This is a genomic window from Nannocystis pusilla (assembly GCF_020073745.1).
Lineage (GTDB): Bacteria > Myxococcota_A > Polyangia > Nannocystales > Nannocystaceae > Nannocystis > Nannocystis radixulma.
Window position 1 is genome coordinate 229,454 of sequence record NZ_JAIRAU010000059.1, and the last position, 57,671, is coordinate 287,124.

Below are 57,671 nucleotides of genomic sequence, written 5' to 3' on the forward strand. Positions count from 1 at the left end.
TGGTCGACGCGCTCGACGGCCACCCCGCGGCGCTGCGCCTGCGGGCCGCGACGCTGGTCGCCTGGGACCGCGCCGACGAGCTCGCGCAGCTGGTGGCGGCGCACCCGCGCGTGCCGGCGTGGGCGCGGGTGCACCTGCGGCTGCGACGGGCGCGGGACGGCGATCGCTCGCAGCTCCCGCTGGCGCTGGCCGACGCGCACGCGGTCGCGCCCGACGACCCCGAGTTCGTGACGCTGACGGTGATCGCCGGCCGGGGGCTCGAGCGGCTGTTCCTGCCGGTCGAGGCGCTGGCGTGGACGGACGCCGGCCTGGCCCGCGCGCCCGACTCGCTGCGGCTCCGCACGCTGCGCTGGCGGCTGCTGCAGCTACAGCCGCGGGATTTCGCGGCCTGCAAGCAGGCTGTCCTCGAGGACATCTCACTCGCGCTCGCGCGCGGCGGCGAGCGGCCGGCGCTGCTGCTGGCGGCGGCCGAGGCCTACCGCGGGCTCGGCGAGGTCGCCCGCGCCGAGGCGCTCGAGCGGCGGATCGCGGACGAGCACGCCGACTCGCCGGCGGCCGAGGCCCTGCTCGCGCGCGCGAGCGAGGCGCTGGGCCCCGGGCCGGCGCAACAGGCCGCCGACGCGGCGTTCCTCGGCCGCCCGCGCCACCACGATCCGCGGCTGCGCGAGGCGGCGGCGCTGCGGCAGTTCACGGCGGCGCTCGCCGATCCGGCCGCGACGGCGGCGCAGGTGGTGGCGGCGATCGAGGCGACGCGGCCGCTGCTCCACGGCCCGGCGCTCGAGTTCTTCACCGCGGGGGCGCAGGCGCTGGTCCAGCGCGAGTCGGAGCTGGCGCTGGCCGAGGCGCTGGTGCGCGAGGGTCTGGCCGCGGTGCCGGGCCACGTCGCGCTGGCGCAGGCGCTCGGCCACGAATTCCCGCACATGTACGAATGGCACGAGGGCGGGCTCTACGACCTGCTGGCGCGCGTGCACCTGGCCGCGGGGCGGGTCGTCGAGGCCCAGGCGGCGCTGGGCGAGGCGAGCGCGCGCGGCAGCGCGGGCGACGACCACGCGATCGCGCGGGCCGAGGTGGCGCGCCGGCGCGGCGACGCGGCGGCGGCCGACGAGCAGCTGGTCGCCTGCAGCGACGCGTACGACGGCGACGCGTTCGACGACGCCTGCCGGCGCGCGCTCGAGGCGGCCTGGAAGCGCGAGCACGGCGGCCTGCGCGGCCTCGACGCCCACGTGGCGAAGCTGCTGGTGCGCACGCGGGAGCGGCGACGACAGGAGGTGTTCCGGAGGATAGCCGCCGCGCCGCGCACCGCCCCGGAGTTCCGCTTCACCCGCTTCGACGGCGAGGTCGTCAGCAGCGAGTCGACGCGCGGCAAGTTCGTGGTGCTGCACTTCTGGTTCACCGCCTGCGAGCCGTGCGTCGCCGAGCTGCCGCGCTGGCAGCAATTCGTCGACGCCCACGCCGGCCAGCGCGACCTGGTGATCCTGAGCGTGCACGCCCTCGAGACCCGCGAGGTGGTCGAGGCGTGGATGGCCGAGCACGGCCACCGCTTCGCGGTGGCGATGGCCGACGGCTGGTGCCACACCGCGAAGGTGTGGAGCTTCCCGAGCACGTGGTTCATCGACCGGCAGGGCCGGATCGCCTACGAGACGGGCGGCATGCCCGACCTGCCGCTCGAGTTCGCCTGGCGGGTCGCGGCGATGCGGGCCGCCGATCACGGGTGACGGCGGAGCTCACGCGAGCGGCGGCAGACCGCGGTTGAAGGTGGTGCGTCATGCGAGTATCTCGGGCGGTGCTTGCGGATCGCCGCTCGCGGTCGAGGACGAAGTCTGATGCGACTCTCTCAATTTGTCTTTTGGGCCATGTCTCTCGGAGCAGCCGCATGCGGCGCGGCGCCCGGGCGGGTGCGCGAGCGTCCGCCGCCGGCGCCTGTCGACCTGGCCGAGCGCGGGGCCGATCGCCTGCGGGACGCGCTGGTCGCCCTCGACGCCGCCGGTTGTGCGCGCGAGGGCGAGGCGCTGGTGCGCGAGCACCCGGACAGCGGTCGGCTGCGGGCGTGGTGGATCGGCTGCGTGGCCGCGACGGGGCGCAACTTCGAGGCCGAGGCGCTGGCGGCGGCGATGCTGGCCGAAAGACCAGGTGACGTCTGGGCCGAGCTGGCGCGGGTGCTGGCGTGGCGCGGGCCGCCGTGGCTGCTGCGGCCGCAGGTGCTGTCCGGCTCGGCCGCGCTGCTGGCGACGCTGCCGGCGCGGGGCGACGCGCTGCAGGTGCGGTCGTGGGCGCTGCAGGTGCGGCGCCCGGGCGAGCTGCTGGCGTTCGCGGCGGCCGAGCCGGACGCGCCGGCGTCGGCGCGGGTGACCGGTCTGCTGTACGCGGCGCGCGGCGAGCCGTCGCGGCTGCCCGAGGCGCTGGCGGTCGCGCACGCGGTGCCGGTCGAGGACCCGCAGTTCGTCGCGGTCGCGCGGGCGATGGCCGAGTGGTTGCCGGGCCTCGGGCGGCCGGTGGAGGCGCTGGCGTGGGCCGAGGCCGGCCTGCGCCGCGCGCCGCAGGCGGCCCCGCTGCTGCGCCAGCGCTGGACGCTGCTGGCCGGGCAGGCCGGTGAGGAACCTGTCCTCGAGGACATCGAGGCCGCGATCGCGCGGTTCGCCGACCGGCCGGAGGTGCTGCTGGCCGCGGCCGACAGCCTGCGGGCGCTCGGGCAGGCCGGGCGGGCGGGGCCGATCGAGGCGCGGATCCTGGCCGAGTTCGCCAGCTCGCCCGCGGCCGAGACGGTGCTCCACCGGCGGCTCGCGCCGGCGGGGGCCCCCGGGGAGGCGCCGCCGATCCTCGATCCGGACGCGCTGGCGCTGCGGCGCGTGATGCTCGAGGCGTTCCTGGCGCGGCCGCGGCACCACGACCCGCGCAAGCTCGAGGAGGTCGCGCAGTGGCGCTTCGAGGCGATCGTCGCCGATCCGGCGGCCGGGCCGGAGGCGATCGTCGACGCGGTCGACGTCATGCTGGCGCACCGGCAGTGGTTCCCCGACGTGTACATCGAGGCCGTGCGCGCGCTGGCCCGACGCACCCCGGAGATCGCCAGGGCCGAGGCGGTCGCGCGCGACGGGGCCGCGGCGATCGAGGCGTTCGCGGCGGCCCTGAGCGCCTCCGGGTACGAGGCCGTCGACGTGATGCGCCGCGACCGCCTGGCGGCGCTCCAGACGGTCCTCGGGGACATGTACTTGCAGGCAGGTCGTGTGGACGACGCGGCCGCGGCGCTGAAGCGGGCCGAGGCGCTGGCGCTGGGGCCGTTCGGCGAGCTGCAGCTGGCGCTGGCCGAGCTGGCGCGGCGGCGCGGCGATCACGAGCGGGCCGACATCTACCTGGCTGAAGGGACAGGCCTCGGCGGCGCCGCGGGGGAGCAGTGCCTGCGCGCGCTCGAGGCGGCGTACCGCGGGCGCACCGGGGGCTTGCGCGGCTTCCCGCAGCACCTCGCCGGCCTCGAGGACAGGGGGCGGGTGCGGCGCAGGGCGGAGGTCCTCGGCGGGTGGATCGAGGACGCCCGGGTCGCGCCGGAATTCACGCTGGAGCGGGCGGACGGGGGCGGCAGCGTCGCGCTGGCCTCGCTGCGCGGCAAGATCGCCGTCGTGCACTTCTGGTTCAACACCTGCGGCGGCTGTCTGCTCGAGCTGCCGGAGTACGCGGCGTTCGCGGCCGCGCACGCCGGCGACCCCGACGTCGCGGTCGTCAGCGTGCACGCCGGCGGCAGCGCCCGCGAGGTCGCCGCGTGGATGCGGGCCCGCGGTCACGCCTTCGACGTGGTGATGGACGCCGGTTACAGCGAGCGGGCCGGCGTGAAGGGCTACCCGTCGACCTGGTTCTTGGACCAGGGCGGTCGGATCCGCTTCACCGCGGGCGGCGGGCTCGTCCGGCATGTGCGCGAGGAGTACGGGTGGCGGATCGACGCCCTGCGCGAGCGCGCGGGGACGCGCGTCCCCGCCGGCGCGGCCGCGGGTTAGACTCGCCGCGGATGTCCGACGACCTGCGGTTCGTCAGCGCCACACCGCCCCGGATCGATCCGGAGCGGCTGGCGCACGCGCTCGCACGGGCTGACCTGAAGGCCAGGTTGTTCGGCGCGCCCAACGAGTCGGAGCGGGTCGGGCGCTTCGCGGTGCTGCGGCGGGTCGGGGCCGGCGGCATGGGGGTCGTCTACGCCGCCTACGACGAGCAGCTCGACCGCCGGATCGCCCTCAAGCTGGTCCACGCCGGTCATCACGACCCGGGCGCGGCGGCCCGCATGCGCCGCGAGGCGCAGGCGCTGGCCAAGCTGTCGCACCCCAACGTGGTCCAGGTCTACGAGGTCGGCGAGGCGCGCGGGCAGGTCTACATCGCCATGGAGTACGTCCAGGGCGAGACGCTGCGGGCGTGGCAGGAGCGCCAGCCGCGGAGCTGGCGCGAGGCGCTGGCGATGTACGTGCAGGCCGGGCGCGGCCTCGCCGCCGCGCACGCGGTCGGGCTGGTCCACCGCGACTTCAAGCCCGAGAACGTGCTGGTCGGCGACGACGGCCGCCCGCGCGTGGTCGACTTCGGGCTGGCGCGGGCGCGGCCCGGGGATGGCGCCGAGAACAGGTCTGAAGAGGCAGGTCCGAAAGAGCATGTCCGATGGGGCATGTCCCGAAGGGCGTCCGAGGAGGCGGCCGCGCTGACGGCCGCCGGCGCGGTGGTCGGGACGCCGGCGTACATGGCCCCCGAGCAGCACGAGGGCGGCGAGGCCGACGCGCGCAGCGACGTGTTCGGCTTCTGCGTGGCGCTGCACGAGGCGCTGCACGGGGCGCGGCCGTTCGCCGGCGAGCGCCGCGAGGACGTGCACGCGGCGATCGTCGCCGGCGCGATCGCCCGCGGCCCGCGCGAGGTGCCGGCGTGGCTGCAGCGCGCGCTCGACCGCGGGCTGGCGGCCGATCCCGCGGCGCGCTGGCCGAGCATGGACGCGCTGCTGGCCGCGCTCGCGCGCGACCCGACGCGGCTGCGCCGGCAGATCGGGCTGGCGCTGCTGCTGCTGGCCGCGCTGGCCGCCGGCGGGCTCTTGCTGTGGCGCCGGGTCGAGGACCGCCACGCCCGCGACGTCGCGGTCCAGCAGGCCCGCGCCGCCGCGACGGCCGCGGACCTCGAGCGCACCCAGGCGGCCGGCGAGTCGCGCCGGCTGGCGGCGGCCGCGGGGCAGCACGCCGGCGACGACCCGGTCCTGCGCCTGCTGCTGGCCGTCGAGGCGGTGACGACCGCGCGCGAGGGCGGCGAGGCGCCGCCTCTCGAGGCCGAGCAGGCGCTGCTCGACGCCCTCGACGGCCCGCGCAGCGACCTGTTCGCCAGGCCAGGCGCGGCGGTGGTCGACGCCCTGGCCGAGAGCCGCGACGGCCGCTGGCTGGCCACCGGCGAGCGCGACGGGGCGGTCGCGCTGTGGTCGACCGCCGATCCGCGGGCGCCCGTCGACATGGCCTTGGGGACAGGCAGCGCGCGGGCCCTGGCGTTCGCGCCCGACGGCGCGGCGCTGGCGATCGCGCGCGCCGAGGGCTCGCCGTGCGTGCACCCGCTGGTCGCGGGCGACCTCGGCGAACCTGTCTCCTGGGACATCACGCTGGCCGACCCGCGCGACCTGGCGTGGAGCGCCCGCGGGGCGCTGGTCGTGCGCGACGGACCGCTCGCCCACGTGCTGCGGCCGCAGCAGCCGCCGCGGACGATCGGCGACGCGGCGGCCGGGCTGCGCCGGGCGGTGTGGAGCCCCGACGGGGCGGCCCTGTTGACGCTCGCGGGCGACGGCGCGCTGAAGTTGTGGCCCGAGACCGGCGGCGCCGCGCGGGCGCTGCGGTTGCCGCCGCCGGCCGCGAAGGGCGCGACGGGCCTGCTGGCGGCCGAGTGGCGCAGCGACGGGGAGGAGATCGTGGTCGCGCGCGCCGATCACAGCGCGGCGATCGTGGCGCTCGACGGGCGCCCGCCGGTGCGGCTGCTCGGGCACACCGACGAGGTCTACGCCGCCGGCTTCTTGCCCGGGGGGCAGCAGGTCGTCACCGTCTCGCGCGACGGCAGCGCGCGGGTGTGGGAGCGCGACGGCAGCAGCGAGCGCGTCGAGCTCCCGGGCCACGAGGAGGCGCTGCTCGGGGTCCAGCTCGGGCCCGATCGCAACCTGCTCCTCGGGACACCCGCGGGCGGCGAGGTGTGGCTGTGGCAGCTCGACGTCCGCGGCCCGCCGCTGCGCCTGCGCGGCCACGCCGGCAGCGTCGTCGCCGCCCGCTTCTCGCACGACGGCGCGCGCGTGCTCTCGGCCTCCGTCGACGGCAGCGCGCGGCGCTGGCGGATCTCCGACGACCCGTGGCTGCTGCGCGGGCACGCGGCCGGGGTCGAGCAGGCCGCGTTCCTCGGCGACGCGCGCACGGTGGTGACCGCCGGCCTCGACGGCGCCGCGCGGGTGTGGCGGCGCGACGGCAGGCCGCCGGCGCGCCTCGGCGGCCACCGCGAGGGCGGCTCGCTGGTGCTCGCGGCCAGCCCCGACGGCGCGCGCCTGCTGTCGGCCGGCAGCGACGGGCGGCTGCGCCTGTGGGCCCTGGACGGCGAGGAACCTGTCCCGACGGCCAGCCTCGCGGCGCCGCGCGGCGCCGCGTTCCTCGACGCCCGCTGGAGCCCGAGCGGCGAGGTGGCCGCGGTCGCCGGCGAGGACGGCCGCGTGCATGTGGTCCGCTTCGCCGCGGTCGGCCCGCCGAGCCTCGACGAGCTGGCGGTCCACGCCGGCGCCGTGCGTGTCCTTGAGTTCATGTCCGATGGGACAGCCCTTGCCAGCGCCGGCGACGACGGCCCGGTGCGGGTCACGCCGCTGCCCGGGTCGGCGATCCGCAAGGCCAGCCTGCAGGGCCACGCCGGCCCGGTCCGCGCCCTGGCGAGCCGCGGCGACCGCCTGGCCAGCGCCGGCGACGACGCGATCGCCCGCGTGTGGTCGCTGACCCGCCCCGAGGCCGCGCCGATCGAGCTGCGCGGGCACGCCGGCTCGATCGCCCAGATCCACCTGCGCCCCGACGGCGGCGCGGCGCTGACCGCCTCGACCGACGGCACCGCGTGCGAGTGGCCGCTCGACGGCGGCGAGCCGGTGGCGCTGCGCGGGCACACCGACGCGGTGTGGGTCGCCGCGTACAGCCCCGACGGCTCCGCCGTGCTCACCGCCTCGGCCGACGGCACCGCCCGCCTGTGGGCCCGCAGCGGCGCGTCGTTCACCGCGCTCAAGCTGCCGCACACGCCCGCGTCCGGGCCCGGCGAGCCCGACCACACGCTGTGGACCGGCGGCTTCTCGCCCGACGGCCGCCTGGTCGTCACCGCCGGGGCCGACGGCCTGGCCCGCGTGTTCCCTGCCACGCTCGCCGGCCGCCTCGCCGAGGGCTGCGCCCGCGCCGGTCGCGACCTCACGCCGGCCGAGTGGGCGCACCACTTCGGCGACCGCGTGTATCGCAAGACATGCTCGTGAAGGCATGTTCTTAAGATCATGTGCGAATAGACATGTTCTTAAGTCGATCGCAGCGACAGGCTCGTGACCGGTCGCGGCCCCGCAGGTCACGAGCAACAAGGCCGACGCCCTCGACGTGACGACGCTGGTCGGCCCCGGACGCGTGCGGGAGCGCCCGCGCCCCGCCGGCGCTTGCAGGCCTGCGCGGCGCTGTAAGCCGGACCGGGGCGGCCGGCGTTCGGGGCCCGACGATGGACACGCGCACCCTCGAGATCTCCCGGCCTTGCCCCGTCGACCTCGACGCCGACCGCAGCGGTCGCCAATTCTTCTGCGATCACTGTCAGAAGGACGTCCACGTCCTCGCCAACTGGACCCGCGCCGAGGCCGAGGCGTTCCTGGCCGCCAACCGCGGCAACTCGGTGTGCGTGTCGCTGCGGCGCGACGCCCGGGGCGAACTGCAGTACGCCGACTCGCCGGCGCCCGCCCGTCCTCCTGCGCTGGTCCCGGTCGCGCGCCTGCGCCGGCGCTGGCTGCCCGAGGTGGCCGCCGCGGCCGGTGTGGCCGCAGCGCTGAGCGCCTGCACCCCACACGGGCCGGTCAAGGGCTCGGAGAAGCTGGAGAGCGACGAGGACATCGTGATGCGCGTGGCCGACGGCGGCATCAACGTGCCCCACCAGATCGCCCCGCCCGCGCCCGAGAGGGTCCTCGAGGGCGAGCTCGCTGCGCCGGAGCCGCGGATCGAGCGCGGCGAGAAGCCCGCGATCGAGCCGCCGCCGCCGGCCCGCCCGCGCGCGCCCAAGAAGGCGCCCAAGGAAGCGCCGGCGCCGAAGGCGGGCAAGGAGCCGCAATGGCAGGAGTTCGACGGCGGCGTCGACCTCTGATGCCAGTGTCGTCGTCTGATTCGTGGCAGGGTCGGGACGCACGATACATGCCGAATCGTGGGACTCTCCCTAGACCCCGCCGCCCGCCAGCAGGCTGACGCCCGCGGCGGCCGCCTCGCAGGCGTTGCCGTACTCCTGGCCGTCGCAGCCGAGCACCGGGTCGTACTCCTGCGTGCACGCGTCGGGCCGCGGGTGGCAGGTGCCGGTGCCGGCGCAGGCGCCCTCGGGCTTGTGACAGTAGTACGGGATGTCGTCGTACGATTTGGGGCTGGGGCCGGGCGAGACCAGGTCGTCGCAGTCGCTGTTGTCGACGCAGCAGGACGTGTCCGCTGCGATCGAGATGCTGCGCGACCACCCGCCCCAGGCCTGGCTCTGGACGCCGTGGCGGAGCGATCCGACGTACTGGCCGAGCCCGGGCGCGAACGTCACGGTGACGACGCCGCCGTCCGGGCCGATCGCCCCCGCGTGCACGGCGGCCCGGCACAGCGATGAATCGTCTGTGTAGAGGTCGGTGCCCCAGACCGTGCCGCCGGCGGTCGCCTCGGCGGTGCACCAGCACGAGAACCAGTCGCCGGGCCCGCCCGTGACGCCATTCGCCTTGTCGGGGCAGACCTCGCAACCGCCGAGCAGCAACTGGTCAGTGACCAAGGCCGGGGCCCTCGCCTCGCCCTCGCGGGCGAGCGCGTCGCTCTCGGCGGACGCGAACGCGCCGTCGTGATCGACGCAGGCCGGGGCGAATGCGAGGAGGAGAGAGGGGAGGGTGGTGCGGACAATGGTGAATGACATACGAACGTCTCTTCGAAAAATGGCGGGTCGCGCCGCTGCGGCGCACCGGAGGAGTCTCGGGACCGGCGGATCAATTGAACTTTTTCTCGCGTCCCGCCGCCGCGCGCGGGAGCGCACGATCGATCGCCGGGCGGGGCTCGCTATACTCCGCGCGTGACCCCCGACGAGCAGTCGCTCCTCGCGGCCTGGCGGGCCGGCGACGTCCAGGCCGGCCAGGCCCTGTTTCGCCGCCACTACGGCGGCCTGTCCCGGTTCTTCCGCAGCAAGGCCGGCGACGCCGCTCACGAGCTGACGCAGGCGACCTTCCTCGCGTGCGTCGAGGGGCGCGCGGCGATCCGCGCCACCTCGAGCTTCCGCGCCTATCTCTACGGCGTCGCCCGCAACATCCTCTACGATCATTACCGCGGCAAGTCGCGCGCGCGCGAGCTGCTCGAGTTCGGCGAGGTCTCGTGCGAGGACCTGTCCCCCGGCCTCGCCGGCGTGCACGCCAGGGAGCAGGAGCTCGAGCTGCTGCTGCGGGCGATGCGACGGATCCCCGTCAACGCCCAGATCTTGCTCGAGCTCTATTACTGGGAGCGCATGACGGCCCGCGAGATCGGCGAGGTCCTCGGCGTGCCCGAGGGCACCGTGCGCACGCGGATCCGCGACGCCAAGCAGCACGTCGAGGCGCAGATCGCCCGGCTCGCGCGCAGCCCCGAGCTGGCGGAGAGCACGGTCATGGGCTTCGACACCTGGGCCGAGCGCCTGCGCCAGCTCGTCGCCCGCGACTGAGCGGCGCGCTGCGTCGGTTCGCGTCGAGGCCGCATTCACGGCAGGCGCGTGATGAACAGCGCGTCCGGGTGATCGACGAAGCCGTTGTCGCCGAGGCAGCCGGGCATGAGCTCCCAGTCGTTGCACCCCGGGAGCCAGCCCGCGCGGCCGGTGTTGAAGCAGAGCAGGCCCTCGGCGCCCCACACGGCCTCGAGCGGGCGATCGCTCGCCTCGGCGCGGATGCCCCAGCGGTCCGCGAGCCGCAGCTCGACCCCGGGCGTCGTGTGTGACACGCCGTCGTAGCAGTAGTCGGCGCGGATGGCCCGGATCGCCACCTCGAACGGCTTGAAGTCGCCCAGGCCGACCGCCAGATCGTAGTACCCGAGCGCCGCGGCCTTGCCGGTCGCCCCGTTGTCGCAGGCGACGTACGTGTTGTCCCGAAGCGGCGCGACGTCGCCGGTCGACTCGTCGAGCGTGAAGCCGGTCAGGAGGCGGGCGTAGATCGGCGGCTCGCCGACGCAGGTGTCGAGGCCGAGCGGGCCGCGGGTGAAGCGGTAATGCGGCCAGCCGTCGATGTCGCGCCGCTCGGCGAGCACCATCGACGACCAGATCAGCCGGTTGAAGGGGAGGAGCTGCCACGTCGAGCCGAGCACCTCGTCTTTCGTGAAGACCGCGCCGTCCTCGCCGACGATGGAGAGCTCGCCCTCGGCGACCGCGAAGCGCTCGGCGATCTCCCCCTCGTGCGTGCGCACGCCGGTGAGGGCGATGCCGAGCTGGTAGTCGCCCATCGGTTGCAGCAGCTCCGAGACCGCCGCGTCGTCGACGATGTTGGTGTTGAAGACCGTCCCCGGGCCGCTGCCGCTGCCGCTGCCGCTGCCGCTGGTCATGCGGAACTCGGCGTCCTCGTCGTCGGGCGCACAGGCGGGGCAGGGCAGGGCGGTGATGGTGAGGCAGGCGACGGCGATCCGGACGTGCATGGTGGCTCTCGCGGGTGGAGTCTCGGCGCCGCGGAATCAATTGCAGAATTTTTCCCGGGCCTCGCCGCGGGCGCTGCCGCGCCGGCCCGTGCGCCCTGCGCGGCTCTTCCGTCGCGCGCGCGGAGGCAAGTACGATCCGGCCGATGCCCGGTCCGCCGACCGCGGAGCCTCCGGGAGCCGCGTCCCAGAGCGCCCCCGACGCGCTCGCGCGCACGCTCGCGGGCGATCCCCCGCCGAGCGTCGACGGCTCGCGGGCCTCGCTGCCCTGTCCCCTGCCTGCGGACGACGACGCGATCGCGATGGCGCTGATGGCCTCGCGCCTGTTCGGCCCCGCGTCGGCGCCGGTCAAGGTCGGTCGCTTCACCGTCATCGACCGCCTCGGGGAGGGCGGCATGGGCGTCGTCTACGCCGCTTACGACGAGCTGCTCGACCGCAAGGTCGCGCTCAAGCTGCTGCACGCCGGCGGCCACGCGGGCGGCGGCGACGACCGCCTGCTGCGCGAGGCCCAGGCGATGGCCCGGCTGTCGCACCCCAACATCGTCTCGGTGTTCGAGGTCGGCAGCTTCGGCGCGCAGCTGTTCATCGCCATGGAGTTCGTGCGCGGCCAGAGCCTCGACGCCTGGCTGCGCGCCGGGGCCCGCGACTGGCGGGACGTCCTGCCCGTGCTGCTGGCGGCCGGGCGCGGGCTCGAGGCGGCCCACCGCGCCGGCATCGTCCATCGCGACTACAAGCCGCACAACACGCTCGTCGGCGCCGACGGCAGCGTCAAGGTCGCCGACTTCGGGCTCGCGCGCGCCAACGCCGAGGCGACGCCGGTCGAGCCGCTGGGCGACGTCTCGAGCGGGCGCCGCCTGCTCGCCGAGCCGCTCACGCGCGCCGGCGCGGTCGTCGGCACGCCGGCCTACATGGCCCCGGAGCAGCACGCCGGGCAGCCCTGCGACGAGCGCAGCGACCAGTTCAGCTACTGCGTCACCGTCTTCCAGGCGCTCCACGGCGTCCTGCCGTTCCCCACCACCTCGCTCGAGGCCTTGCTCGCTGCGGTGGCCGCCGGGCGCGTCGCCGCCCCGCCCGGCGCGACCGTCCCGCCGTGGCTGCGCCGCGCCGTCGTCCGCGGCCTCGCGGCCGACCCGGCCCAGCGCTGGCCGTCGATGGCGGCGCTGCTCGACGCGCTCGCGGCCGACCCCGCGGTCGCGCGCCGCCGTCGCATTCGTCTCGGCCTGTTCGGCGCCGGCCTCGGCCTCCTCGGCCTCGCGGGCGGCCTCTACGCCGACGCCTGGGCCGACGCCTGCCCCGACAGCGCCGCCGAGCTGCGCGGCGTGTGGGACGACGCGCGCCGCGAGCAGCTCGGCGCGGCCCTGCGTGCCACCGGCCTCCCGTTCGCCGCCGCCACCTGGGCCCACCTCGAGCCCAACCTCGCCCGCTACGCCGCCGCGTGGACGGCGATGCACCGCGAGACCTGCGAGGCCCATCGCGCCGGCCGTCAGTCCGACACCCAGTACGACCTGCGCATGCGCTGCCTCGAGCAGCGGCGCACCAGCCTCGCCGCGCTCGCCGACGTGCTCGTCCACGCCGACGCCGCGACCCTCGAGCGGGCCGCCCTGGCCGACAGCGCCCTCCCGCCGGTCGAGCCGTGCGGCGACCTCGAGGCGCTGCTCGCCGACCCGCTGCGCCCGCCCGACGATCCGCAGCTCGCCCCGATCGTCGCCCGCGTCCAGGCCGGCCTCGCCCGCGTGCGCGCGCTCGAGGCCACCGGCCTGCTCGCGCGCGCCGTCGCGGCCGCCGACGAGCTCGCGGCCGACGCCGTCGCCTCGACCCACCGCCCGTTCGTCGCCGAGCTCGCGCTCTACCGCGGTCGCGCCCTCCTCGGCGACCGCCCCGAGGCCGCCGACGAGGCCCTCACGGCCGCCTTCCGCGACGGCCTGGGCAGCGGCCACGACCGCGTCGCCACCGAGGCGCTGGCCCGCCGGATCTTCGTCCGCGGCTACCGCTTCGGCCGCAGCGACGACGCCGCCCGCGACGAGGAGCTCATCCTCCCGCTGCTCGACCGCGTCGGCGACGACGGCCGCCTTCGCGGCGAGTACCTCAACAACATGGGCGCCGCGGCGCTCGGCACCGGCGAGTGGGCCCGCGCCGAGGCGCTGTTCGTCGCCGCCCTGGCCGCCAAGACCGAAGCCTTCGGCCCCGACTCGGGCGAGCTGGTCTACACGCTGGCCAACCTCGGCACCCTGCGCAACGACCTCGATCGCACCGGCGCCGCGATCGACGCCCTGCAGTCGGCGCTGGCCCTGGGCACCCCGGCGTTCGGCGCCGAGCACCCGACCGTCCTGCTCGTGCGCGCCAACCTCGGCCTCGCGCAGCTCAGGCACCGCCGCTTCCACGACGCCGGCGCGACCCTGCGGGCCGTCCGCGACGACGCCGCCGCGCGCCTCGATCCCGACCGCGTCTCGCTCGCCTTCGTCGAGCAGCAGCTGGCCTGGCTCGCGCTCGAGCAGCGCCGCTTCGGCGCCTTTCACGACCACCTCGCCGCCGCCGAGGCCATGCTGCAGGCCACCGGTGGCGACCCGCAGGCGCTCGGCAACATCGAGTCGCTGCGGGCGCGCCTGGCCGCTTTTCGCGGCGACGGCGAGGCGGCGCTGGCCCACCACGCGCGGGCCGACCGGGCGCTCGCCGGCGTCGTCGCCGACGATCACCCGCGCCGGCAGGAGCTCGACATCCTCCTCGCCGACATCCAGCTCGACCTCGGCCGCCTCGACGACGCGCTCGCGCTGGCGACCGCCGTCGCCGGGCGCACCGCGACCGGCCCGCGCCTCGCCGCCGTGCACGCCCAGGCGCGCGAGCGCCAGGCCGTCGCCCTGCGCCGGCTCGGCCGCGCCGACGAGGCGGTCGCCGCCGCCGAGGCCTCGCTGCAGCGCCTCACCGCCGACGTCGCCGAGGACAACCCGCGGATCGCCGTCGTCCTCGCGGTGCTCGCCGCCGCCGAGGCCGCCGCCGGTCGCACCGCGGCGGCGCTCGAGCACCTGGCCCGCGCCGACGCGATCTACGTCCGCTGCAGCGACCCCGACCTCCCCGCGCTCGCCCGCCTCCGCTTCGAGCGCGCCCGCCTGCTCGCCGACGCCCGCCCCGACGAGGCCGCCGCGCTCGCCCGCGAGGCGCTCGCCGTCCTGCGCGCCGCCGGCGAAGGCTTCGCGCCGGAGGCCGACAGCGTGGCCGCCTGGCTCCACGGCTGAGGCGCGTGGCGCTGTTCAGGACATGTTCGGGAGAGCATGTCTATCAAAACATGCCCATGACGACATGTCTATCGCATCATGTCTTCCAGGGCATGCCCGAGCGGTCATGGCCCTGTGGCTGCGGCTGGCCGCCATCTGCCAGTCGTCAGCGCGCGAAGGCGCCGAGCAGCGCGCCGATGGCCGCGCCGAGGCCGAGCACGATCACGAAGCCGAGCATGAACCCGTAGTCAGGGGTGTCGGCCAGGGACAGCAGGGCGACGAAGCCGAGCATGAAGCCGATCGCCGAGGCGAAGCCACGGCTCGGCCGCGCCGCCGAGGCCGCGACGCCCCCGCAAGCCCCCGCGAACGCGGCCAGGGCCAGGACGACGAGCGGCTCGGTGATCTTGAACCAGTTCGTCTTGTCGGTGAGAAGGCCGATCGCCATGAACCCGGCGAGCCCCGCGAGCACCGTCCCGACCAGGCCCCGGGCGACGCGCCACGCCCAGCCGGTCGTCCCCGAGTCGAACACTCCCGCCGTGGCGAGCGCGACGACGGGCAGGCCGAGCAGCATGAGGAAGTAATCCTCCGGCAGACCTTCGCCCGCGAACAGGGCGAGGATCGAGACGATCGCGGCCAGGAACCCGAGGATGAGGGCACGGGGGATCGACATGGCGAGGAGCGTAGGCGAAGACGAGCACCGGCCACAAGCTGCGCTGACGCGAACGCATCTACCGATTGGGCAGCGCCCGAGACGTGCTCCGACGGACGACAGCACGACGCCATGCCGCGATGCTCGAGTCGGGTTGGGATCGGGGTCTTGCAACCTCCCCGCGCTCGTTGTTCGCGCTAAGGACCGCGTCGTCAGCGGCGCGAACGATCGCAGCGACTCGCGCGGCACGAGACGCCGCCGCTCACGACGCGCCGCGCGACGCCTGCTCCTGCCGCTCGACGCGCGCGAGCAGCTCGCCGTCGTCGAGGCGCAGCGCGATCGCGCGGGCGCGGGCGCGGGCCGTCGCGCCCGCGGGCCCGTCCTGCACGCGGGCCACCAGCAGCAGGCCCATCGCGCGCAGCCGCGTGTAGCCGCCGTCGCCCGCGTGCTCGCACGCTCGCCGCGCCAGGGCCAGCGCCTCCTCGCGGCGACCGGCGCGCAAGCAGCCGAACGCCCGCCCCGCGTCGCGGCGGTAGCTGGCGAACGGGTGCACGTCGTCGGCGGGCAGCGACTCGAACAGCGCCAGCGCGGCCGCGTGGTCGCCGGCGCGGTTGAGCTGAAACGCCCGCTGATCGACGAGGCGCGCGCGAAAGCAGGCCGCATCGGCGGCCGCCAGCGTCCCGCTCGCCAGCGTGCGCTCGGCGGCCGCCAGCGCCGCGAGCACCGGCTCCCCGCGCTGGCTCGCCACGTAGGCCTCGATCAGCGCCAGCTCGACGCGCGCGTCGTCGTGGCCGGCGAGGCCGGCGAGCGCCGCCGTGGCTCGCGTCAATTGAATCGCGGCATCGTCGAGCGCGCGGGCCCGCAGGGCGCAGCTGGCGTGCCCGAGGTGCAGCCACACGCGGGCGCGCGAGGTCGACACCGGCGGGCGGTCCCACAGCCGCAGCTGATCGAGGCACAGCGGCAGCGGCAGGTCGCCGAACGGGCTGTGATAGAGGCCCATCCAGCGCACCCGCGACTCGACCGTCGCCGGCACCCCGAACACACGCAGCAGCCGCTGGCCCCACACCCCGCCGTCGAGCTGACCGCGCCGTCGCAGCCGCCGCAGCGCGCGCTCGATCGAGGCCACGTCGTCGCCGGGCGCCTGCTCGACGAGGCGCCACGCCACGGCCGACAGCGTCCCGTGCTCCTCGATCAGCGCCGCCAGCAGGTCGCCCCACGTGAAGCCGGCGGCGTGTCCGGGATCTTGTCCGCTCTCGTCTGCCACGCCCGCACTATACCTGCCCGCGAAAGGAAGCCTTGCCACCAGCGAGCCCCCACGACCATGTCTGAACCCACCACCCGCTACCTCGTCGTCGACCTCGAGGCGACCTGCGACGAGCACCACGCCCTGCCGCGCGAGGACACGGAGATCATCGAGATCGGCGCCGTCCTCGTCGACGGCGCCACGCTGGAGCCGATCGACGAGTTCCAGAGCTTCGTCCGCCCGGTCGTCCATCCGCGGCTGACCCCGTTCTGCACCCAGCTCACCACCATCACCCAGGCCGATGTCGCCCGCGCGCCGACGTTCCGCTTCGTCGCGCCGAAGCTCGCCGCGTTCGGGCAGGGCGCCCTGTTCTGCTCGTGGGGCGGCTACGACCGCAACCAGCTCGAGCGCGACGCCCGGCGGGCCGGCATCCGCGCGCCGCTCGGTCCGCGCCACCTCAACCTCAAGGAGGCGTTCGCGCGCGCGGCCGGCGAGGCCCGCGAGCTCGGCACCCACGGCGCGCTGCGCCGCGTCGGCCTGGCCCCGACCGGCACGCACCACCGCGGCATCGACGACGCGCGGAACATCGCCCGCCTGCTGCCCTGGGCGCTCGGACGCGTCGCCGTCGCGGCCCGGCGCGACCCCGCGAGGAGGCCGCGATGAGCCGCGGGTCGATCCGCTCGTCTCGGCATGCGCGACGCGTCGCGCACCGCCGTCGCCGAGCGGCGCCGTACCCCGGCGTTCCTGAGCCGCGCGAGTTCGTCCGCGAACGATCGTCGCCACGCCGCCGATCGACTCGCGGGGGGTCGGTACTTCACCGGCCGCCATGCCCCACGCCACCGCTCCGCGTCGCTCCCCCGGCCTGCTCGCCGCCGCGCTCGTCGCCGCTCTGCCCGCCGGCGCCGGCGCTCGCCATTCGCTGTCCATGAGTTCAGGTCCTGCGGGACATGTCCAAAACACCACGATCGCGGGCGCCGCCCCGGCACCCGCCGCGGCCGTGACCACGCCCACCCCCGCCGCACCGGCGGCCGGAGCCGCCGCCGCTCGCTGCCAGGACGCGCGCGACGTGCCGTGGATCCGCCGCTGCCGGCCCGAGCGCAACACCGTCGAGATCGGCGCCTTCGCGGGCGTGTTCTTCACCGGCGGCGGCGCGCACGAGCTGTTCGACCCGCACCGCCAGCTCGCCTCGCTGCAAGACGGCGATCCGGGCGCGCAGTTCTTTAAACCCTACCGCGTCGCGGCCCCGCAGTTCGGCGGACGGATCGGCTTTTATCCGCTCGCCTTCCTCGGCGGCGAGGTCGAGGCCGCGGCCATGCCGACGCGCACGCTCGTCGACGGGTACCCGGCCGATCGCGCCGTCCTCTTCAACTTCCGCGGCAACCTGATCGCTCAGCTCCCGTTGTGGCGCGTCGCCCCGTTCGCGCTGGTCGGCGGCGGCGGCCTCGGCACCGGCGGCGCGCTCGGGCGGGACATCGATCCGTCGGTCCACTTCGGCGGCGGCCTCAAGGTGTTCCTCTCGCACCGCGCGCTGCTCCGCCTCGACGTGCGCGACGTCGTCGCCGCGCGTCGTCGCGTCGACGCGGGCGCGGTCAGCTATCCGGAGATCCAGCTCGGCGTGTCGGCGCTGCTCGGGCGCAAGGCCCCGGCGAAGCGGCCCGACAGGGACAGCGACGGCGACGGCTTCCTCGACCGAAGCGACGCCTGCCCGTTCGAGCCCGGGACCGCGCCGGACGGGTGCCCCGAGCGCGACCGCGACGGAGATGGCTTTTTGGACAGCCAGGACGCCTGCCCCGACGTCCCCGGGATCGCGCCGGACGGGTGCCCCGAGCGCGACCGCGACGGAGATGGCTTTTTGGACAGCCAGGACCGCTGCCCCGACGTCCCCGGCGTCGCCCCGCACGGCTGCCCGATCCCCGACAGCGACGGCGACGGCATCCTCGACGACGTCGACCGCTGCGTCGACCGGCCCGAGACCCTCAACGGCTTCGAGGACGCCGACGGCTGCCCCGACGAGCTCCCGGACGACGTCTTCCACGGCGTGATCCGCGGCATCTACTTCGACCTCGACAGGGACACGATCAAGCCGCGGTCGCGCCCGGTGCTCGATCGCGCCGTGAGCGTGCTCGCCAAGTACGGATCGATCCGCATCGAGATCTCCGGCCACACCGACAGCACAGGCGGCCTCGAGTACAACCGCGACCTCTCGCGCCGCCGCGCCGAGTCGGTCCGCCGCTACCTCGTCGAGCACGGCATCGACGGCGCCCGCATGACCACCCGCGGGGCCGGCCCCGACGAGCCGCTCGACACCAACCGCACCGCGGCGGGCCGGGCGAGGAACCGGCGCATCGAGTTCACGATCGTGGTGCAGTGAGGCGCCGATTCGATGTACTGCGCACGTGCGATTCGGGCCCCTGCGGCAGGGGCCGTCGCGCGGGTCCGGCGAGCTGTACAATGATTCGCCTCGCGGGGCGCGCCTCACCGGTGGCACCATTTGACAAAATGGCATGAGCATCACGGCGGGTCGACGCGAGCCGCGCCCTCATTCACATGTCGCGGCGCGACGAGGGTCGGTGGCGCGTCCGCTTGCGGATCGCCGCCCGAGTGCTACGAATCGGCCCGGAGGGAGAGCATCGTGACAGGCGGTTGTTCCTGGAGCGCCCGGGGCGGCGGTCTCCCGTGTTGCGACGGCGAGACATCCGGTGCACGCTCGACGTGCTGCAACCCCCGCATGCATGACGCGATGAAGTACCCGGCGCATCTCGGCGCCCGGGGCCCGGCTGTCCGCTGCCGGTACCCGCAGACCCTTCGGGCCGCGCGCCGGTCGCTCTCCGGGCGTCGGTGGCGGCCACGTGTCGGGCCCACGAGGCTCGTCGCACAGGGCCGACATGGCGACTCATCTCCTCACGGCGGCCGGCGGGCCGCATAGCCGCACCCCCCCCGCCTCCGATGTCCGCGCGGCGCGGCGGAGCTGCTCGCCGCTGCTCCGGCTGCTGGGATACGTCGGGCCGCACCGCAATTACGCCGCGTTGACGGTCTGCTTCGGCGTGCTGGGCTTCGCCCTGTCGTTCGTGTACCCGTGGATCATCGGCACGGCCGTCGACGTGATCGTCGCGCCGCCCGACCCGAACTTTCCGCTCGCGGCGCGCGTGGCGGCGCTGCTCCGGCTGACCGAGCTCGCCGCGCTGACCGCCGTCGGTCACGCCCTCGTCGTCTACGGCCGCGGCCACTTCAACATCTGCCTCGGCTACGGGATCGTCGCCGACATCCGCCGCGAGCTGTTCGACCACCTGCAGAAGCTCAGCCTCCTCTTCTTCACCCGCGAGCGCACCGGGGCGATCCTCGCCCGGGTCGTCCACGACGTCCACGAGGCGGCCTCGCTGATCTACATGGGCCTCATCGTCGCCGCCCTCGACGCCGTGCAGCTGGTGATCGCGGTCGCGCTGCTGCTCTCGATCAGCTGGAAGCTGACGCTCGCGTGCCTGGTCCTGTTCCCGTTCTACGGCCTCGTGTTCGCGGTGATGAACCCGCGGGTCCAGCGGGCCAGCGAGCGCATGCAGGGCCAGCTGACCCGGATCTCCGGCAACCTCGTCGAGCAGCTCTCGGGCCAGGCGCTCGTCAAGACCTACACCGCCGAGCAGCGGGAGGCCGAGCGCTTCGCCGAGGAGGTCGCGCGCCATCACGGGTTCGTGGTCGCGCAGAGCCACGAGGGTCACCTCGTCGCCTCGTTCGGCGAGGTCCTCGTCCACATCGGCACCACCCTCGTCGTCGGCTACGGCGGCTGGCTCGCGCTCCACGGCGAGATGACCGCGGGCACGCTGACCCGCTTCCTCGGCTACCTCCTCATCATGTTCGGCCCGGTGCGCCGCTTCGCCGAGCTCAACATCGTCTATCAGACCAGCATCTCGGCGATCCGCCGCGTGTTCCGCGTGCTCGAGATCCAGCCGAGCGTCGTCGAGCCGGCCCGGCCGCACGCGGTCGCGCCGCGGCGCGGCCACGTCCGCTTCGAAGCCGTCAGCTTCCGCTACAGCCAGGACAGCGACGAGACGCGCGTACGCCTCGACGACGACCGCGAGGCCGGCACCACGAGCGCCGCCGCCGACGACGCGCCGTGCGTGCTCGACCGCGTCACGCTCGAGGCCTGGCCCGGCGAGCTGATCGCCGTCGTCGGCCCGTCCGGCGCCGGCAAGACGACGCTGCTGTCGCTGCTGCCGCGCCTCTACGACGTCACCTCCGGCGGCCTGCTGATCGACGGGATCGACGTCCGCGACTACTCACTGACCGCGCTGCGCGCCGCGATCGGCATCGTGCAACAGGAGTCGTTCATCTTCACCGGCACCGTCCGCGAGAACATCGCCTACGGCCGCCCGGGCGCGACCGACGAGGAGGTCGAGGCGGCCGCGCGGGCAGCCCACGCCCACGAGTTCATCACCGGCTTCAGCCACGGCTACGACACGCGGCTCGGCGAGCGCGGCGTCAACCTCTCGGGCGGCCAGCGCCAGCGGCTCTCGATCGCCCGGGCGATCCTCAAGGACCCGCGGATCCTCATCCTCGACGAGGCGACCAGCTCGCTCGACGCCGAGAGCGAGGCGATCGTCCAGCGAGCCCTCGAGGTCCTCATGCGCTCGCGGACCTGCTTCGTCATCGCCCATCGCCTCAGCACGATCCGCAAGGCCGACCGGATCTTCGTCCTCGACGCCGGCCGCGTCGTCGAGAGCGGCACGCACCACGAGCTGCTCGCCCGCAACGGCGCCTACACCCGACTCGTCCGCCACCAGGCCGCCGTCGAGTGATGCGAAATGCCCGCGCTCGGCTTCATGCAACGGCTGCGGCGAAGGCCGTGAACAAGTCGCCGGGTAGCGGGTAGTGCAGGCGCCACGTGACGGCCATCGGCGTCTCGGACTCGTGGCTCGCCCAATAGACACCTGTCTGCCAGGGACTGACTTTGGCCGCGGCGCCGATCCCGAAGGCCGCGAGGAGCTCGATGCGTGTGTATCGGGCATGGACCTGGAGCGGGACGTCCGGGTGCGTATCGTGGCGGTGGTGCAGGTGCTCGACGCGATCGGCGAGCACCGCGAGCAGCTCGCGCAGTTCGGCCAGGACCTGCGGGTGTTGCCATAGAAGGCGACATGCCTCCGCGAGTGTCGTGGATCTGTCGATGACCTGATCGGTCATGGCCGCGTCGAGCATTCGCAATTGTCGGCGCTCTCGCTCGGTCGTCCCTCCGAGCTGCGGCGGATCAGGACAATCTCGGCGGCGATCGGATCGAGCTCCATGTGGCAGCCGGCGGGGAGGAACGGGAAGCCGCGCTCGATCTGCTGCACGAGGTCGCGGCGGGTACCGCCCAGGAGGGCCTGGAAGCGGCGATCGAAGCGGAACTCGGCGCGGTGGCGGCCGACGAAGTCCAGGACGGTACAGGCCTCCTTGCCGTAGCTGCGCCGCAGACCGCGGCCGAGTTGTTGCAGGAAGGGCGTCGGGCTGTCCGTCGGACGGAGGAAGAGGTGTTCGCCACGCTCGTCCGCGCCGGCAAGGCGCCGGTCGAGTTCGTGCGCTACCCCGGAGGTGACCACCATCTCGCGGAGCAGGGCTCGCCGTCCCACCGCACCGACTACGTCCGACGTATCGTCGAATGGGTCGAGCGGTGGACGGCCCGCGATTCATAGCGCGCCGGCGGCACGCGGTGATCAGAGCCGTGTCAGCGCGCCAATGCGTGCTCGAGCTCGCCGCGCGCCGCGACCTCAGCGTGGCCTTGAGCAGCGGCTGACCGAGGCTGCGTGCAAGTTCTCGTGCGCGAGCGCCCGGCGGCGTTCGGCCGCGAGTTCGGAGTGGCCGAGGGCCTCGGCGAGCGAGGCGAGCAGGTCCCTGCCGGCGACCTCACGCGCCCGCGTGAACGCGGCGCTCGGCCTGGCCCAGACGATTTCCCGCCGTGCGTCGGCGCCATCACGCTCGGGATGGTCGGGCGACCGTGAGCCCGGATCATCGGGCCCGCGCCCTGGGGATTGCCCTCGCGTGGCCACTCTTGAGGAAATTTTGCCGTTATCTCCCCTTGTTGGCGGTGGGATCTGACTCATCATCAATTCACCGATAAGGCGAGCACTGCGCGCGCCAGGTGCTCGACGAATTGGCGGCGGTGCCCGCAACCCGCGTCTCGAGGTCTCGACAGGACCAGACTGGAGCATCCCATGAGATTCGTCCCCCCTCGTGTGCACGGCGTCCTCGACTATCTGTTCGCCGGGCTCTTCATCGTCGCGCCGTTCTGGTTCGGCTTCGTCAGCCGCGTGGCGCAGCTCAGCTCGTTCGCGTTCGGCGGCGCGATCCTGTTGCTCTCCCTCCTGACCCGTTATCCCCTCGGGGTGTTGCGCGTGATCCCGTTCCCCGTCCACGGCGGAATCGAGCTCGTGTCCTCTGTGGCGTTGATCGCGCTGCCCTGGCTCGGCCGCTTCGGGGACACCCCCGTGGCCCGCAACTTCTTCGTGGCCACCGGCGTCATCCTCTTCGGCCTGTGGCTGACGACCGACTACAAGGCAGCGGAGCAGGACCAGGCCGGTGCATGGCGACGAGGCCTCCACGGCCGGGCCTGACGACGACTCGCGGCGCGACGTCTCGATCGATATCGATCGAGGTCCGAGGATCGTCGCGAGGATCGCCGGACGACCCGCTGCAGGCGGGTTTACTGCTGTTCGGGTTCCGAGAGCTACCACTGGTCGTCTTGATCGGGGTTGCGCCGCTCTCGCATTCGCTCGTCCTCTTGCTCGTCGCGCTCGTCATACTCGTCTTGATAGCGTCTGTTCCTCCTGTGCTCGCGCTCGCGTTCCTCGGCGCTCCGGCTCGGACGCTGGTGCTCACCTCGATCTTTAGGGCCGTCGGGCTCCGGCATTGCTCCTCCTCCTCGAGCCCCCATCATGAGAGCGAGCGGCATGTGCCGACAAGCACAGCAACGTATCAAATTAGCGTCATGGGTGATTCCGGGGCGGAGCACAGACCACCGCAGGCAGGCACCTGGGAAAGGCCCTGTACCACGACCTGGCGTAGGAGGTCGGCGACGACGACGGCGCTCGGAAATCCTGTGAATCGGGCGAGACGCCGAGGCGGTGAGGTCATCGCGGAGTGCGCGGGCTCGCGAGCCGCACCGGCGGACTGCGTGAGGCGTCCCGTGCAAACCGGCGCGCGCCGACGCGAGCGGTGTGGTGAATCGATGGCGGACCCGCGGTGACGTGATTCGTTCAGGCGGCGCACAGCTTGGCGGCGGCGGGGCGGACCAGGCCGTCGAGCCCGCGGCGCCACACGGCGGCGCGCAGCGGGTCGTCGACGACGCCGTGGCCGCGCAGCTCCGGGTCACCGGGCCGATCGGACATGTCCCGAACGGCAGCCTCGGCGCCGGCCAGGGCCGCGGCGAAGGCGGCCTCCGCTCGCCGGCGATCGGCGCCGGCCTCGCCGAGGGCCCACTGGACGAAGCGCCAGCCCAGCTCGGCGTGGCGCTGCTCGTCGGCGGCGATCCGCGCCAGGAGACGCGCCAGGGCCGGGTCCTCGGCCTGCGCGGCGGCCTCGCGCAGCTCCAGACCGGCGAGCGTCTCGGCGACGCAGGCCTCGGCGATCACGGCGGCCACGATGGCGTCGACGTCGCCGGCGATCGCCGGGGCGCCGATCGGCAGGGTGCCCGGGCCGACACCTGTCCCTTCATACAGGCTGGCGAGGGCGAAGGCGATCCGCGCGTGCTCGACCTCGTCGGCGAGCGCCCGCTGGGCGTCGCTCACCAGGGCAGGCGGGGCGCCGACGGCCAGCAGCTGCAGGACGAAGCCGGCGAACGAGGCCACGGAGGCGTGCTCGGCCAGGGCGATCGCGGTCCAGTGGGCGCGCAGGCGGGCTCGCAGCGCGGGCGCGGCGGCAGGCGCGGCGACGAGGGCGCGCCAGTCGTCGCGCGCGACCGCGGGCGCGGTGACCGGGGCTGCGTCGACGATGAAGGGGCGGCCGCACGCCCAGGTGTTGCAGGTGAACTTGCCCTCTTCGATGACGCACATGTCGCCGTTGCAGTCGGTCTCGCTGTCGCACCCGTCCATCGGCGAGGTGCAGAGGGCCTCGATCAAGCCGTCGGAGCACACGGCACCGGCGACGCCGCACATCTCGCCCGGGCAGTCGCTGTCGACCGTGCACCCCGCGGGGATGCAGCGGGCCGTGTTGCCGAGCTCCGGGCCGGCGCAGCGGCAGATCTGTCCTTCGGGGCAGTCGGCGTCGGTGCTGCAGCCGTACTCGCACGTGCACAGCACGTCGCTGCCGCCGCCGCCGGTGTCGGTGTCGGTCGCGGCCACGCCGCCGAATTCGATGATCCGCTGGCACGAGCCGAACGGCTTCTCGGTGCAGTCGTCGCTGCTGAGGCACCCGTCCGGCGAGGCGTCGGCCGGGCAGTTCGAGGGCACGGCCGGGACCAGGCACTCGCGCTTCTCGACCCGGTGGATGACGCCGTCGTCGCAGCGCACGAGGCCCGAGGGCACGGGCGGGTCGACGTGACCCTGCATCAATTCGGCGAGCTCGCCGGCGCACGCGGCGGGATCGCCGGTCGTCGGTGCGGTGCTGCTCGTCGGTGCGGTGCCGTTCGTGGTCGCGGTCGTGCCGCTCGTGGTCGCGGTCGTGCCGCTCGTGCTCGCGCTCGTGTCGGTGGTGGGCTCGCCGGTCGAGTCGGTCTCGCCCTTGCTCGGTCCGCAGGCGGCGATCCATCCGAGGGCGGCGAACAGGGGCGCGAGGTCGAGGCGCGAGCGCAGAGAGAGCATGCTCCCAGGACAGCGGGCCACGTCGCGCCCGTCAAGCCCGCGCAGGTGCGTTAGCATGCGCGGCGTGGGCGAGCTGTGGCGAGCGCTGGCGGCCTGGCGATCGATCGTCGGGGACGCGCACGTGCTGGCCGACCCGGCGGCCCGTCGCGCCGCCGCGCGCGCGACGTTCTCGACCACGCACGCGCCCTCGTGCATCGTCCGGCCTGGGACGCTCGCGGAGCTGCAGGCGTGCGTGCGCGCGGCGGCGGCGGCGGGCGTGCCGGTGTATCCGAGCAGCCGCGGGCGCAACCTCGGCTACGGATCGCGCGTGCCGACCCGCGACGGCGCGGCGATCCTCGACCTCGCCCGCCTCGACGCGATCGCCGCTCTCGACCTCGATCTCGGGACGGTCTCGATCGAGCCGGGGGTCACGTTCGCGGCGCTGGGCGAGCGCCTGCGCGGATCCGGCTTCACGATCGCGCGCACCGGCGCCCCGCCCGACGCGAGCGTGCTCGCCAACGGCCTCGAGCGCGGGATCGGCCGCGGACGCCACGGCACCCGCGCGGATCGCCTGTGCGGGCTCCACGTCGTCCTCGCCGACGGCTCGCTGCTGCGCACCGGCTTCGACCGCGAGCCGGCGGCCCGCTGCCGCGGCCTGTCGCGGTTCGGGCTCGGACCTGGCCTCGACGGCATGTTCTTTCAGTCACGCCTCGGCGTGGTCGCGCGCGCGACGCTGTGGCTGACCCCGCGGCCGGCGTGGTCGCAGGCGCTGCGCTTCACCCTCGATCGCCGCGAGCGGCTGGCCGCCGTGATCGACGCCCTGCGCCCGCTCAAGCTGGCCGACGCGCTGCCGCACACGATCTCGCTGTACAACGACCGCCGCCTGCTGACGCTGGCCGGGCGGCGGCCCGACTGTCCCGAAGGCCAGGCGCTGAGCCAGGCCGCGGTCGACCGCCACAACCCGGCCGGCCCGCGCGCGCGCTGGCTCGGGCAGCTCGTGATCGACGGGCCCGACGCGGCGGTCGGGGCGGCGACGCTGGCGCTGGTGGAGGCATGTCTGAAGGGACATGTCGACGGGCTGTCCGCCCGCAGCCGCGGCGAACCCGAGGCGCTGGCCGGCGCCGGCGCGCTGGCGCGGCTGTACTGGGCGCGCGGCGAGCCGCCGGCGCTGCCGGACCCGCTGGCCGACGAGTGCGGGCTGTTGTGGTGCGCGCCGGTGGTCCCGGCCCGCGGAGCCGAGCTGGCGGCGACGATCGCCTGGCTCGAAGACCAGGTGCTCGCGCACGGCTTCGATCCGGCCGTCAGCGTGCAGTGGGCCGAGCCGCGGGTGATCCACGTGGTGCTGGCGCTGCTGTTCGACCGCCGGCGCGCCGGCGAGGACGCGCGCGCGCTCGCCTGCCACGACGCGGTGCTGCGCGGGCTGGCGGCCCGCGGCCTGCTGCCGTACCGCCTCGGCCTGCCGTCGATGCACCTGTCCCGCGGGACCGATCCGGTGTACGCCGCGACCCTGGCCAAGATCCGGCGCGCGCTCGACCCGGCCGACATCCTCGCCCCCGGGCGTTACGACGGGGCGGAGCCGGGAGAGATGTCCGAAGGGACAGGCGGTGAATTCGTCGCTGCCGCGATCTCGATCGCGGGCGACGAACTCAAGGAGATGGCCGAAGGGGCAGGCGATGCATTGGCCGCCGACGCGATCTCGCGGGCGGCCGCGGCCAGCGGAGATCTCCGGGCGGGATTCCTCTCGGGGGCCGCGGGAGACGTGCCGGCGAATGTCGTGACCCCGGCCGGACCCGCACGTCGCTGGCAGTTCGGCCGCGTCGAGTTGACATCCGCGGAGATCGAGCTGCGCGGGCGGCTCGGCGAGTCGCTCGTGAGCGTCGTGGCGAGCATGCCGGCGCCGCTGCGCGCGGGGGCGACGGCGTTCCTCGACGCCGAGGCGCGCGGGCGCGGGCCCGCGGCGGTCCTGCGCAAGTTCCCGCCGCCGTTGTGGTCGTACCTCCTTCTGTTCGGCGAGGCGCTCGGGGCCGAGCTGGCCGCCGAGGCCGGGCTCGGGCAGTCGCTGGCGCTGCTGCTGCACCTGCTCGACGATCACCTGTGCGACGGCCAGCTCCGCTGCGAGCCGGCGCTGCTGCAGCTGCGCACGCGCGCCTGGTCGCGCTTCGAGGGATCGATCGCCCGCCTGGCCGCGGGCCTCGCCGGCGCCGAGGCGTTCGCGTCGCTGCAGATCGATCGCCACTTCGCCGCGGTCGATCGCGCGCGCGGTGCCATCGAGCTCGAAGCCGCGCTGGTCGGCGCGCGCGGCGAGATGGCGACGTGGCTGATCGTGCCGGGCCTCTGTGCCTGGCGCGCGGGCGGGCTCGCGGCGCGGGACGTCCTCGTCGGCGCGCTCGAGCGATTGTTCGTCGCCTGGCGGATCGTCGACGACCTCGACGACGTCGCCGACGACGCCCGACGCGGCGCGGTGAACCTCGTCCTCGCCGGCTCGAACGGTGATCGCGCCGCCGCCGACACCCTGGCCGCGCGGGCCCGCCACGAGCTCGCCTGCGCCGCTGCAGAGGCAGACGCTCACGGGTGGTCGCGGCTCGGCGCGCAGTTCCTCGCGCTCGCGCGACCGCTCGTCGCGGCGACGTAGGCGCGTTGTCGTGCAATCACATGTCCTTGCGGGCATGTTGCGAATCGGCCGGCTTTGCTACGGTCGGGCCTCGTTTCGGGCAGGGGGTAGCCATGGGTCGCGAGGTCACGGTCTTCGAGAACGTCAATTTCGCCGGGAAGAGCCAGGTGCTCACGGTCGGCCGCTACGATGTCAAACAGCTGAGCATCGGCAACGACGCCTTGAGCTCGCTCAAGGTGCCGGCGGGGATGGAGGCGATCCTCTACGAGGACGCGAAGTTCGGCGGGCGCAAGGTCGTGTTCGCGGCCGACACCAGCAACGTCGGCGACTTCAACGACAAGACGTCGAGCATCGAGGTGCGCGAGAAGCCGCCGGCGCGGGTGCCCACCGGCGTGACGCTGTACGTCGACGTCAACTTCGGCGGCAAGGCCGTGACCCTCGGCGTCGGCCACCACAACCTCGCGGGTCTGGCCGTGGGCGACGACACCATCAGCTCGGTCAAGGTGCCGCCGGGCTGGCGCGTCGCCCTGTTCGCCGACGCCGAGGCGCGCGGGACCTCGGTCGCGTTCACGGCCGACAGCGCCAACATCGGGCAGCTGAGCGACAAGATCTCGAGCGTGATCGTCGAGCGGGGCGAGGCGTGGTCCGGCGTGGCGCTGTACGAGGCCGACCACTTCGGCGGCCGCGAGCAGCGGCTCCCCGAGGGCCGGTACGACGCGGCGGCGCTGCAGTTCAAGGGCGCGATCAGCTCGGTCAAGGTGCCGAAGGGCTTGCAGGTGTCGCTGTACGACCAGCCGGGCTTCGCCGGGCGCAAGCTGGTGCTCACCACCCACGCGACCACGCTCGGCAGCTTCAACGACAAGACTTCGAGCGTGAAGGTGGAGAAGGTGTCGCTGCCGCCCGCGGTCGTCGGCGTCACCGTGTTCACCGACGTCGATTTCAAGGGCAAGAGCCAGGTGCTGCCGGTCGGCCGCTACGAGGCCAGCCAGCTCGGCATCGCCGACGAGAGCCTCAGCTCGGTGCGCGTGCCCAAGGGCCTCAGCGTGACGCTCTACGAGAACTCGGGCTTCCGCGGGCGCAGCATCAGCTACACGGCCGACACCAGCAACGTCGGCAACTTCAACGACAAGACGTCGAGCCTGGTCGTGGCCAAGGCGGTGATCGCCGCTCCGACGCCGAGGCCGGAGACGCCGAAGCCGGAGGCGCCGAAGCCGGAGACGCCGACGCTCGACCCGCAGCCCGACCTGGCGCGCCTCAAGCAGCTCGGCGAGGTCTCGTTCGATCTGTTCTCGCTGCCGTTCACGCTGCCGATCCAGTTCACCGGCCAGATCACGGCGTCGGTGTTCAACAAGTCGATCGCCTACAAGGGCGCGGCGACCATCAGCGCGCCGTTCCGCACCTCGGTGAACCCGCTCGAGATCACGGTCTCGAAGACCGACCCCCTCGGCTACGTGTTCAAGTTCGCCACCCCGAGCGGCCTCGACGACCTGATGCTCAAGGAGGTCAAGCCGAAGCTGCCCGGCGAGCTGTGGAGCGTCGTCGACGCGGTCGTGATGCCGTTCGTGGAGGTCTACTCGAAGAGCGTGGTGGTGGTCGCCAACGGCGAGGGCAGCGACGACGACCTCGGCGACTACGTCGACGGCATCACCCTGTTCACGACGGTCAAGGGCGACACGTTCCAGCCGTTCCGCGCGCTGCAGGCGACCTTCCCGGCGCTCGGCCTCGACTCGCGCACGGTGGTGCTGTCGATCGCCTCCAAGCGCGGCCCGCAGCTGCTGTTCCGCGTGCAGGCCGAGCTGCTGCTGAACGTCGCGCTCGGGACCCCGGCGGTGGTGTTCCGCAGCCTCGCGGTCGACGTCGACCGTCAGACCGCGAGCGTGGCCGCGGGGCTGACGGCGACCTTCGACCTCGACATCGGCAACGAGGAGCTCAAGCTGCGCGGCGGCATCGAGGGGGAGATCGGGCAGGGCGGCAAGGTGACGGTGTGGGGCGCCCTCGACGCGGCCGACGGCGCGTGGAGGAACCCGTTCGGCTTCAAGGGCATCACGATCACCGGCTTCGGCGTGCAGCTGAGCGCGACGGCGTCGTTCCCGTTCGTCGCCGTCGGCGCGCGCGGCGGGATCCACATCGGCGACGGCCTGCTCGGCGGCGAGATCGGGCTGCTCATCGACCCGGGCACCCCGCAGAACTCGATCCTCCGCATCGAGAGCCCCGAGGGCCTCGACATCCCGCGCCTCATCGGCGCGCTCACCAGCGACGCGATCGACGCCAGCAAGTTGATCGACGTGTCGATCAAGGACCTGCTGATCCACATCGCGCCCAACGGCGGGACGATCGCCGGCAAGGCCTACGACCCCGGCCTCGAGCTCGGCGGCAAGGTCAACCTGTGGGGCTGGAAGGCCGAGCTGCAGGGCAAGGTCGACTACGGCAGCGGCGGCGCGCTCAAGGGCAAGATCGATCCGATCAAGCTGAGCGCCGGCGGCATCGACTTCCTGTCGATCACCGACGTCGCCGGCAGCGGCGGCGCCGCGGTCGACGTCGAGTTCACGGCGGCGCGCCAGGGCGGGTCGATCGACGGCCAGATCGTGCTGGTCGGCGGGCTGTACAAGCAGTCGATCAAGGCCGAGATGTACACCTCGGGCTTCTCGTTCGACCTCCAGGCCGGCAACATGGGCATCTACGCCCAGGCCAAGCTCAAGCTCAAGGACGGCGTGTTCGACCTGCGCTACGGGCCGACCATCGGCGTCAGCGTCGACATCGCCGGCCGCTCGGTCGGGCTGACCGTCGGCTGCCAGGTGGCGACGACGATCTCGAAGACGGCGTTCACCCAGGGGGTCGGGTTCTCGTTCAAGATCCTGTACGAGGACAAGTTCATCGGCCCGGTGCAGGTGTCGCTGCCGTTCAAGACCGCCGAGGACCTGGCGAACGAGTTCGCCAAGTGGTTCAAGAGCCAGATCCTCGGGCCGGTGCTCGAGACGCTCAAGGCCGCCGGCGAGACCGCGTTCAAGTGGGTCAAGGAGAACGTCACCGCGGTCGCGCAGGAGGCGGCGAAGTTCTTCCAGGACGTCGGGGCCAAGAACGCCGACATCGCCAGGGGCCTGGTGAACACGTTCGGCACCACCGCGGAGCAGGCGGTCAAGTACCTCAACGTCGGCGCCGACGAGGCGGCCAAGATCCTCAAGAACACCTTCAACAAGTCGGCCGAGGAGGTCGGCAAGTTCCTCAAGGACGTCGGCGGCTACACCGACACCGCCGTCAACGCGGCGCTGAGCGGGGCCGGCTACGCCGCGAACGAGGTCGCCGACGTGATGGGCGACATCTTCGGCGGCGGCTGGATCCCGCACGTCGACATCCCGCTGCCGCACGTCGACCACGTCGACGTGCCGGTCATCGGCCACATCGACGACTACTGAGCCATGGGCATCGAAGTCAGACCGCTGGGGGTGCGCTGCAACATCGGTTGCCAGTACTGCTATCAGAACCCCCAGCGCGACGCCGGCAACGTCGCCCGCCGCTACGACGTGCCGGCGATCCTGCGGGTGCTCGCGGCCGACCCGCGGCCGTTCTCGCTGTTCGGCGGCGAGGCGCTGCTGGTCCCGCTGGCGGACCTCGAGCGGCTGTGGGCGTTCGGGCTCGAACGCCACGGCGGCAACACGGTGCAGACCAACGGCACGTTGATCGGCGACGAGCACGTGGCCGCGTTCAAGCGCTACAAGGTCCGCGTCGGCGTGTCGATCGACGGGCCCGGCGAGCTCAACGACGCCCGCTGGGCCGGCACGCTGGCGCGCACCCGCGAGCTGACCCAAAAGACAGAGTCGGCGATCGCCCGCCTGCTCGCCGAGGGGCTGCCGGTGAGCCTCATCGTCACGCTCCACCGCGGCAACGCGACCGCCGACAAGCTGCCGCGCATGCACGCGTGGCTGGCCGACCTGGCGGCCCGGGGCCTGCGCGCGGCCCGGCTGCACACGCTCGAGGTCGACGACCCCGCGGTCGGGGCCCGCTACGCGCTCGACGCCGACGAGAACGTCGCGGCGCTGCGCTCGTTCGCCGCGCTCGAGCGGCGCGTGCCGGCGCTGAAGCTCGACGTGTTCACCGACATGAAGCAGATGCTGCGCGGCCGCGACGCCCGCGCCGGCTGCGTGTTCCGGGCCTGCGACAGCTACACGACCGCGGCCGTCAGCGGGGTCGAGGGCGACGGCCAGAGCAGCAACTGCGGCCGCACCAACAAGGACGGGGTCGACTTCACCAAGGCCGACCGCGCCGGGTACGAGCGCTACGTCGCGCTCCACCGCACGCCCCAGCGCGACGGCGGCTGCAAGGACTGCCGGTTCTTCCTGATGTGCAAGGGCCACTGCCCGGGCACGGCGATCGACGGCGACTGGCGCAACCGCAGCGAGCACTGCGAGGTCCACAAGCGGCTGTTCGTCGACGCGGAGGACGAGCTGCGCGCGGCCGGCGAGCTGCCGCTGTCGCTCCACCCGCTGCGCGCGCGCGTCGAGGCCGGGATGCTGGCGGCCTGGGCCCGCGGCGACAACCCGACGGTCGAGTCGGTGGTGCGCGACGTGGTGGCGAATGGAACAGGTGCGAAGGAGCATGTTCCAGGAGACATGCGATTCGTGCGGCTGTCGTGGGTGAGCGAGGCGGCGCGGCGGCTGTGGCTGCCGCGGCTCGAGCGGGTCCGCCGCGCGCTGGTCGAGCTGCCGCCGGCCGCGATCCCCCGGTGCTGCGCGGGCGCGGAGGAGCTGCGCGATCCGGTGTGGCGATGGCGGCCGCCGGTCGGCGAGTCGGAGCTGGTGTGCGAGCCGCTGCTGTCGCCGCTGCTGGGCCGCCTGGGTCTGCGCGTGCTCGAACACGCGGCCTGCTCGCCGGGCTGCGCGGCCAGCCTGGCGGCTGCGCAGGAACGACTCGAGGGGCTGCGAGCGCGCGACGCCGAGGCGGCGGAGTGGCTCACGGCGGCGCTGGCGTGGCCGATCCGCTGGAGCGCGCTGCACGGGATCGCCGAGGTCAAGACGCCCGTGTTCAAGCTGTGCCACGACAGCGAGGACTCGCCGCAGCGCCACGCGTTCGTGCGCGCGGGCGCAGCCTGGCCCGAGACCGCGGCGCAGGGGAACCGGGCGCCGTTCCGGGCGCCCCCGCGGCGCCTGATGAGCGACGCGCCGCGGCACCTCCGCGGCCTCGAGCACGCGGCGCGCCGGCGTCTTCCGGTGCTGTCCGAAAGGACAGATGAATCGCCGGCCGCGGCGCCCCCGATCGCGTGGGAGCGGCTGGTGGCGCCGCAGGACGACGGCCACGACACCGCGGTGATCCTGCGCCTCGCCGATGCGCGCTTCCCCGGGCGCGAGCAGGCGCGCGCGCAGGCGCTGGCGGCCGCGGAGGTGCGCGTGTGCGAGGGTCGCGTCGCGGTGCGTCACGTCGGCGAGCGCTGCCCGCGGGCTCCCGACTACGAGCACGGGCCGCTCGCCGATCCCGGGCTCGAGCAGGCGCTGGCGCTGCTGCGACGCTGGCCGGCGGCGGCGCGGCAGCTGCCGCAGATCGTGCACACGCTGAGCCCGATGGTCCCGGCGGCCCGACCGACGGCACGCTGGCCCGAGCTGCGCGGATCGGCCAGCACCTCGCAGAGCTCGCAGTTCGGGGTGCTGTGGGTGACGACCTACGATCCGGCCGCGACGGCCCAGGCGCTGGTCCACGAGCTTGCCCACAACAAGTTGTTCGCGCTCGGGCTCGAGCTCGAGGGGAGCGGACGGCTCATCACCAACCCCGTCGACCAGCTGTTCGTCAGCCCGATCCGCACCGACCGCAAGCGGCCGATGTCGGCGGTGTTCCACGCCCAGTACTCGTTCATGCACGTGACCGCGCTCGACCTGGCGATGCTGGCCGGAGAGACAGATCCGGCGATGCGCGCCTACCTGGCCGGGCTGCTGCGCCGCAACGTCGAGCGCATGGCGGCGGGGCAGCGCGAGATCGCGGCCCACGTGCAGACCGACGCCGACGGGGCGATCTTCGTCGCGGCGTTCCTCGACTGGACGGCGCAGGTGCTGGCGGACGGCCGGCGCGCGCTCGCGGAGCACGACCGCGGTGGCTGAGCGCCCGGGCCCGCTGGTGCTGATCGGACCGCCGGGGGCGGGCAAGACCAGCGTGGCCGATGAGATGTCCAAAAGGACATGTGGTGCTCGGATCGAGATCGACGCCGGCTGGGTGGCGCAGCTGCGCCGGCAGCCGGCGATCGCGGCGGTCGAGCCGGTGGCGCTGGTCGGGCCCGACGGCGACGTGCTGCCGTCGCTACGGAGGGCCTACTTGATGGCGGTGCGCGAGCGCCTGACTTCGGCGCACGGCGAGGCGACGGCGGCGCGGGCGCTCGAGCAGGCCAAGGCGCGGGCGGCCATCGACATGGTCGAAAGGGCAGGTGATGACGCGATCGTCGATTTCGGCGCGGGGCACTCGATCTACGAGCACCTCGACCTGCGCGCGGCGGTCCGGGCGGCGCTGTCGCGGGCGCTCGTGGTGCTGCTGCTGCCGTGCGCCGAGCCGGCCGCGGCGGTGGCGATCCTGGCGGGGCGGCTGGCGGCGCAGGGGCGGCCGGTGAGCGCGGCGCGGCTGGCCGAGTACGTGGAGCACCCGTCGAACCGCGCGCTCGCCGACGCGACGCTGCACACCGGGACCTGCACGATCGCGGAGGTCGCGGCGCAGCTGGTCGCGCTGGCGGCCGAGCTCAGGGCGTCGGGTCGAACTGGACCTTGTGGACGGTCAGGCTGACGCCGTGCAGCCCGCCGGAGTCGCCGCCGCTGGCGTCGCCGACGCACACGCGCCAGGTGCCGTTGGCGGCGAGGCCGAGGAAGTCGCCGAGGTCGTTGCCGGGAGCGGCGCCGGGGTTCGGCGCCCACTCGCAGACGATCGCGGGATTTTCGTCCTCGCACACGGTGTCGGTGCTGTCGACCACGGCGACGCCCATCTGCTCGGCGTCGTTGGCCGCGCCGTTCTTGAACAGCAGCGGGGAGGCCTTGCTGATGTTGGAGTCGTCGCCGCAGCACTCGCCCTGGCCGTCCGTGGCCTCGACGAGGCCGGGGCGGCTGAGGATCGTGGTGACGGTGCCGTCGGGGCTCTCGACCTTGATCACGAGGTCGCCGACGGCGGTGTGGTCGGCGGCGATCGTGGTCTCGACGCCGACGACGAAGTTGATGCCGTCGTCGGGGACCTCGAGCTCGGCGCAGGTCATGCTGCCGAGCGAGCCGTCGTACAGATCGTCGACGATCGGCAGGGGCAGGCCGGCGGCCTCGACGGTCACCGCTCCGTTGGCGGTCGGGCACTGGTTCTTGAACTCGGGCGCGACGATGTCGGGGCACATCGATCCGAGCACGCCGAGGATCGCCTCCTGATCGGCCTGCGCGACCCCGGCGGTGTCCATCGCGGTGACGAGGTCGGCGACCAGCGCCGCGAAGTCGTTGATGTCGATGCCGGTCTGGTCGGCGTCCTGCAGGCCGGTGTGCACGTCGGCCATCGACCTGCACGGGTTGGCCGCGCCGACGCCCGGGTCGACGCCGGCCGGGGCGTCGACCTCGGCGCCGTATTTGGTCGGGCCGTCGATGCCGGCGACCTGGCGCGTGAGACAGGTGTTGAGGCGCTCGAAGTCGCTGGCGGCGAAGAAGGTGTTGATCGCGGCGTCCTCGGCGACGTTGGCGACGAACGAGCCGGCCTGATCGGGCGCGCCGATCAGCGCCTTGATGCCGGGCTTGCGGGCGACGCGTTGATAGACGGTGGCGTCGCTGGTGGCGTCCTCGACGATCTCGGGCGCGAGGGTGCCGAGGGTGGCGATGAGCCCGGTCTTGTCGTCGTCGGTGAGGTCGGGGTGGGCGGCCTGGTGGGCGTCGAGCGCGGTCGAGAAGTCGACCGCGAAGTCCATGAAGTCGTTGGCGCTGATGCCGAGGCCGGCGTGCGCGGCCGTCATGTCCTGGCAGTCGTACTCGACGCCGGGGCAGCCGGCGACGGCGCCGAGCTGCTTGACGAGGCACTCGCCGAGGTGGTTGCCGTCGACGTCGTTGTTGAGGAAGTAGCCGTTGATCTTGTCGTCGGCGAGGATGACCGCGAGCGCGCCGGTCACCAGCTCGCCGATGCCCGGCTCGCCGCCGAGGCGCTCGCACAGCGCCGCGGGCTCGCCGGTGGTCGTGTCGGTGTCGGTGTCGGTGTCGGGGCCCGTGGTCGTCGTGGTCGAGCTGGTGACCGGCTCGGTCGTCGGTCCCATCGTCGTCGACGTGGTCGTGCTCGTCGGATCGGTGGTCGAGGTCGTCGGCGCGGTGGTCGAGGTGGTCGGGTCGTCCTCGGTCGTGGTCCCCGTCGTGTCGGTCGTCTCGCTGGTCCCGTCGGTCGTCGCGGTGCCGTCGTCGCCGCAGGCGGGCAGGAGCACGAGTCCGAACAGGGCGAGGCGACAGGGGAGAGACAGACCGATACGCATGTTGGCATTTCACCCGCATCCTCCGCCGATGAAAAGGCGCGCAAGCGGCTGCACGCCGGCCTGCGGACGCGTGTTTCTGCGCGGCGCGGCGGCGATCGTCGAGTGTCCGATCGGACAGGTGGCGCACTGCCGGGCGTGGGCGAGTCGGGCGGCGGGACGGCCGAGGGGCGGGGCGAGCTGGCGGAAAGGACAGGCGGTCGGGGCGACCGCAGACCGGGCGACAGCTGGCGTGGCCGATCTCGCGGAGGTCGATCGCCGGCGCGGCGTCGCGCCGTGACGTCAGGGGCCGCGGGCGCTGTCGAGGATCTCGACGAACAGGGCGGTGATGTTGTCCTTGCCGCCGCAGGCGTTGGCGTGGGCGACGGCGGCCGGCGCGGCGTCGCGGGCGTCGAGGTGGAACAGGTCGGTCAAGGTGTCGGCGCTGTCGAGGTACTCGTGCAGGCCGTCGGAGCAGAGGAGGAGGCGGTCGCCGACCTGCAGCGGGAAGGCCATGATGTCGACCTCGACGAAGTCGTGGAGGCCGATCGCGCGGGTGATCTGGCTCTTGCGCCCGCGCGCCTGCTCGGGGCTGACGAGGCCCTGCTTGACCTGCATGTTGAGCAGCGTGTGATCCTCGGTGAGCTGACGGACGTCGTCGCCGCGCGCGAGGTAGACCCGCGAGTCGCCGACCTGACCGACGATCGCCAGCTCGCCGGCGACCAGCACGACCGAGGCGGTGGTGCTCATGCCCGAGTAGTTGGCGTCGACCTCGGCCATGCCGTGGACCATGTAGCAGGCGTTCTGCAGCGCGCCGCGGACGAGCGCGCCGAGCCGCGCGACGGTGTCGGAGCTCAGCCACACCTGCGGCCCGGGCAGCGGCCGCGCGTGCACGACCATGCGCCGCGCGAGGCGGGCCTCGTCGGCGGCCTGCGCGATCGCTGCGGCGTCGCGCTTGACCCACTCCCAGATGATCTCGACCGTCTCCTGCGAGGCGACCTCGCCGTAGGCGCGCCCGCCGACGCCGTCGCACACGATGAACAACCCGAGCCGCTCGTCGGCGAGGAAGGCGTCCTCGTTGTGGCTCCGCCGCAAACCAGGGTCGGTCGCGCCGAAGTGCCGGGTTCGCATGCCAGGAGCATACACCCGGGCGCTGGCGCGCACCGAGGATTATGAGGCACGACGCACAGGCTGTCCTCTCGGCCAGGCGAGAGGCGCGTCGGGGGACGATGCAGCACGGTGCCGGATGAGGTCGTGTTCACGTGCGAGGCGCTCGCCGCGGGGACCCGGCGACGGCCGCACGTTCGCCGACCTCGGCGACGGCCGCACGTTCGCCGACCTCGGCGACGACGCGATCCTGGTGGCGCCGCGAGGCCTCGTGCCGTGCTGCACGTGCGGCTCGATCCGCGGCGAAATACTACGCGCATGCGTAGTGCCGGGCGCGGCCCGCCACGGCGGAGTGAGTGGGCAGCAACACGGTAGGCAGGGTCGCGGCGCTCGCCTCGCGCGGTGCGTCGAGCTGGGCGCCGGCGTGAGGCGAGCGACGAATTGGGGGACGGCAAGGCGGCCACGCGGCGACAGGCCGAGGCGCGGCGACGAGGCGATAGGCCGGGCGACAAGTCGATAGCGACAAGAGGCACGAGCGACACGTCGATGGGCTGCGCGGGCACCTCTGCCGAGTCGGCGCGCACGGTCGATCGACGACTGCGCGGGCCGCTACAGAGTTGGCGCTGGCGATCGATCGACGACTACGCGACCGCTACCGAGTTGGCGCGCTTGAAGGACTGCGCGCGCCTCTACCGACTTGGAGCAGGGCGTCATCTCTCGGCAGGGAGCGACAACGCGGTAGCTCGAGCGAGCGCGGCGAGCAGCCCGCGTCATCTCCGGGCAGGGAGCGTCAACGCGGTAGCTCGAGCGAGCGCGGCGAGCAGCCCGCATCATCTCTCGGCAGGGAGCGACAACCCGGTAGCTCGAGCGAGCGGCATCAGCCGAGGGCCGCGGCGAACTCGAGCGGCAGCGGCGCGGTGATCGGCTGCTCACCGGAGATCGCCGCCGAGAGGTCGAGGCGCAGCGCGTGCAGGTACAACCGCTCGGCCGGCTCGCCGCCGTAGAGCTCGTCGCCGAGGATCGGCAGGCCGAGCCAGGCGAGGTGGACACGCGCCTGGTGGCGGCGGCCGGTGAGCAGCTCGAGCGACCACATCCGACGCGGCCCCGGCGGGCTCTCCGGCGCGACCCGGGTGCGCGCGGGCTGGCCCGTCCGGCGCACGGCGACGCGATCTCGGCCGAAGCCGCGGCCGAGCGGGGCGCCGACCTCGACGCTCGCGCCGGACAGGCTCAGCCACGGCCCCGCCGGCGGCGGCCAGACATGGTCGAATAGACATGTCGTGACGGCCATGTAGTGCTTGCCGACGCGGGCGGCGGCGAAGGCTTCGCGGGCGGCGAGGAAGGTGGCGCGCGTGCGGGCGAAGGCGACGACGCCGGAGGTGCCGCGGTCGAGCCGGTGCACGGCGCCGCCCTCGCGCAGGTCGAGGCCGGCCGCGGCGCACTCGGCGAAGCGCTCCGCGACCCAGTCGGCGAGCGCGGGCGGATCGCCGGGCCGCAGCCGGTGGGTGTGCAGGCCGGCCGGCTTGAGCACGTAGACGATCGCGTCGGTGGTGGCGAGCAGCTCGGGGCCCTCGACGGGGCCGACATGCGCGGCCGGGGCGTCGAGCTGGAGGCGCTCGCCGGCGCGGACGCGGTGCGAGGGCGCGGCCCGCTGGCCGTCGACGGTGAGGTGGCCGGCCAGCGCGAGCTCCCGCGCGACCCGGCGCGACAGGCCGGCGACCCGCCGGCCGAGGACCACGTCGGCCCGCGCATCGGTGTCCTCGGGTTCGGCGACGCAGGCGAGCCGCGAGGTCGCGGGTGCGCCGGGGCGGGCGAGGCTCCGGGACGGTGCGGCCTCGCGGCTCGCGTCCGCGGGTGCGTCGCGTCGGGCGTTGCTCCGCGTGGCCGCTCGGGTCGCGCCCGCAGGCTCGTCGCTTCGGGCGGCGTCCCGGCCCGATGCGGGCTCGCGGCGCGCCGCTGCGGGCGCGCGGGCAGATGCCTGGTCTTTGGGAAATGCTCGATCGGGCATGTCTGGAGCGACATGTCCGTGGGGACCTGTCCCGAAGCGCCGGCGGGTCACGGGGCTCCGGCGCCGGTGAGGTCGAGGGCCCACGCCTCGGCGCCCGCGGGCAGGCCGGGGCCGGGCGGGACGAGGACGAGGAGGTCGCAGGCGCGCAGGGAGGTGAGGGCGCCGGAGACCTGGCTGGGGAGCGGCTCGGCGCGGCCGTCGACGAGGCGGGCGCGGACGCAGTGGGTGCGCCGCCCGGCGCCCTCGGCGGGGCCGGCGAGGACGACGCGTCGCCGCGGCAGTTCGGGCTGCAGGTGGCCGCCGAGGCGGCGCAGGGCCGGGCCCGCGAACAGCTCGAAGCCGACGAAGGTGCTGGCCGGGTTGCCGGGCAGGGCGAACACCAGCGCGGCGCCGAGGCGGGCGAACGCCAGCGGCCGGCCGGGTCGCAGGCGCACGCGGCGGAACACGGGCTCGGCCCCGAGGGCGAGCAGGGTGGGCCACACGAGGTCGTGGTCGCCGACGGAGATCCCGCCGCTGACGAGCACGACGTCGGCGGCGTCGGCGGCGTCGGCGAGGGCCCGGCGCAGCGCCTCCGGCTCGTCGCGCACGCGCCCGAGGTCGCGCACCTCGGCGCCGGCGGCCGCGGCCTGGCAGGCGAGCATGAGGCCGTTGCTGCTGACCACCTGGCCATGTCCCGGAGGACAGCCGATGTCGACGAGCTCGTCGCCGGTGCACAGGACGGCGGCCCGCGGGGCGCGGTGGACCAGCACGTCGGCGTGGCCGGCCCCGGCGGCCAGGGCGAGGTCGCCGGCGCGCAGGGCTGTCCCCGAGGCCAGGATCGCGGCGCCGGCGGCGAGGTCGCTGCCGGCGCGGCGGACGAAGTGGCCGGGGCGCACGGCGCCGGCGCGCGCGAGGTCGACGTGCAGGCGATCGCCGCGGCGCGCGGCGTCCTCCTGGGCGACCACGGCGTCGGCCCCGGGCGGCAAGACGGCGCCGGTGGAGATCCGCGCCGCCTGGCCCGGCTGGAGGTGCGAGGGCGAGGGGTGCCCGGCGGCGCTCTCGCCGGCGACGGCGAGCGCGGCCTCGGATGTCCCCGAGGACAGGTCGGCGGCGCGCACGGCCCAGCCGTCCATCGTGCTGACGTCGGCCCCCGGCAGGGACCAGCGGGCGTGCAGCGCCTCGGCGAGGACGCGGCCGCGGGCCGCGAACAGGCCGCGGCGCTCGCCCGGCAGCGGGGTGCAGGCGGCCAGGACGCGCGCGAGGGCGTCGTCGGGCTCGAGGTCGTCGGCGATCATCCGGTCTTCTTCTTGGCCTTCTTCGGCGGGGTGGTCTTGTGCTTGCCGCGCCTGGACCAGCCGCGCTTGCCCGGCAGCGAATTGGTCTCCTCGGTCGAGGGGACCGGGTTGTCGACGGCGGCGGCGGTGGCGGGGTCGTCGGCGGTGGCGGCGTAGCGGGCGGCGTCGACGTCCTCGGCGGCGACGTCGGCGCGCAGGTCGTCGGGCGCGGGGCCGAGGTTGCCGCGCGGCGCGGGGGCGTCGACGGTGCCGCGCGTCTCGCCCGACTTGACGTAGACGACCAGCAGCTCGCCGACGGCGGGGTCGTGCCCGCGGTCGATGCCGTTGATGCGCGCGAGGTCGCCGTCGGTGAGGTCGAAGCGCTTGCCGATCTTCTCCAGCGTGTCGCCCTTCTTCGCCTTGTAGCCGCGGCGCACGAGGCCGCGCTGCTTCAGGCCGGCCTCGAGGTGCTCGCGCGAGCCGCGGACCACGAGGTCGACGGCGCTCTGCTCGAGCACGACGATCTTCGCGGCCCGGGCGTCGAACGCCTTCGGGACGACGACCTGCAGCACCTGGCCCGGCTGCAGCCGCGCCTGCGGGTCGAGGTCGTTCCACGCGACGATGCTGTCCCACGGGACCGCGAAGGCGTCGGCGAGGCCGCGCGGGGTGGTCGAGCGGGTGACGACGAAGAACACCAGCCGCTGGTCGCCCGCCACCGCGACCTTGGGGACGGCCACCAGCAACCTGTCCGTCGCGCCAGGCGGCGAGGCGGCCCCGCCGCGCGGGACCAGGAGGACGACGCCGCGCTCGAGCTCGGCGTTGTCCTCGAGGCCGTTGAGCTTGCGCAGCTGGGCCTCGGTGGCGCCGTAACGCTGGGCGATCGCGGCGACGGTCTCGCCGTAGGCGACGACGTGCTGCACGTGGTCGCCGCCGGCGCCGTCGCGCACGCCGCCGCGCTCCCACTGGGCCAGCTTGGCCTTCGGGATCCGCACCGGATAGCTGCGCCCGGGCGGGGTCCGCTTGCGGATCAGCTGGGCGTTGAGCTCCTCGATCAGCGCCGGATCCTCGTCGATCGCCTTGGCCACCGCGCTGAGGGCGGTGCCCGGCGGGACGTCGACCTTGACGAAGTGCATCGGCGGCAAGCTGTCCGGAAGGTCAGGTCCGAGCTTGAACGCGGCCCGGTTGCGACCGACCAGCGCGGCCGCCAGGATCTTCGGCACGTAGAGGGTGGTGGCGTGCGGCAGGCCGCTCTCGATCTCGCACAGGGCCCAGAAGTTGTTGCTGTTGGCCCGCGCGATCGCGGTCATCGCCAGGCCGTAGCCGCCGTTGAAGGCCGCCAGCGCCATCTCCCACGAGCCGAAGCGGACCCGCAGGTCCTTGAGGTAGGCCGCCGCGGCGTAGGTCGAGCGCTCGATGTCGTGGCGCTCGTCGACCCAGTAGTTCTGCTCGAGGCCGTAGACCTTGCCGGTCGGCTCCATGAACTGCCACAGGCCGGCGGCGCCCACGCGCGAGCGGCGGTGCGGTTGAAAGCCGCTCTCCGCCATGGCGACGAACACCAGATCTTCGGGCACGCCGACCTCCTTGAGGATCGGCCGCAAGATGTGCTCGTAGCGGTTCATGCGCCGCAGCCAGCCGCGCATCAGCGCCTGGCCCTTGGCGTCGTCCTTGAAGAAACGCAAGTATTCGACGAGCTTGGCGCCGTAGCGGATCGGCAGCTCGGGCAGGGCGAGCGCGGCGATCCACTTCTCGGGCGCGGTCTTGGCGATCGTCGACTTCGGCGCGTTCGCCAGCACGCCGCGCTCGAAACTGGCGAGATCCTCGCGCGCGGCCGCGTCCGGGTCGACCGCCCGCGCCGCGTGCGTCTCGTGGATGGTGGCGCCGTCGGGCCGCCCACCCCGGACCTGGTCGCGACCGCCGCCGGCGACCTCGAGTGGCCCGATCCGTTCGCGCTCCTCCGCCGGTGCGCCGTGAGCCACACCTGCACCGCTCAGCCACAGCGCGGTCAGAACGCCGCAAAACCCCCTCCAGGGGGCCGTACGGTCAGTTTTGCGGCGCCTGCGCAGATCCGGACCTGGTCGCCTTCGCATCGCCGGCACGCTAGCAAAGCGAGGCTCGAAGGACTACCTTTCGGCCATGCTCCTGGGTGTCCTCAGTCCCCTCGAGATCGTCATCATCGTCGCGGTCATCTTGCTCGTGCTCGGCCCGTCCAAGTTGCCCGCGCTGGGATCGAGCATCGGTCAGATGCTGCGAGGGTTCCGCAAGGAGATGAAGGCGATCGAACACGACAAACAACAAGAGTCGGAGCGCCGCGGCGAGATCGACGTCACGCCGAAGGACGAGCCGAAGCACAGCCGCCCGGGCTGAGCACGCTCGTCCGCTCGATCGCCTCCGTCGTCGCCATCCGCAAAAGCGAGAAGCCCGCCCGTTCCAGCCGGAACGAGCGGGCTTCGTCGTCGAGCCTCGCGGTCAGCCCTTCGAGTTGAGGTAGACGACCACGACGATCGCCACGATCACGACCACGACGAGGGCGATGTACACCACGTTCGAGCTGCCGGTCGGCTGCGGCGGGTTGGCCACCGGCTTTTCGGGCTCGGCCGGCTTGCTGGTCGCCTCCTGCTTGGGCGTCGGCGGGTGCGAGCCGGACAGCGAGGCAGCATCCTCGACCTTGGCGGCGGCGACCGGCTCGGACGGAGCGGGCGGGTTGCTGATTGCAGTCGCGGCCGGCGGCGTGTGCGGCGGGATCCGCGGCTCGGGCGGCTGCACGGCGCTGACCTTGGCCTCGGCGACCGGCTCGACCTCGGCAGCGCGGCCTCCGACCCGCATCGACGGGCCCGACGACGAGGGCGCCGCGGCGACCTCGCCGGCCCGCGGATCCATGCTCGCGGGGCGCTTCGGCGCCTGGATGATCGTCTTGTTGCCGCGCGACACGGGCTCGGCAGCGACAGGCGTGGGCGCGGGCGGCGGCGCCGACACCGGCGGACTCGCGGGCGTTTGCACCGACGCGGGCGGGGTCGCGGCGGGCGAGGTCGGCGGGGCCTTGACCGCAGGCGTCTCGACCTCGACCGGCCGCGCGGGCGTCGGCGCGGGCGCGGGCGCCTCCACCTTGCGCGGGGTGACGTCGGCCTGCGGGCCGACGTGGCTGTAGACGCTGAAGTAGGCCTCGGCGCTCTCGAAGCCCTGGGCGAACAGCTGCCCGGGCTCGGCCAGCGACGGCTCGTTGGCCGCCTCGAAGTCCAGGATCATGCGGAACTCGCAGTGCGGGCACGCGATCTGGACCAGCGGGGCGATCTGGTCGGCAGGGATGCGGAAGGGACCGGCGCAGGACGGACAGAGGACGAACATTAGAAGTCCAGACCCAGGGAGAGAGTGTACTGCTGTTGCAGCCCGGAGGTGTCGGCGACCTTGTTGCCTTCGATCTCGCCCTGGCGTTTGCCGCCGGGGACGATCATCGCCTCGAGGCCTACGCGCAAGACGCTGAAGATGAATCGGAAGCCGATGAACGGGCGGTGACGGTAGATCATACCCGCATCCTTGAAAACGAACTCGCTCAGCACCGGCGACTTGTCGAGGTACTCGTCGGTCGTCGGCGTGGCATCGAGCACGCCCGAGCGCGCGAGGATCATCAGGCCCTGGTAACCGACGTACGGCGTCATGTTGACCGTCTTGCCGATCCCGAACACGTGCGAGATCGAGATGTCGAACGAGCCGGTGGTCATGTTCATGTCCTCGGCGCCGACGAGGCGCGAGAACATGCCGCGCAGCGCGATGGACGGGATCGGCAGGTGGTGGAAGCCCTCGTGGATGGCGACCTTGCCGTAGCCGCTGATGGTCCACATGCGGCTGCCGAACAGGTGCGTCGCGCCGGCGCCCACCTCGATGCCCGGCCACAGACCCTTGCGACCCATGATCTGCAGGGTCGGCGCGACCTTGCCCGGATCACCGCGCGTCGCGTTCTTCCAGAAGTCCTTGCCGTTGCTGAGCGTGTTGAGGCTGATGTCGGCCGACAACGCGAAGCCGGACAGACCGAGCGAGTCGGCCGGATCGACCGGCTTCGGCGCCATCAACACTCCGAGCTCGGAGGCGAGGCTGCGAAAGTCCGCGTCGTTGCCCGTGACCATTCCGGACGGATCCGTCGTGCCTAGCTGGCTGAGCCGCAGGTCGTAAGGCCCCGCCCAAGCCTCCGAGGAGCCGAGAAGCAAACTCAGGCCGAGAGCCGCTAGGGCAAACGAAGAAAGGAACCGTCTGGGCATGCGGGAGCTCCGAGATTCAGCGGTCGGCGCAGCGTAACTTGCGCCAGCGAGGTGTGTCAAGGTTCGCGCCAGGCCGTGCTGGGCCGAAGAATTCGCCTGATTGTATGTTGCTGCCTACCATCGCGACGCAGCCTCGCCGCGAACTAAGGAAGGAACTACGGAACTCGAGAGCGCCTCGGCGAGGCCGTTGCGGGGCCCGCCGCCCGCGACGTCGGCGTCGGCGCGTGTGCTGTGGGTGGTCCGGCGCCTCGCGCTCGTTGACCGCGTCCGGGGCGGCTGCTAGCGTGCCCGGCCTGCAGCCGCCGCACGCACAAAGCCGTCCGCTCGCCCGCCTGAGCCCGAATCGGCCGGGAGATCCGTCCGGGGGGCGGGCCCGAGCTTCGGCCCCGGCGCCCCGCCGCGGCGTCCTGCTGGGCCTGTTCGTGCTGTCGTGGACCTGGCCGCTCGCGCTCGCCGGGCCGCTCGACTTCGCCGACGCGCTGCCGGCCGGCGCCGAGCTCGTCGGCTACGCCGGCGTCGCGGCGTTCGCGATCCTCGTCGTCCGCTGGCTGCTGGCCGGCGCCCTCGGCTACGAGCGATCGCTCGGGCTGCGGATCATCCGCGCCGAACGGGTGCCGCGCGGCGCCCGGGTGCTGTGCGCGCTGTGCTTCGCGGTCGCCGCGGTCGCGCTGCTGCTGCTCAACCTCGGCTTCCACAGCCTCGCGCTGGTGATCGCCACCGCCGCCGCCAGCTTCTTCGGGCTCCTGCTGGTGCTCGTGCAGTACTCGTCGATCTTCGGCACCACCAGCATCATCGGGGTGGTCCTGGGAGTCGCGGCGCTGATCGTCGTCCAGTCGGTCGCGACCGGCTTCCAACACGAGTTCGAGCGCCGCGTGCTCGGCGTGTACGCCCACATCAACGTGACGCGCAGCACCGGCATGGCGGAGTACCGCCGCTTCGAGTCGTACCTGCGCACGCAGCCCGGCGTCACCGGCGCGAGCCCGTTCGTCTATTACGCGATGATGCTCGCGCCCTACGACCCCGAGGGCGGACGCACCGACGACCTCCGCCTCGCCAGCGTGCTGGTGAAGGGGATCGAGCCGGACACGGCCGCGGAGGTGATCGACCTGCCGGCCCACCTGCAGCGCGGCAGCGGCCGGGCGATCCCGCTCCCGGCGCTGCGCTCCGACTTCGAATTGATGCCGGTGCCCGACCGCGAGCCGGAGGAGCTGCCGCCGGCGATCGCGGCCACGCCCGACCCGCGCGGCGCCGGCTGGTACGAGCGCGCGATGTCCCACTACGCGCAGGTGCCGGCGGCCAAGAAGCGCATCCCGGGGGAGATCCGCGGCGATCTCCTCGACGACGACGATTGGCCCGACGAGCCCGCCGCCGGCGAACCCGCGGCCCGCTTCGACGCCAGCGCGCTGCCGACGATCTTCGTCGGGGCGACCCTCGCCCGCGAGCTCGGGCTGAAGGAAGACTCGCTGGTGATGGTGGTCGACCCGGGCTCGTCGTTCGACGCCTCGAGCGAGCCCGAATTCCAGTACTACCGCGTCGCCGGGATCTTCCAGGCCGGCTTCCAGGAGTACGACAGCCGGCTGGTGTACGTACACATCAAGGAGCTGCAGCGCTTCAAGTACCGCGGCCGCGACCAGGTCTCCGGCGTCGACCTGCGCCTGCTCCACCCGGATCTCGCGCCCCAGGTCGGCGCGGCCGTCCGCGCCGCGCTGCCCGGCCGCGAGTACCAGGTGCTCGAGTGGCAGAACCTGAACGAGAACCTGTTCAAGAGCATCCGCCTGCAGAAGAACATCATCACCGTGATCCTCAGCCTGGTGATCACGGTGGCCACGTTCAACGTGCTGTCGGCGCTGTGGACGATGGTGGTCCGCCGCACCAACGACGTGGCGATCCTGATGTCGATGGGCGCGACCGGGCCGCAGGTGGCGCGGATCTTCCAGGTCACGGGGATGGCGATCGGGCTGTCCGGGGCGGCCGCGGGCGTGCTGTTCGGCCTGGTGCTGTGCTGGCTGGTGTCGCTCTACGGCTACACGCTCGACCCCGAGGTCTACTTCATCGAGGAGCTGCCGGTCGAGATCAGCCTGGCCCAGATCGGCTGGATCCTCGCCATGACCCTGGCGATCTGCTTCGTCGCCACGCTGCCGCCGTCGCTGCGCGCGGCCAAGCTCCGCCCCGTCGAGGGCCTCCGCTACGAGTGACGCCGTGGCCGCCCGCAGCTCCCGCCGCCGCTGGGCCCTGATCGCGCTGGTGGCCCGCCGCATGCTCCTCCGCGAGGGCCGCCGCAAGTCGGGCCGGGCCGGGCGCGTGGCCCTGACGATCGCGCTGGCGCTGGCGATCTCCGGCGCGGCGGCGACGCTGCTCGGGGTCCGCTCGGTCGCGCCGCCGCTGGTCGCCGGGGTCGCGTCGCTGGTCGCGGTCGGGCTGCTGTGCGCCCGCCGCCTGATGCCCGCGGTCGCCGTGGCGGTGTTCGGCACCGGCCTCGGCTGCGCGGCGCTGATCACGGTGCTCGGGGTGACGTCGGGCTTCGAAGACGAGCTGATCGGCCGCCTCAGCAAGGTCGGCGGCCACGTGACGCTCACCGAGTACGGCCTCGACTTCGACGAGTACCCGGCCGTGGTGGCCCGCTGGGGCCCCGACCCCCGCGTGCTGGCGGCCTCGCCGTTCGCCTTCTCGACCGCGGCGGTGGTGCCGCTGCGCCCGGATGGTCAGGCGGACAGGTCCGATGAGGCAGGTGTGAAGGAGCATGTCGACACGGACATGTCCGGAGAGACACACGTGCGCCCGATCGATCGCAACGCGCCGGTGATCGCGCTGATCAAGGGGGTGGACCCGGCGCTGGCGACCGGCCTGCCGGGGATGGCGACGATGCTGCGCGCGGGCGACCTGACGGCGGTGCGCCCGGGCGACGTCCGCCACGGGCCGGCGATCGCCCTCGGCAGCCGGCTGGCGGCCCGCCTGGGGGTGGAGGTCGGCGACTCGGTGCGCCTGGTGGTGCCGGCCGAGCTCGACGGGACTGCCGCGGCGATGACCCGGCCGCCCCGCCACGGCGAGTACGAGGTGGTCGACCTGCTCGACACCGGCGTCGGCGACTACGACGCGTCGCTGGCGCTGGTCCACCTGTCGGCGGCGCAGGCGCTGTTCTTCGCCGAGCGGCGGGTGAGCGGGGTGGAGTTCGCGCTCGTCGACCCCGACATCGCCGCCGGCTTCGCGGCGGAGGTGGTGGCGGCGATGGGCCAGGGCTTCCGCGCGACGACGTGGGAGCAGCAGGGCGAGGAGGTGCTCGCGGGGCTGCGACAGATCCGCGCCGCGGTGTCGCTGGTGCTCGGGCTGCTCGAGGTGGTGGCGGCGACGGCCCTGCTGGCCAGCCTGCTGCTGCTGGTCCGCCGCAAGCGCGAGGAGATCGCGGCGCTGATGAGCCTCGGGGCCGACTCGCGGGCGATCTTCGCGGTGTTCGAGGCGGTCGGTGTGTTCGCCGGCGGGCTCGGGGCGACCATCGGCGTCGGCCTCGGGCTGCTGTTCGGCTGGATGGTGGCGGTGTTCCGCTACCCGCTCGACACGGAGGTTTATCCGGTCGACCACCTGCCGTTCGCGCTGTCGTGGCTCGACATCGCCGGCCCGGCCGCGGCGGCGCTGGTCATCTGTGCGCTGGCCAGCGGACCTGTGGCGCTGGTGGCCTCGCGGCTGCCGCTGCTCGCCGGGCTCGGGCGCGCCTGAGCTGCTGCTGCTCGCAGGACGATCGGGTCGGGGCGCGTGGCCTGTCTCTTCGGGCAGGCGGTGAGAATGTCTGGACCGCCTTCGAGTTCCGCTACGAGCTCGCCTGCGGCGCCCTGCTCGTCGGCGGGGCCGCAGCGGCCGTGGGCGTCGACCTCGTAGGTGCGCTTGCAACCTCCTGCGCCGAGAAGACCCCCGCGCGGGACGGGCCGGGTCGAGCGCGCCGAGCCGAACACCAGCAGGTCGACGCCGCCGCGGTAGAACAGCTCGTCGCCGGGCAGGAGCCCGTGCGGGCTGTCCCATGGGGCAGGTGAGACCGGCCACGCCTGCTCGCCGGCGACGCGGAGGCGGTCGTCGACGATGTCGTAGGCGATCCGCACGGCGACCGAACCGAACAGCCGCCGCTCGTCGATGCCGCCGCGGAACAGGCGGGCGTGGTACGGCGAGCGATTGTCGAGCTGCACCGCCGTCTCAGCAGTTGACGAGCACCCGCTCGCCGTCGATCCGGACGTCGTCGTTGGCCTCGACCCGGACGTCGCCGAGCTCGGCGGTGATCGTCTGCACGCGGGCGGTGCTGCGGAGGTCGCCGGCGGCCACGAGATCGAGGTCGCCGCCGGACGACAGCGACAGCGCCTCCTCGGAGCGCAGGGTCAGCCGCTTGGCGTCGAGCACCAGCTCGCCGGCGGCGCGCAGCGTGAGGCCGGCGCCCTCGAAGCGGAGCAGCGGGCCGGACTCGCGGACCTCGATCGCCAGCACGAGCTTGCCGTCGCGGCCGATGAGCTCGAGGGTGTCGACGGCGTCGTCGCGGCGGAGCTCGACGCGGTGTTGACCGACGAGCTCGAGGGCAGTGGCGGGCGCGCTGGTGTCCTCGGACATGCGGTGATGCTTCCACAGAAACGACTGCGGGGGCGGCGGCGACGGGCCCAGCCGCACCCGCGCGTGGCCGCTCGTCAGCGCGCACACTCGAAGTGAGTGACCTGCCCGCGCACGACGGTGACGCGGCGGACGATCGGCTCGGCCGGAGCGTCGGGGTTGAAGACGCGCACCTCGTGCTCGCCGGGCGCGAGGGTGAGCACCATCTCGCCGCCGGGCATGCAGCTGCCGCCGCCGATGTCGCAGCGCTGGGTGCAGCGCAGCGCGAGCGAGCCCTGGGTGCGCGAGGTGAGGATCGAGGCGGACAGACCGACGAGGACGAGGACGCCGACGCCGAGCGCGATGAGGGGGGCGTGGGCGCCTCGGCGGCTCGGCGCGTCGACCGGCGCGGCCGCGCGCGCGCGAGCGCCGGGCCGCACGAGCCACGGTCCGAGGATCAGGACGACGAGGCCGAGCGCGACGAGCCACCAGCCGGGCCCCGTCGTGACGGCGACGTCCGCTCGCTCGCCCTGGAAGAAGGCGTGCAGCGCGTCGTAGCTGGCGCGGGCGGTGGTCTCGTCGGCGAGGCCGACCGGCAGCTCGCGGCCGCTGCGATCGAGGAGCACGGTGACGCCGCGGCGACCGGCGCGGCTGTCGTGGCTGTCGAACCGGTGATCGGCGATCGCGTCGAGCGAGATTTGGGTCGTGCGCTCGAACCCGAGGAGGCCGGCGGTGTGGCGGCAGTCGGCGGTCGCGCGGTCGCAGCGGAACTCCTGGCGGTCGAGCCCGGCGAGCAGCATCACGACGCCGACGAAGACGGCCGCGAGGGTGCCGAGGATCCGCTGGCCGCGGGCGGAGAGAGCCATGCCGGGGATGGTACGCGAGCCGCGGCCGCCGGCGAAGCAGGCGCGGCGTCCCCTGTCTCCGCGGACATGCGCCGGCGGTGCGGGCGCGGCGGTCGAGCGAGCCGGCGTGCGGGCTGGCTGGAGGGACATGTCACCTGTCCTCACGGACAGGCTGTTCTTCGGGGCAGGCGAGCGGCCGCTCCCCGGGCACAGGTCAGCGGCGGGCGATGACGCCGGCGAAGAAGAAGTCGAGCGGCACGCCCTCGTCCTCGCGGTAGCCGTCCTCGAGGTGCGAGCCGAACAGCTCGATCATGGCGTCCTTGATCTCGCCCTCGAGCGCGGACAGGGCCGGGTGCGTGATGTAGCCGGTGTCGATCAGCCAGCGGGTGGCGTCGACGCCGGTCTTGAACCACAGGCGGAAATTGTGCTGCCAGCAGGTGTCGATGTGGAGGCCGCCGCGGCCGAGCAGGTCGAGCACGGGGTCGATCTGGCGCGGGGTCGGCGGCTCGGCGACGGTGTCGAGCTCGAGGTGCTCGGCGAACTTGTGGTAGGTCGCCATCGCCTGCGGCGCGCTGGTGGCCAGGCTGGTGAGCAGGCCGACGCGACCGCCGGGGCGGACCAGGCGACCGAGCGTCGGCAGCACGCGCGGCCAGTCGAGGTAGGCGAGGGCGAACCGCATCGACACGATGTCGAAGGAGTGGGCCGGCGCGTCGGCGATGAAGTCCTCGGCCTTCGAGCGCACGGGCAGCAGGTGCAGGCCCTCCTCGGCGGCGCGCTCGACGGCGAGGCGCAGCATGTTCTCCGAGGGATCGACGGCGACGGTCTCGCCGGGGGCGATCAGCCGCATCATCGGCAAGGTGGCGGCGCCGCTGCCACACGCGAGGTCGACCAGGCGCTCGCCGCGGCGGAGGTGCAGGTCGCGCGTGAGCCGGTCGTTGGGCGTCTTGACGTTGGGGCTCCAGAGGTCGTCGTAGTGCTCGGCGACGCGGTCGTACGTCGCCTGGAAGTAATGATCGAAGCTCTGCACGCGGGGCAGCGATACACCGAAGCCGACCCCCGTGCAACGTTCGAGGGCCCGGTGCAGCCGAGGATCCTGAAGCTCTGTGCAGGTGCGCAACGGTTCGCGCACTGGCGGCCGCAGAGCCCGTGGGGGCGAACCGGACGGCGAAGACGAAGCCGAGACAGCCGCGACAAAACCGTGACGGGCGCCCGCTCGCGGCTGGATCAAGCGGCGGCCGAGATGTCCCGCGGCAGCGAGCCGCGGCACACCAGCACCTCGGCCGGCGGGATGTTGGGCACGACGATCTGGCGCCGCTGCTCGGCGAAGTAACGCCCGAGGTAGCGGCCGAGGTGAAACTGCGAGAAGCCGCGCGTGGTGCTGTAGACGATCACGTGCGCGTGCAAGTAGCCGTACTGTACGAACACGCCGCCGGGCGCGAGCACCCGCGCCGCGCTGTCGACGATGGCGTCGCGCAGCTCGGGCGGCAGCAGGCTCATGCCGAGGCACGAGACGATGGCGTCGACCTTGCCGTGCTCACCGGCGTCGGCCAGGTGCTCGGCGAGGTCGGCGGCGCTGCCGTGGATGGCGACGAGCCGCGGATCGGGCAGCCGCCGCGCGGTCGCCTGGAGCAGCGGGCCGTCGATCTCGACGCCGTACAGGCGGGCGTCGGGCCGCATCGCCGCGAGCAGCTTCTCGGTGACGGTGCCGGTGCCGGTGCCGAGCTCGACCACGCTGCGGGCCCGGCCGAGGTCGGCGCCCTGCACGAGGGCGTCGACGAGGAAACGCGAGCTCGGCACGAAAGAGGCGGTCTGGTCCCAGTCGCGCCAGCCGTTGAGGAAGAAGCGCCACGCCGCTCGCATCCGATCGATGGAAGAGGTCACAGGGCGGCGATTGTAACCGGCCGCGGCCGTTTGTCACCGTGCTGCGGAGGCGCCGCCTCGCTGCGCAGCCGCGTACGCATGCGGCCCCCGATCCACAGGCGGCCAAGGCGCGTCAGTTGTGGACCTCGTAGACCTCGCCGCACTCGCTGACGCGCGGCCCCTGGCGATTCTCCACCGGGCTCGTCCTCGGCTTCAGCGGCCGCAAGTTCGGCGGCAGCTCGAGCTCGGGCCAGATCTCCATCATCGCCTCGACGACCGCCGGATCGAACTGGCTGCCGCCAAGTTTGCTCACCTTCTCGGCGGCGACCCGCGGCTCCATGCCGCTGCGGTAGATGCGGTCGGACACCATGGCGTCCCAGCAGTCGGCGACGCTGACGACGCGCACGCTCGGCGGGATGTCGTCGCCGCGCAGGCGGTCGGGGTAGCCGGTGCCGTCCCAGCGCTCGTGGTGGTGCAGGGCGAAGCGCCGCAGCTCGGCCAGCTCGGGCGACTTCTCGAGGATCTTGCCGCCGAGCACGGTGTGCTGGCGGATGACCTCGATCTCCTCGAGGGTGAGCGCGCCGGGCTTGTTGAGCACCTTGTCGGGGATGCCGATCTTGCCGACGTCGTGCAGCAGGGCCCCGAGCTCGATGGTGCGGAGCAGCGGCCGCGCGAGCTTCATGTGCTCGGCGATCCGCACCGCGAAGTAGCTGACGCGCTCGGAGTGGCCGCCGGTGTAGAAGTCCTTGGCGTCGATCGCGGCGACCAGCGTGCGCACGGTGTCGATGAAGAAGCCGTGCACGCGCGTCTCGAGCGAGCTGCTCTTGGTCGCCAGCTCCTCGTTGAGGCGGGTCAGGTACGACTCGTAGTGCTGGGCCCGCAGCAGGTTGCTGACGCGCGCCTTGAGCTCCTCGGGCAAGAACGGCTTGACGAGGTAGTCGCTGGCGCCGCGGCGGAGGCCGCGGATCCGGTCGCGGCCGTCGGCGCGGGCGGTCAGCAGCAGCACCGGCAGGCGCTCGGTCTCCGGGTCCTTGCGCAGCTGCTCGACCAGCTGGAAGCCGGACAGCTTGGGCATCATGACGTCGGAGATGACGAGCGCGGGCTTGACGTCGCGGACCTTCTGCAGGCCCTCCTCGCCGTTGCTGGCGGTGTAGACGTCGTGCTGCGGGGCGAGCAGGCGCTCGATGACGCGGACGATCTCGGGGTGGTCGTCGATGACGAGGATCCGGCTGCGCTCGCCCTGGGCGGCCAGCAGGTGCTCGCCGAGCAGCGGCGCGATGCCGGGGAACGACAGGTCGGGGGTCGGCGCGGCCGGGTCGAGCAGCTCGACGCGCTCGATCGGCGGCAGGCGCTCGATCCGCGTCATGCTCATCGCCGGCGCGCCGAGGATGTCCTCGGGGACAGGTATGGCGAGCATCGACTCGCCGGGGGCCGGCTGCGCCGGGGCCATGCCGACCAGCTCGGTCGGGTCGAGCGGGCGGCTCGGCAGCTCGACGGTCATGGTGGTGCCGCGCCCGGGGCTGCTCTCGACCACGACCTCGCCGTCGTGGCGGTTGACGATCGTCTTGACCAGCGCGAGGCCGATGCCGGTGCCCTCGAAGGCGCGCGTCGAGGTGGCGTCGCCCTGGAAGAACGGGGTGAACAGCTTGGCCTTGATCGACTCGTTCATGCCGATGCCGGTGTCGCGCACCGACAGGCGCACGCGCTCGCCGACGACGGCGACGTCGACGGTGACGCGGCCGCCGGCGGGGGTGAACTTGACGGCGTTGCTGATCAGGTTGCGCGCGACCTTGCCGAGCTCGCGCGGGCTGCCGAGCACAACCACCGGCTCGGGCGGCGGCTCCCACTGCAGGACCAGCTTGCGCTGGCGCGCGGTGCTGCCGAACGCCTTGACGTGCTCGTCGACGACGGCGCGCAGGTCGACCGGGTCGCGCGCGAGCGGCTGGTCGCGCGCGCCGTACTTCGAGTAGTCGAGCAGGTCGTTGATGAGGTCGTAGAGCTGGCGGGTGGCGGTGTGCATGTCCTCGAACACCTGCCGCACCTCGCCGCGGGCGTTGCCCGCCAGCAGGCCCTCGAGCGGGGTGAGGATGCAGGTCAGCGGGGTCCGCAGCTCGTGCGACATGTTGTCGAGGAACTGGCTCTTGGCCCGGTAGGCCTCCTCGATCTCGCGGTTCTTCTCCGAGACCTCCTGGTAGCTGTGGGTGATCCGCTCGTAGACGCTGCGCAGCTCCTCGTTGGTCTGCTGCTGCGCGAACGCGGCGTCGAACAGGCGCCGGCGCAGGCGCCGGTTGAAGTAGGCGCCGACGGTGACGGTGGTGGCGGTCGAGATCAGGAAGATGCTGTTGGCCGCGAACACGGTCCAGTCCCACTCGGCCAGCGGCACCGGGTCGAGCGCGAACAGCAGGGCGACGAAGGTGAAGTAGACCGCCGTCGAGGTGACGAGGACGTGCAGCGGGCCGATCGGGACGAACACGCCGACGGCGATCAGCGTGAGGGTGATGCCGGCGTAGTAGTGGCTCTTGTGGCCGAGGTTGAGCGCGCTCATCAGGCCCATGAACGAGCCGATGAGGTACATCGCCAGGCCGCAGATGCCCTCGACGTAGCGCTGATACGCCGGGCGCTGGCTGAGCTTGAGCAGCGCGATCATCACCAGCGCCAGCGCCAGGCGCATGGCGAAGAACTTGGCGACCAGGCCCGGGTCGTGGACGCTGATGATGTCGAGCACGCCGAAGCCGAGCATCAAGGCGATGCCGAGGTAGGTGACGCGGCGGTAGCCGGCCGCGACGTCCTCCCGCACGCGCGCGGCGAAGCCCTCGTCGCGCGACAAGGTGGTCTCGCTGATGGCGGGGAGGTCGCTCGCGCTCATCGATGGCCCACGGCGATGATGGCCTGCGGCGGGTCGCCGAAGGCGGTGACGGTCTCGACGCGGCGGAAGCCGGCGCGCTCGACCATCATGGTCAGCTCCTCGCGCGAGAAGAAGGCGAACTGGCCCTCCTCGGCGAGGATCGAGAGGAAGGCGGCGCTGCTCAGGAAGGCCCGCACGTCGCGGAGGAAGGTGCCGCGGTCGACGCCCGGCGGCAACGGCATGTTGGGGTCGCTCTGCAGCCGGTGCAGCAGGTTCTGGTAGATCCGGCTCATGTCGAAGTCGGGCTGCATGGTCGACACGACGATCCGCCCGCCCGGGCGGACGACGCGGTGGAGCTCGCGCAGGACCTCGATCGGGTTGCTCAGGTAGCTGAGCACCAGGCTGCAGGCGACGCGGTCGAAGGTGGCGTCGCCGAACGGCAGGCGCTCGACCTGATCGCCTGGCCGAATGGACAGGCGAGCGAGCTGCAGCTCGTCGATCGCCGGCGCCTGGCCGCGCTCGAAGCGGGCCCGCGCGTCGCGCACGAGGTCGGCGGGCCCCAGCCGCCCGCGCAGCCATCGGGTCATGCGGTTGAAGTCGAGGACGACGTCCTGCTCGTCCGCCGGCAAGGCGGCCCCGAGGTACGCGAGGTCCTGCTTGTCGAGCTCCCGCCCGCGCAAGACGTCGTGCAGCCGCCAGTCCTCCGCCGCCTTCCACATGTCGATCGAGTAACCCGTGAGACCCTTGATGATGCCCCGGAGCGCGTCGTAGCCGTAGAGTTCTCCTGCGAGGAAGCGCCGGAGCGTGCGCACCGGGCTGATGTCGACGTTGACGCAGTGGCGCGCGACGTCGGGCAGCGCGAGCCCGCGCTCCTCGGCCAGCGCGCGGAGCTTGCGCTCGGCCTCGTCGAGGGCGCCCGGCACGAAGTCGACGAGGTTCAGGCGCGCGCACGGGGGCCGGCCCCGGGCGCCGCGGCGGCGCAGCAGCCGGGCCGACAGGTTGCCGGTGCCGCACCCGAGGTCGCAGACGACGTGCTCGCCGCGGACGTCGAGCAGCTCGAGCTCGCGGTCGATGAACTCGTTGTACTCGTCGCAGGCGTTGAGGACGTCGTAGGCGAGCTTCGAGCTGCTGTCGCCGAGCAGGTACTCGTGCCAGTAGCGGCGCCGGTCGGGCAGGGGGCTCTTCGGCACCCGCCGCCACTCGGCGTTGCGGGCGCGCACGAGCTCGCGCGGGTCGGGGGTGATGGGCTCGATGTCCTCGCGGAACAGGAAGCGCCAGATCTGGCGCACCGCGGTGTGGAACAGCGACAGCGCCTCGACGCTCGACAGCGGCATGTGGCCGCAGTCGAGCTCGACCAGCTCGCGCGAGCCGGGCGCGGCCACGGCCATGAATTCGCGGATGGTGGCCGGATCGATCCACGCGTCGTAGCGGCCGAGCAGCCAGGTCACGGGGATCGGGATCTCGGCGATCTCGCGCTTGGCGTCGGCCATGAACGCGAGGCCCTCGCGCAGGAGATCGGCGCAGAAGTGGTCGATGTCGCCGGTGACGCCGAGGATGTTGGCGATGCCGCTCAGCTTGCCGCTGGCGTGCTGCGACACGTAGTCGACGCCGCCCGAGGCGTTGCGGATGACCTCCTGGGCCGCGGGGGCGCCGTTGATGCCGAGCCAGTAGTGAATGCGCCGGCCCTTGTCGTTGAAGACGGCGCGCCGGCCGACGACGCCCTGCAGGCTGAACGAGACCAGCACGACCTGCGTCGGCGCGAAGATCGGGTTGTCGTAGACGTAGTCGAGCGTGGCCGAGATGTCGTCGACGGCCTGCGACAGCGACATGCGCATGGCCTCGCGCCCGTGCTCGCGGCAGTCGGGGTCCTTGTAGCTCTCGCCGATGTTGCGCACGCCGTCGAACCGCAGCACCACGACGTCCTGGCGGCGGCGGGCGAAGTTCTCGACCAGCGTGAGCGCGAGGCCGGAGGTCGACTCCTTGCGCTTCGAGTGCGCGGGCGGGATGATGATCACCGGCGCGAGCAGCTTGCGACCGTCGCCCCGCGGGGTGGTGTTGAGGATGGCGACGATGTCCTCGCGCCGCCGGTTGGGGTAGCGCACGACCTCGACCCCGCCCGCGCCGGACCCGCTCGGCGGCGTCGACTTGCGCGGGATCAGGCGGCCGATCAAGAGGCCCATCTTCTCGACGAAGCCGAGCGACTTCTTCTCGGCGGCGCCGCGCGGCCGGACGCCCTTGTTGAAGGCCTCGTCGGCGATGCCGAAGTCGAGGCCGACCCGCAGGTACTCGACGGCGCCGGCCTCGCCCTCGACCGGCGTGACGTGCATGACTTGCCCGGTCTTGCGCGTCTCGCCGTCGCCGTTGGCGCCGGACACCACGACCTCGCGCAGCGGCGTGCCGGGCAGCAGCAGCGCCTCGTCGGGCCGCATCCTGAAGGCGAGGCCGGTGGCCGAGATGTCGAGCACCTCGCGCCGCAGCTTCTTGCCCGGAGGATACGGCAGCGGGATCGAGACGAACATCTCCTGCGGGCCGGGCGAGCGCCGCTGCGAGCGCCGCAGCTCGAAGCGCGTCAGGTTGGCCGGCACCTCGAGGGTGACGCGCGCGCCGCTGCGGTCGAGCACCTGCGAGTGCGCGTGAGCGTTGAATGTGCCGCGCGTCAAGGTGAAGTGGACGTGATCGCCGACGGCCGGCAAGCGCGCCGCGGCGTCGCGCAGCTGCACGAGGATCGCGGCGCCGCCGACCTGGAACAGCTGCAGGTCGACGAGCTCGCCGACGTCGCGCTGAAACAGCAGGCCGGGCACGGGCCCCTCGGCGAGCATGTCGCGCAAGGTGTTGGCGACGGAGGCGACGCCGCTGATGACCTGCACGTTGCGCGGGTCGATGTGGCGCGGCTGATCTTCCATGATCTCGGCGATCTCCGCCAGCAGGCGACCGAGGACATAGCGGTGGATCTGCTCGGCGGCGGCCTCGCTGAGGTCCTGAAACTGAAGTCCGACCCCGAGGCCGTGGGGCGACAGTGCGGCCACTCGGACGACACGTGCGGAGACGTCGACGGCCTGGTCGCTGCCGAGCAGCGCGACCGACAGTTGGAGCTGGCTCGGCAGATGCGCGTGCTGATCGGGCAACGCGACGAAGGCCCCGCCGTCGGAGACGTTCAGCACCCGGCCGCTGCCGACGTTGGCGACGGTGCACACGAGCGTGCACGCCACCCGTGGATACACGCGGCGATCTCC

35 protein-coding genes and 1 pseudogene (2 of these 36 running past the window's edge) are annotated in these 57,671 nt (G+C 73.5%); 17 read left to right on the forward strand and 19 right to left on the reverse strand.

Annotation, left to right across the window (positions count from 1 at the left end):
• From K7C98_RS42450 to K7C98_RS42465, 4 genes are all read left to right on the forward strand, one after another.
• Window positions 1-1,715 carry the 3' portion of a TlpA disulfide reductase family protein gene (locus K7C98_RS42450; RefSeq protein WP_224197674.1) on the forward strand. It extends 379 nt beyond the left edge of the window, so only the last 1,715 of its 2,094 coding nucleotides appear in the window; its start codon lies off the left edge, out of view; it ends in the stop codon at window positions 1,713-1,715.
• A 138-nt stretch (window positions 1,716-1,853) separates the two neighbouring features.
• Window positions 1,854-3,983, forward strand: coding sequence for a TlpA disulfide reductase family protein (locus tag K7C98_RS42455; protein WP_224197675.1), 2,130 nt, complete (start codon window positions 1,854-1,856; stop codon window positions 3,981-3,983).
• A gap of 11 nt (window positions 3,984-3,994) precedes the next feature.
• The gene (locus tag K7C98_RS42460; protein ID WP_224197676.1) at window positions 3,995-7,468 is read left to right on the forward strand and encodes a WD40 repeat domain-containing serine/threonine-protein kinase; all 3,474 of its coding nucleotides are present in this window, start codon (window positions 3,995-3,997) and stop codon (window positions 7,466-7,468) included.
• 230 nt (window positions 7,469-7,698) lie between these two features.
• Window positions 7,699-8,328, forward strand: a complete 630-nt coding sequence (locus K7C98_RS42465) for a hypothetical protein (protein WP_224197677.1) — start codon at window positions 7,699-7,701, stop codon at window positions 8,326-8,328.
• Between the two features lie 69 nt (window positions 8,329-8,397).
• Here the strand turns inward: K7C98_RS42465 and K7C98_RS42470 are convergent, their stop codons facing one another.
• Window positions 8,398-9,114, reverse strand: coding sequence for an LCCL domain-containing protein (locus tag K7C98_RS42470; protein ID WP_224197678.1), 717 nt, complete (start codon window positions 9,112-9,114; stop codon window positions 8,398-8,400).
• A 153-nt stretch (window positions 9,115-9,267) separates the two neighbouring features.
• Here K7C98_RS42470 and K7C98_RS42475 point away from each other — a divergent pair, with 153 nt between their 5' ends.
• Window positions 9,268-9,885: an RNA polymerase sigma factor gene (locus K7C98_RS42475; protein ID WP_224197679.1), complete on the forward strand. Its 618-nt coding sequence runs from the start codon at window positions 9,268-9,270 to the stop codon at window positions 9,883-9,885.
• A 35-nt stretch (window positions 9,886-9,920) separates the two neighbouring features.
• On the opposite strand, the gene K7C98_RS42480 is transcribed toward K7C98_RS42475, so the two are convergent.
• A complete protein-coding gene (locus tag K7C98_RS42480; protein ID WP_224197680.1) occupies window positions 9,921-10,841 on the reverse strand; it encodes an ADYC domain-containing protein in 921 nt (306 codons plus the stop codon).
• A gap of 143 nt (window positions 10,842-10,984) precedes the next feature.
• On the opposite strand from K7C98_RS42480, the gene K7C98_RS42485 reads away from it, so the two are divergent.
• Window positions 10,985-14,068, forward strand: a complete 3,084-nt coding sequence (locus K7C98_RS42485; RefSeq protein ID WP_224197681.1) for a protein kinase domain-containing protein — start codon at window positions 10,985-10,987, stop codon at window positions 14,066-14,068.
• A 145-nt stretch (window positions 14,069-14,213) separates the two neighbouring features.
• Here K7C98_RS42485 and K7C98_RS42490 read toward each other — a convergent pair whose 3' ends face one another.
• The gene (locus K7C98_RS42490) at window positions 14,214-14,717 is read right to left on the reverse strand and encodes a hypothetical protein (RefSeq protein ID WP_224197682.1); all 504 of its coding nucleotides are present in this window, start codon (window positions 14,715-14,717) and stop codon (window positions 14,214-14,216) included.
• Window positions 14,718-14,958: 241 nt separating this feature from the next.
• A complete protein-coding gene (locus tag K7C98_RS42495; protein WP_224197683.1) occupies window positions 14,959-15,960 on the reverse strand; it encodes a hypothetical protein in 1,002 nt (333 codons plus the stop codon).
• Window positions 15,961-16,017: 57 nt separating this feature from the next.
• Between K7C98_RS42495 and K7C98_RS42500 the strand changes: the two genes are divergently transcribed.
• The 3 genes from K7C98_RS42500 (at window position 16,018) to K7C98_RS42510 (ending at window position 20,729) form a co-directional block, all read left to right on the forward strand.
• Complete coding sequence (locus tag K7C98_RS42500) at window positions 16,018-16,602, forward strand: 3'-5' exonuclease (RefSeq protein ID WP_224197684.1); 585 nt, start codon at window positions 16,018-16,020, stop codon at window positions 16,600-16,602.
• Window positions 16,603-16,765: 163 nt separating this feature from the next.
• The gene (locus K7C98_RS42505) at window positions 16,766-18,310 is read left to right on the forward strand and encodes an OmpA family protein (RefSeq protein WP_224197685.1); all 1,545 of its coding nucleotides are present in this window, start codon (window positions 16,766-16,768) and stop codon (window positions 18,308-18,310) included.
• 514 nt (window positions 18,311-18,824) lie between these two features.
• Entirely contained in the window at window positions 18,825-20,729 is a 1,905-nt protein-coding gene (locus K7C98_RS42510; RefSeq protein WP_224197686.1) for an ABC transporter ATP-binding protein, read from the forward strand.
• A 22-nt stretch (window positions 20,730-20,751) separates the two neighbouring features.
• Here the strand turns inward: K7C98_RS42510 and K7C98_RS45585 are convergent.
• Window positions 20,752-21,437: pseudogene (locus K7C98_RS45585) on the reverse strand (hypothetical protein); the annotation flags it as partial.
• Window positions 21,438-22,118: 681 nt separating this feature from the next.
• Between K7C98_RS45585 and K7C98_RS42525 the strand changes: the two are divergent.
• Window positions 22,119-22,517 (forward strand): SPW repeat domain-containing protein, encoded by a 399-nt coding sequence (locus tag K7C98_RS42525; protein WP_224197689.1) that lies wholly within the window; start codon window positions 22,119-22,121, stop codon window positions 22,515-22,517.
• Between the two features lie 642 nt (window positions 22,518-23,159).
• Here K7C98_RS42525 and K7C98_RS42530 read toward each other — a convergent pair.
• A complete protein-coding gene (locus K7C98_RS42530) occupies window positions 23,160-24,701 on the reverse strand; it encodes a ferritin-like domain-containing protein (RefSeq protein WP_224197690.1) in 1,542 nt (513 codons plus the stop codon).
• 64 nt (window positions 24,702-24,765) lie between these two features.
• Here K7C98_RS42530 and K7C98_RS42535 point away from each other — a divergent pair, with 64 nt between their 5' ends.
• From K7C98_RS42535 to K7C98_RS42550, 4 genes are all read left to right on the forward strand, one after another.
• Window positions 24,766-27,312: an FAD-binding protein gene (locus K7C98_RS42535; protein WP_224197691.1), complete on the forward strand. Its 2,547-nt coding sequence runs from the start codon at window positions 24,766-24,768 to the stop codon at window positions 27,310-27,312.
• A 92-nt stretch (window positions 27,313-27,404) separates the two neighbouring features.
• Window positions 27,405-30,704, forward strand: a complete 3,300-nt coding sequence (locus K7C98_RS42540) for a beta/gamma crystallin-related protein (protein ID WP_224197692.1) — start codon at window positions 27,405-27,407, stop codon at window positions 30,702-30,704.
• 3 nt (window positions 30,705-30,707) lie between these two features.
• Window positions 30,708-33,374, forward strand: a complete 2,667-nt coding sequence (locus K7C98_RS42545) for an aKG-HExxH-type peptide beta-hydroxylase (RefSeq protein WP_224197693.1) — start codon at window positions 30,708-30,710, stop codon at window positions 33,372-33,374.
• On the forward strand, window positions 33,367-34,044 hold the full coding sequence (locus K7C98_RS42550; protein WP_224197694.1) for an AAA family ATPase: 678 nt from the start codon (window positions 33,367-33,369) through the stop codon (window positions 34,042-34,044). The genes K7C98_RS42545 and K7C98_RS42550 overlap by 8 nt, the downstream gene beginning before the upstream one ends.
• On the opposite strand, the gene K7C98_RS42555 is transcribed toward K7C98_RS42550, so the two are convergent.
• From K7C98_RS42555 to K7C98_RS42575, 5 genes are all read right to left on the reverse strand, one after another.
• Window positions 34,001-35,737, reverse strand: coding sequence for a hypothetical protein (locus tag K7C98_RS42555; protein ID WP_224197695.1), 1,737 nt, complete (start codon window positions 35,735-35,737; stop codon window positions 34,001-34,003). The genes K7C98_RS42550 and K7C98_RS42555 overlap by 44 nt on opposite strands.
• 279 nt (window positions 35,738-36,016) lie before the next feature.
• Window positions 36,017-36,844, reverse strand: coding sequence for a PP2C family protein-serine/threonine phosphatase (locus tag K7C98_RS42560; RefSeq protein ID WP_224197696.1), 828 nt, complete (start codon window positions 36,842-36,844; stop codon window positions 36,017-36,019).
• A gap of 853 nt (window positions 36,845-37,697) precedes the next feature.
• Window positions 37,698-38,555: an RluA family pseudouridine synthase gene (locus tag K7C98_RS42565; RefSeq protein ID WP_346660341.1), complete on the reverse strand. Its 858-nt coding sequence runs from the start codon at window positions 38,553-38,555 to the stop codon at window positions 37,698-37,700.
• Window positions 38,556-38,872: 317 nt separating this feature from the next.
• Window positions 38,873-40,099 carry a molybdopterin molybdotransferase MoeA gene (locus tag K7C98_RS42570; protein WP_224197698.1) on the reverse strand — a complete coding sequence of 409 codons (1,227 nt, stop codon included), beginning with the start codon at window positions 40,097-40,099 and terminating at the stop codon, window positions 38,873-38,875.
• Entirely contained in the window at window positions 40,096-42,054 is a 1,959-nt protein-coding gene (locus tag K7C98_RS42575) for a LysM peptidoglycan-binding domain-containing protein (protein ID WP_224197699.1), read from the reverse strand. The genes K7C98_RS42570 and K7C98_RS42575 overlap by 4 nt, the downstream gene beginning before the upstream one ends.
• Window positions 42,055-42,211: 157 nt before the next feature.
• Here K7C98_RS42575 and K7C98_RS42580 point away from each other — a divergent pair, with 157 nt between their 5' ends.
• A complete protein-coding gene (locus K7C98_RS42580; protein WP_224197700.1) occupies window positions 42,212-42,442 on the forward strand; it encodes a Sec-independent protein translocase subunit TatA/TatB in 231 nt (76 codons plus the stop codon).
• A 102-nt stretch (window positions 42,443-42,544) separates the two neighbouring features.
• Here K7C98_RS42580 and K7C98_RS42585 read toward each other — a convergent pair whose 3' ends face one another.
• Window positions 42,545-43,420: a hypothetical protein gene (locus K7C98_RS42585; protein WP_224197701.1), complete on the reverse strand. Its 876-nt coding sequence runs from the start codon at window positions 43,418-43,420 to the stop codon at window positions 42,545-42,547.
• A complete protein-coding gene (locus K7C98_RS42590) occupies window positions 43,420-44,328 on the reverse strand; it encodes a hypothetical protein (protein ID WP_224197702.1) in 909 nt (302 codons plus the stop codon). Before K7C98_RS42590 ends, K7C98_RS42585 begins: the two co-directional genes overlap by 1 nt.
• Window positions 44,329-44,750: 422 nt before the next feature.
• Between K7C98_RS42590 and K7C98_RS42595 the strand changes: the two genes are divergently transcribed.
• Window positions 44,751-46,523 (forward strand): ABC transporter permease, encoded by a 1,773-nt coding sequence (locus tag K7C98_RS42595; RefSeq protein ID WP_224197703.1) that lies wholly within the window; start codon window positions 44,751-44,753, stop codon window positions 46,521-46,523.
• Window positions 46,524-46,527: 4 nt separating this feature from the next.
• Window positions 46,528-48,039 (forward strand): ABC transporter permease, encoded by a 1,512-nt coding sequence (locus tag K7C98_RS42600; RefSeq protein WP_224197704.1) that lies wholly within the window; start codon window positions 46,528-46,530, stop codon window positions 48,037-48,039.
• A gap of 468 nt (window positions 48,040-48,507) precedes the next feature.
• Here K7C98_RS42600 and K7C98_RS42605 read toward each other — a convergent pair whose 3' ends face one another.
• The 6 genes from K7C98_RS42605 to K7C98_RS45385 form a co-directional block, all read right to left on the reverse strand.
• Window positions 48,508-48,912, reverse strand: coding sequence for a hypothetical protein (locus tag K7C98_RS42605; RefSeq protein WP_224197705.1), 405 nt, complete (start codon window positions 48,910-48,912; stop codon window positions 48,508-48,510).
• Between the two features lie 74 nt (window positions 48,913-48,986).
• Window positions 48,987-49,754, reverse strand: a complete 768-nt coding sequence (locus K7C98_RS42610; RefSeq protein WP_224197706.1) for a hypothetical protein — start codon at window positions 49,752-49,754, stop codon at window positions 48,987-48,989.
• Window positions 49,755-49,947: 193 nt separating this feature from the next.
• Window positions 49,948-50,760, reverse strand: a complete 813-nt coding sequence (locus K7C98_RS42615; RefSeq protein ID WP_224197707.1) for a class I SAM-dependent methyltransferase — start codon at window positions 50,758-50,760, stop codon at window positions 49,948-49,950.
• A 197-nt stretch (window positions 50,761-50,957) separates the two neighbouring features.
• Window positions 50,958-51,614: a class I SAM-dependent methyltransferase gene (locus K7C98_RS42620; RefSeq protein WP_224197708.1), complete on the reverse strand. Its 657-nt coding sequence runs from the start codon at window positions 51,612-51,614 to the stop codon at window positions 50,958-50,960.
• A gap of 112 nt (window positions 51,615-51,726) precedes the next feature.
• Window positions 51,727-54,459, reverse strand: a complete 2,733-nt coding sequence (locus K7C98_RS42625; RefSeq protein ID WP_224197709.1) for an HD domain-containing phosphohydrolase — start codon at window positions 54,457-54,459, stop codon at window positions 51,727-51,729.
• Window positions 54,456-57,671 carry the 3' portion of a PilZ domain-containing protein gene (locus K7C98_RS45385; RefSeq protein WP_224197710.1) on the reverse strand. It continues 27 nt past the right edge of the window, so only the last 3,216 of its 3,243 coding nucleotides appear in the window; its start codon lies beyond the right edge, outside the window — the gene reads right to left on this strand; its stop codon occupies window positions 54,456-54,458. The genes K7C98_RS42625 and K7C98_RS45385 overlap by 4 nt, the downstream gene beginning before the upstream one ends.

What these genes read in the sequence shown, in the direction of transcription:
- K7C98_RS42455 (WP_224197675.1), top strand. Translation starts at nt 1,854, where the DNA reads ATGTCTCTCGGAGCAGCCGCATGCGGCGCGGCGCCCGGGCGGGTGCGC.
- K7C98_RS42460 (WP_224197676.1), top strand. Translation starts at nt 3,995, where the DNA reads ATGTCCGACGACCTGCGGTTCGTCAGCGCCACACCGCCCCGGATCGAT.
- K7C98_RS42465 (WP_224197677.1), top strand. Translation starts at nt 7,699, where the DNA reads ATGGACACGCGCACCCTCGAGATCTCCCGGCCTTGCCCCGTCGACCTC.
- K7C98_RS42470 (WP_224197678.1), bottom strand. Translation starts at nt 9,114, where the DNA reads ATGTCATTCACCATTGTCCGCACCACCCTCCCCTCTCTCCTCCTCGCA.
- K7C98_RS42480 (WP_224197680.1), bottom strand. Translation starts at nt 10,841, where the DNA reads ATGCACGTCCGGATCGCCGTCGCCTGCCTCACCATCACCGCCCTGCCC.
- K7C98_RS42485 (WP_224197681.1), top strand. Translation starts at nt 10,985, where the DNA reads ATGCCCGGTCCGCCGACCGCGGAGCCTCCGGGAGCCGCGTCCCAGAGC.
- K7C98_RS42490 (WP_224197682.1), bottom strand. Translation starts at nt 14,717, where the DNA reads ATGTCGATCCCCCGTGCCCTCATCCTCGGGTTCCTGGCCGCGATCGTC.
- K7C98_RS42500 (WP_224197684.1), top strand. Translation starts at nt 16,018, where the DNA reads ATGTCTGAACCCACCACCCGCTACCTCGTCGTCGACCTCGAGGCGACC.
- K7C98_RS42505 (WP_224197685.1), top strand. Translation starts at nt 16,766, where the DNA reads ATGCCCCACGCCACCGCTCCGCGTCGCTCCCCCGGCCTGCTCGCCGCC.
- K7C98_RS42510 (WP_224197686.1), top strand. Translation starts at nt 18,825, where the DNA reads ATGGCGACTCATCTCCTCACGGCGGCCGGCGGGCCGCATAGCCGCACC.
- K7C98_RS42525 (WP_224197689.1), top strand. Translation starts at nt 22,119, where the DNA reads ATGAGATTCGTCCCCCCTCGTGTGCACGGCGTCCTCGACTATCTGTTC.
- K7C98_RS42530 (WP_224197690.1), bottom strand. Translation starts at nt 24,701, where the DNA reads ATGCTCTCTCTGCGCTCGCGCCTCGACCTCGCGCCCCTGTTCGCCGCC.
- K7C98_RS42540 (WP_224197692.1), top strand. Translation starts at nt 27,405, where the DNA reads ATGGGTCGCGAGGTCACGGTCTTCGAGAACGTCAATTTCGCCGGGAAG.
- K7C98_RS42545 (WP_224197693.1), top strand. Translation starts at nt 30,708, where the DNA reads ATGGGCATCGAAGTCAGACCGCTGGGGGTGCGCTGCAACATCGGTTGC.
- K7C98_RS42555 (WP_224197695.1), bottom strand. Translation starts at nt 35,737, where the DNA reads ATGCGTATCGGTCTGTCTCTCCCCTGTCGCCTCGCCCTGTTCGGACTC.
- K7C98_RS42560 (WP_224197696.1), bottom strand. Translation starts at nt 36,844, where the DNA reads ATGCGAACCCGGCACTTCGGCGCGACCGACCCTGGTTTGCGGCGGAGC.
- K7C98_RS42570 (WP_224197698.1), bottom strand. Translation starts at nt 40,099, where the DNA reads ATGATCGCCGACGACCTCGAGCCCGACGACGCCCTCGCGCGCGTCCTG.
- K7C98_RS42580 (WP_224197700.1), top strand. Translation starts at nt 42,212, where the DNA reads ATGCTCCTGGGTGTCCTCAGTCCCCTCGAGATCGTCATCATCGTCGCG.
- K7C98_RS42585 (WP_224197701.1), bottom strand. Translation starts at nt 43,420, where the DNA reads ATGTTCGTCCTCTGTCCGTCCTGCGCCGGTCCCTTCCGCATCCCTGCC.
- K7C98_RS42590 (WP_224197702.1), bottom strand. Translation starts at nt 44,328, where the DNA reads ATGCCCAGACGGTTCCTTTCTTCGTTTGCCCTAGCGGCTCTCGGCCTG.
- K7C98_RS42605 (WP_224197705.1), bottom strand. Translation starts at nt 48,912, where the DNA reads ATGTCCGAGGACACCAGCGCGCCCGCCACTGCCCTCGAGCTCGTCGGT.
- K7C98_RS42610 (WP_224197706.1), bottom strand. Translation starts at nt 49,754, where the DNA reads ATGGCTCTCTCCGCCCGCGGCCAGCGGATCCTCGGCACCCTCGCGGCC.
- K7C98_RS42625 (WP_224197709.1), bottom strand. Translation starts at nt 54,459, where the DNA reads ATGAGCGCGAGCGACCTCCCCGCCATCAGCGAGACCACCTTGTCGCGC.